The sequence below is a fragment of the Halorhodospira sp. 9628 genome (genome assembly GCF_022228075.1).
Taxonomy (GTDB): Bacteria; Pseudomonadota; Gammaproteobacteria; order Nitrococcales; family Halorhodospiraceae; genus Halorhodospira; species Halorhodospira halophila_A.
In genome coordinates, this window is the sequence record NZ_JAJNRF010000003.1 from 1 (window position 1) to 56,377 (window position 56,377).

Genomic DNA, 56,377 nt, shown 5'->3' on the forward strand with positions numbered 1-56,377 from the left:
GGGGGGGGCGGGGGCCCCGGCCACCCCGGGGCGGGGCCCCAGCGCTGCGGTTCAATCAACCAGCGAGAGGATCTCTTCTTCCACCACCTCCTCATCGAGCGGCCCGATCTCCTTGTAGGTGATGGTGCCGTCCTCATCCAGTACGTAGGTCTCCGGGGTGGCGTAGACGCCCCACTCCATACCCGCCTCGCCCTCGGGGTCGTGGGCGATGCGATCGTAGGGATCACCGCGCACCCGGAGATACTGCAGGGCCTGCGCGCGGTCGTCGCGGTAGTTAAAGGCGTAGACCTTGACCCCGTGCTCCGAGAGGCGCTCAAGGTGGGGGAAGTCCTCGTGGCAGACCGGGCAGGTGGATCCCCACACGTGGACGACAGCCACGTCGCCGACGAAATCCTCATGGGTGATCGTCTCGTCGCTGTCGTGGAGATCCTCCAATTCGAACGGGGGCGCCTGCTCGCCGACCAGGGGTGAAGGCAGTTCCTCGGAGTCCATGCCCAGGCCGACGTAGAGCAGAGCCAGAACCGGCAGGGCGATGGCGAGGGGGATCAGGATGCGCTTGAGCATAGATGACCTCTCCAGCATTCGGCGGTGTTCATTGAAACGCGATCCACTGGTGTTTGCCGAGTGGACCGGATCGCGGCCGGCGGGTTCCCCGAGCCCGGCGTTCAGCGTCCCAGGTGGCGGGTCAGCCGCTCCAGTTCATCTGCGCTCCAGCCGTCTGGCTCGGTGAGCGTCACCCAGGCATCGATGTAGTCCTCTACGGCATAGGTGTGCCCGTAGCCGGGCGGGGCGCCGCCGGCAGCCATGTCCGCGGCCAGCTGCAGCATGGTCACCACGGGGTACCAGCGCAGCTCGGAGGAGACATCCGGACCACGGGGTTCGGCCATCCAGTCCGGTTCGCGGTAGAGGATGCTCGGACTGAAGAAGGTGATCGGGTCACTGGCATACTGCAAAAAGGCGAGGCGGAATGGTCCCCATTCGTCGCCGGCGGCATCGAGCCGGGTTTCCTGATTCGTGAAGCGGATCACCTCGCCGTCCCGGAACTCGGGCAGCCAGGCCGGCGAACCGGCTTCGCGGCGCTCGGTGACGGTCCGCCAAGTCTCGCTGCGGAACGGGGGGCCGCTCCACAGGGCACCATCAAACGGATCCTGGATGATATCGAAGACATCGAAGGCTCGGTCGGAGTTGAGGGCGCCCAGGCTCAGGCCGTGGAGATAGAGCGCGGGGCACTCGTCCTCGGGCAGGGTGCGCCAGTGCCCGTAGACGACCTCGAACAGGGCGCGGGCCATCTCGGCCCCGTAGTTGCCTTCAACCATCAGCGCCAGCGGGCTGGGCAGATAGGAGTACTGCGCAGTGACCGTGGCGATGTCGCCACGGTGCAGATACTCCACCGGGTCAGCGGCCGCCGGATCGATCCAGCCGGTGCCGGTGGGAGTGGCGAGGATCAGCACGGACCGGTCGAAGGCGTCCGTGCGATGCAACTCCTCCAGAGCGAGCTGGGCGCGCTCCTCGGGGGTCTCGGCTGCGTTCAGGCCGATATAGATGCGGATGGGCGTGGGGGTCGGCTTATCGATAAACGACTCGAGCTCCGTCGCCGTGGGGCCCGAGGAGACGAAGCTGCGGCCCTGACGGCCGAGATCCTTCCAGTCGACGAACGAGTCCGGGCTGCCTGCGCGTTCGGATTCACTCGGACGCTCCTGATCCGCCTCGATGAGGGCGTCGACCTGTTGGTAGGAGCTATCGGCAGCGCGCAGGGCCATGGTGAACAGTACGCCGTCGATCACGGCCCAGAACAGGCCGATGGCGACCACCACCCCAGCCAGGTGCGAGACCCGCGGCGGGATGAAGCGTTGCAGGCGCAGGGAGAGGAAGCGAAACGTCCCGCGGAAGAGACGGGCCAGGAGCAGGGCGGCGGCGAAGACCAGCAAAGCCACCAGCGCGGCGCCAATCGGTGGCAGGCCGCCTGCCGGCTCCAGCTCCATCTGCGCGCGCACGGCATCCTGCCAGCCGGCGGCGCGCCACATAAAGGTGACCGCTACCAGGGTGCACCCGGCCACGGCCAGCCAGCGCACCATGCGCTCGAGGCGCCCGCGCAGCTCGGGGAGTTGCAGGTAGTGCCACAGCCCGCTCATCCCGGCACCAATGGCGTATCCCGCGGTCAGGGACAGGCCGGAGATGGCGCCCTGGAAGGCGAAGGGGCGGGGGACCAGGCTCGGGGTCAGCGAGAAGGCAAAGAACAGGGTGCCGAGCAGCAGGCCGACAGTGGATAAGGGGCCGATCAGTCGCATCAAAGACCTTCGTTGATGAGCCAGGGAATAGAGCCGGCGTCCGGTTTCGGCCGCTCAGGATAGCGTACCCCGGGGTGGGTGCGGCTAGCCGGCGAAAAAATCGCCACCTGCCGCAGGTCCGCACGGGATCGGGGCGGGGCAGGGTTTTCCACAGGGCCTTCCACAGTTTTTGTGGATTAGACTGAAAGTGGCCGCGAGCTGGAGGTGTGCATGTTCGACCCATCCTGGATCTGGCTGGCCGGCGGCATCCTGCTACTCGTGACAGCGGCTCTCTTCGGTGGTCACCTGTTCCTGGTGGATCTGGCCGTGGCCGCCTTCGTTCTGGCGGTGGTGACGTCAGTGAAGGCGGACATGGCCGTCTCTCACCAGCTGCTGATCTATCTGGTCACCACACTGATCCTCCTGCCGACCGGTTACCGCCTTGCGCAGCGTTTTGCCGGGGCCTACGCCCATCGCATGGTCGCCCCCGCCGACGCGTACGCGGGACGCTTCGGTGTGCTGGTCTCGCGGGGTCAGGGAGTCGGTGTGCGGGTGGACGATGAGGTCTTCCCGGCCCGTGGTGCGGATGGGCAGGCGCTGCACCCGGGTGATCGGGTGCGTATCGAGCGGATGGTGGGGATCACCGCCTGGGTGCGACCAGCGCCCTGATCCCGAAGGATCGGAGCATCGAGTGCCTGCAATGAAATTGTAACTTGACTGTCATGGGCCGGGTGGGCAGCTTACGCATCGCCCGGCCGCGGGGCTTCGCGGTGCGTGCCGGGTGACCGTTCTGGACACAGGGGCGACCAGCTGATGGCACAAGGCAAATCAGCCTCCGCTGCCGGGGTGGACCCGGCAGTCGTCCGGCATCGTGAGGTGCCGGCCTGGCTGCGCGGGGTCTATGCCGGGCTCTGTCTGTACCTCTTCCTGGCCGCGCTGAACGTCATCGGCAGCGGGCTGGGGACTTTCGGCGAGGCCAGCGACTTCTTCGTCCGCGCCTTCGAATATGGCGAGAACCCGTTCATCGCGCTACTCGGTGCCGTGCTGGTCACGGCCATCGTGCAGAGTTCATCGTTCACGACGGCGCTGATCGTCACCTTGGTGGCGACCGGCGAGATGACCCTGGGCACGGCGGTGTTCGCCATCATGGGCGCGAACATCGGCACCTCGGTCACCGCCCTCCTCGTGGCGCTGGCGAATATGCGGATCCGCCGGACCTTCCGGCGCTCGTTCACTGCGGCGCTGCTCCACGACTTCTTCAACATCCTCACGGTTGCCGTGCTCTTCCCGCTGGAGTGGGTGACCTCGGCTCTCGCCGAGAGTGGCCGGGGCGTGATCACCCAGACCGCTGCCTGGCTTGCCGAGTTGGTCGGTCTGCCGGAAGTGGCGCGACCGGACAGCCCGGTGGGGGTGGTGACCGCGCCGATCGTGGCCGTGTTCGAGTCGGGCGGGAGCGCGCTGGCGTCGACCGGGGGCACGGAGGGCCTGCTGGTGGCTGCCGGCGGCCTGGTGCTCATGTTCTTCGCCCTGGTGCTCATGGTGAAGAATCTCCGCGGGGCCCTGCTGCGGCACATGGACGGTCTGTTCCGTAGCTATTTCTTCCGCACGGATCCGCGCTCCTACGGGATCGGGGCGATCTCCACGGTAATGGTCCAGTCCAGCACGATTACCACGAGTCTGATGGTTCCCCTGGCCGGCGCCGGTGTGGTGCCCATGCGGCGGGTCCTGCCGTTCATGATGGGCTCGAATCTCGGGACCACCGCGACCAGTGTCCTGGCTGCTACGGCCAACCCCGTCTCGGCGGCGCTGACCGTGGCCTTCGTGCACGTGCTGTTCAATCTGTTGGGCACGGCGATCTGGTATCCGTTACGCTATATACCGATCCGCATGGCCAGCTGGTACGGCCGCCTGGCCGGGCGCAGCATGCCGTACGCGTTCCTGTTCCTGTTCTTGGTATTCTTGGTGCTGCCGCTTGTCGGGCTGGCAGTCACCGAGGTGTTGCTCATTCACCGTTAAACGCTCCCACCGGAGATGGCGATGTTCCGCGAGATCCTCAGTGCCTTTGCCCGAGAGACGGCCGTCGACCGTGCCTTTGCGGAGCTGGAAGCCATGCTCCAGGACGGGGCGTGGATGTTCGAGCGGGCCAACGAGGTGCTGCACAGTCGGGTACCGGCGGAAAAGGCCGAGGACGCGATCTATGAGCGGGATCGGCGGATCAACGCCCGCGAGCGCTCGGTCCGCCGCAAGCTCCTCCGCCACCTGACGGTGAACCCCGGCTACGATGTCCCCGTTTGTCTGGCGCTACTGAGTGTCTCCAGGGATGCGGAGCGCATCGGCGACTACTGCAAGAACGTCTTTGAAATCGGGCGCTTCTACACACGGGGCTTCCACGTTGCGAAGTACCACCAGCCCCTGGAGGAGATCGAAGGGGAGTTAGGCGGGATTTTTCGCACGTTGGCCTCGGCGTGCCGGGATCCGGACCAGCAGGAGGCCGCCCGTGAGCGCCGCGAGCAGGCGCGGGACATCCAGCGCCGCTGCGATCAGCTCATCGAGGAGCTGTTCGAGGACGAGGGCGAGATCGAATTCCACGAGGCGGTGGCGTATTCGCTGCTCGCCCGCCACTACAAGCGTGTGGCCGCGCACCTGACCAACATCGCCAGTGCGGTGCTCGGCGAGCTGGCCGAGCTGGACTTCGAGCCGGGAACCGGGGGCGACTGATATCCCCCTGTACCGCCTTCCCGGCCGTGGCCGGGACCGGCTGAGGCCGCTATGATGGGGACCGTTCCGTCCGGTTCAGCGAGAAGGGACGCGCTGCCATGGCCGACCACGGTCTGACCCTACTGCTGCTGATCTTCCTGGCCCACGTTGCCGCCTTCGGCGCGGCCGGGCTGCGCCGGCGCGAGCCTTACTACGCCGCCACGGTTCTGACCTTCACGATCCTCAGTGCATCGGTGGCCGTGCGCCTCTATGCACCGGGGTGGAGCGTGACGGACCATCTACCGCTCTACGAGCTGCTGCGCTGGCTTGCCCTGCCGGCTGCTGCCGTCTCCATCATCTGGACCGTGCTGCGCGTCCGGGCTCGCCGGGCCCAGCAGCGGGCCGCCGCCGAGCAGGCCCGGCCGATCCGCTAGGGTGCCGAGGCGGTCGTCTGCGGGCAGAACCGGCCGATGTAGGTGCGGAATCCTTCCGCCTCTGCTGCCACACGGTCACGGTCCCACCCGAGGTGCGCTCCGGCGATACACGCCGCGCTATCCACCGCATCCAGCCCCGCCGCCGGTCCCAGACCGACCATCGTGCGACGCATCAGGGCGTCGGTGAGCGTCTCGGACATCTCCGTCTCGAAAGCGTGGATCAGCTCCGCGGCGACGGCCCCAGTCTGCGGGCTGAACACCTCCTGCAGTCGAGGGTCCGCGCCCATGCGTGCAGCGATCTGCTCGGCCTTGACGCCGTAGAGCGCCGCCAGGCGTTGGGCCAGCACCGGGGTTAGCCCATGGGCTGCCGCTAGGCGGCGCCGAAACGTCTCCAGGTCCGGGGTCGCAGCTCCCGGGAGAGGCCGCCGGCGCGTCGGGCACGGGGGCAGCTGCCAGCCGCGGGACCGGCCGATCCGCTCCACTGCTTCCTCGGCCAGGTGGCGGTACGTGGTGAGTTTGCCGCCAATCACCGACCACAGCCCTGGCGCCTGATCCTCGTGGTCGACGATCAGGTGGCGCCGGGTAATTGCCCCTGTTTCTCCGGCGGCGACGTGGGGTAGGGGGCGCACACCGCTGTAGGCGTACAGTACCTGGCTGCGCTCGAGCCCTGCATCCGGCAGGAGCCGGTTGGTCTCATCGAGGAGGTAGCGGATTTCGTCCTCGGTGGGGGCTGCGGTCCCGGGGTCTGCATCGTAGCGGGTATCGGTGGTACCGATCAGATAGAGCCCGTTCCAGGGCAGTGTGAAGTAGGGGCGCCCATCCTCTCGGGCCTCGGCATAGAGCGCGTGGCCCGGAGCACCGGGGAAGGGGGGGACGACGATGTGCGTGCCCTTGGTGCCGCCGATGCGCCGCGGGAACTCGGGTGCGGTGGCCTCAAGGAGGTGGTCGACCCACGGGCCGGCGACATTGATCACCGATGCGCTTCGCGCCCTGGCGGTTTCGCCGGTGAGCTGGTCCTCGATCTCGACCCCGGTGACACGACCCGTGGCCGCTTCCCGTTGCACCCGCCGCGCCCGGGCGTGGGTATAGACCGTGGCTCCGTGGGCACGGGCGCAGAGGAGATTCTCCAGGGTCAGCCGCTCCGGGTAAGCGACTTGGGCGTCGTAATAGCGCGCGGCGCCGAGTAGGCCCTGCTCGGCCAGGCCTGGTTCGGCGGCACGGACTGTGGCGCGGTCGTATATGCGGTGGCAAGGCAGGCTTTTGTCCATGGAGAGGAAGTCGTAGGCGAGCATGCCCAGGCGCACCATTCCGGGGCCCCGCCGCTGGCCGGCGTAGAGAGGGGTGAGCAGGGGCAGGGGCGTGACCAGGTGGGGGGCGGTGCGCAGCAGGATCTCGCGATCGCGCAGAGACTCCCGGACCAGCCCGATCTCGCCGTGTTCGAGGTAGCGCAGCCCGCCGTGGACCAGGCGGCTGTTCCAGGCGGAGGTGGCACCGCCGATATCGTCCTGTTCCAGGACCAGTACCCGGAGTCCGCGCAGCGCTGCGTCCCGAGCGATGCCGGCGCCATTGATCCCGGCGCCAATGACGATCAGGTCGTAGGGGTGTTCGAGCTCCGCGGGGATCCGTCCACTCATCGGGCTGGCTCCTCGGTTGCAGCGTGGGAATCTGGTGCCACCAGCGTGAACCCTAGCAAGAAAGCGCACAGCAGCGGCAAAGTCTCGCGAGCCTCTTTGCAATCGTCGGCCGGGCAGAGATGATCGGGGCAGCGGCCCGCGCTGAAAGCAGGCCGGGGGACGCAGCGAAGGAGTCGAACCATGCAGCAGCGCTACATCCTGGCCCTGGATCAGGGCACCACCAGCTGCCGTGCGATTCTCTTTGATCAGCGGGCGCAGATCGTGGGCGTCGCGCAGAAGGAGCTGACGCAGTATTACCCGCACCCGGGCTGGGTGGAACACGACGCCATGGAGATCTGGGGCGCGCAGATGGGGGTGGTGCGGGAAGTTCTCGAGGTGCATGGGGTCAAGCCGGCCGAACTCCACGCCATCGGGATCACCAACCAGCGCGAGACCACCGTGATCTGGGATCGCCACACGGGGCGCCCGATTCACAATGCGATCGTCTGGCAGGACCGACGCACGGCCGCCCTGTGCGAGTCGCTCAAGGAGCGCGATCTGGAGCGGAAAGTGCGTGACACCACCGGCCTGGTGATCGATGCCTACTTCTCGGGCACCAAGATCCGCTGGTTGCTCGACAATGTCGCGGGAGCACGCGAACGAGCCGAGCAGGGTGAGCTGCTGTTCGGCACCATGGATACTTGGCTGGTCTGGAATCTGACCCGCGGGGCATGCCACGTCACCGACTACAGCAACGCCTCGCGCACCATGCTCTACGACATCCATCGCCTGGCCTGGGACGACGAACTGCTTGAGGCGCTGGCGATCCCGCGGACGCTGCTGCCGGAGGTGCGCCCCTCCTGTGGGCATTTCGGGACCACGGACCCGGATATGCTCGGCGGAGCGCAGATCCCCATTGCCGGCATCGCCGGAGATCAGCAGGCGGCACTGTTCGGGCAGGCCTGCTTCGAGCCGGGCATGGCCAAGAACACTTACGGCACCGGCTGTTTCCTGCTGATGCATACCGGTGAGCAACCCGCGGTCTCGGAGTCGGGCCTGCTCACCACCATCGCCTGGGGCATTGACGGTCGGGTGGAGTACGCCCTCGAGGGGGCGATCTTCATCGCCGGCGCCGCCATCCAGTGGCTGCGCGACGAGTTGAAGCTGATCGACTCGGCGGAGGATTCGGAGTACTTCGCCGGCAAGGTGCCAGACGCCGGTGGGGTCTACGTCGTACCGGCTTTCGCTGGGCTCGGTGCCCCGTACTGGGACATGTACGCCCGGGGCGCGATCTTCGGGCTGACGCGGGGGACGCGGAAGGAGCATGTCACCCGCGCGACCCTGGATGCGCTGGCCTATCAGACCCGGGACGTGATCGATGCCATGGGGCGTGACTCCGGGCTGCCGCTCAAGGCGCTCCGAGTCGACGGCGGGGCCGTGGCCAACAACGTGCTGATGCAGTTCCAGGCCGATGTGCTGGGGGTGCGGGTGGAGCGGCCCGAGATCACCGAAACCACCGCCCTCGGAGCCGCTTACCTGGCGGGTATTAACGCGGGCGTCTGGGATCAGGGGAGCGTGGCCCGCCAGGTCGCCTTGGAGCGGGTCTTCGAACCGTCGATGGCGGAGGAGGAACGTGATCGACTCTACAGCGGTTGGCAAAAGGCTGTGCGCCGGAGCATGGACTGGGAGCGAACGTAGCATGATCGCCCCCTCGCGCGTCCGTCGGGGTGGTCGATCCGCGTCCCTTGGGTGGGTATATGTATCCTAGGGTCTTTCTGCCGGCAGCAGCCCTGGTGGTGACCCTGGTGGTGGCCGCCGCCGTCTGGACCGAGGCGATGGGTGATGGGATCGCCCGGCTGCAGACGTTCATTGCCGTCGAGCTGGGCTGGGTCTACACCGGTGTCGTTGCGTTCCTACTCGGTTTTGTTTTGGTGGTGCTGCTGCGTCCTGATTTCCGCAGGCTGCGTCTGGGGCCGCCCGACTCCTATCCGGAGTACAGCTACCTGTCGTGGTTCGCCATGCTCTTCTCGGCGGGTATGGGCATCGGCCTGCTGTTCTACAGCGTTGCCGAACCGCTGATGCACTTCGCCGATCCGCCCCGGGCCGAGCCGGGTACGCCGGATGCGGCCCTCGAGGCGCTGCAGATCACTTTCTTCCACTGGGGTTTGCACCCTTGGGCGATCTACATCATCGTCGCGCTCTCGCTGGCGTTTTTCTCCTACCGCCACGACTTGCCGTTGTCTCTTCGCTCGGCGCTCTACCCGCTGCTCGGACAGCGTATACACGGCGTCATTGGCGATCTGGTCGACACCATGGCGGTGGTGGGGACCGTGCTCGGAGTGGCGACATCCCTGGGGTTGGGGGTTATGCAGGTCAACTCCGGATTGGCACGGGTCGGGCTGCTGGAGGAGTCACTGACGCACCAGATCGGGCTGATCATCGCCATCATGGGGGCGGCGACCATCTCCGTGGTCAGCGGATTGAACAACGGGATCCGTCTTCTCTCACGCGCCAATCTGTTCCTCGGTGCGGCGCTGATGTTGTTCGTGCTGATCGCCGGGCCGACCCGGCTGGTCCTGGCCGGCTTTTTTGAATCCCTCGGCCACTATGTGGACGGCCTCGTGGAGCTGACCTTCCGCACCGACGCCTTTCGGAGCCCCGACTGGCAGGCCGACTGGACGCTGTTCTACTGGGGGTGGTGGATCTCGTGGTGTCCGTTCGTGGGCATGTTCATCGCCCGGGTCTCCCGCGGGCGGACGGTGGGGGAGTTCATCCTCGGCGTGTTGTTGGTACCGACGCTGTTCACCTTCGTCTGGCTGACCGCCTTCGGCGCGGGTGCACTGCATCTGGATCAGGCCGGCGCCGGCATCGCGGCAGTGGTACAGGAGAGCGTGCCGCAGGCGCTCTACGCCATGCTCGAGGCGCTGCCCCTGGCGGCGATTACGGTTCCACTGGCTACCGCCGTGGTGGTGGGCTATTTCGTGACGTCGGCAGACTCGGGGGCGCTGGTCATGAATGTCCTGGCCTCCGGCGGCAACCCCAATCCGCCGCTGCTGCAGAAGATCTTCTGGAGCACCATGACCGGTGCCGTGGCCGCGGTGCTGTTGATCGCCGGCGGGCTGCAGGCCTTGCAAACAGTCACCATTGCGGCGGCGCTGCCGTTGTCACTGATCCTTCTGCTCATGGCCTGGGGGCTGTGGGCGGCGTTCCGTGCCGATGCGCAGCAGTCGGACATGATCAGCCCCATCCCCGAGCCGAAGCTAGAACGGCTGTTCCGCTATCTGGATGAGCGCCGGCGGCGGCGCCGTGGATGGCCGCCGCGGGGCAGCTCGGACACTCCGCAGACAAGGACGAAACGTCAATGAGACGCTGGCTGAGAAAGCTCCTCAAAAGCGGCGAACCCCAGATGGCCGATGCCGAGGCGGCGCAAGCACAGCTCCGTGACGCCGAGCAACAACTCGAGCAAAGCTTCCGGGAGGCGGTGCTGCCCGGCTTGTGGCGGGCCCGCGACACCCTGATCGCCGAGGGGTTTGCCGCCCTTGTCGAGCACAACGAGCACTGGGCCAGATTGATGGTCGCAACCGACTCGGAGGGAAGCTGCGTCTACACCGTGGAGGGCCGCCTCTATCACAAGCCGTCCTTTGCGTTCCCTGCGCTGCACGGGGACACGGCGCGGCCGCAGTATCCGGTCCTGCACCTGGAGTGTCAGGGGCAGGTACGCGAATGGCGCCCGGAGCAGGTGGATGCCGAGACCGTGGCGGCCGACGCCGAGGGCGAGTGCCGCAAGTGGTTGAACTGGTAAACCCTCTTATTGAACCGGGAGCCCCTCGGCCTTCCACTCCGGGAAGCCTTGGTTGAGCCGGGTTGCGTCAACGCCTTGGCGGCGCAGTCGGCGCACGGCGTCGCGAGCCAGGGCGCAGAACGGTCCCCGGCAGTAGGCGACCACCTGTTGCTCGGCGGGCAAGTCTTGGAGCCGGGCCTCGAGTTCATCCAGGGGTACGTTGATGGCGCCCGGCAAGTGTCCGGAGGCGTACTCCTCGGGCGGGCGGACGTCGATCAAAGTGACTTCGTTACGCTGCAGGCGCTCAAGGAGCTCCGCCGACGAGAGCGTGTCCAGGTCCTGGTGGTCCTCGAAGTACTGCGCAATCAGCTGATTGACTTCGGCTATGTTGCGCTCGGCCACCCGGCGCAGGGTCGACATCAGGGTCAAAACCTCCTCGTCGGCGAGCGCGTAGTAGACGTACTTACCCTCTTTGCGGGCGGTCACCAGGCCGGCGCGCCGGAGCTGCTGCAGATGTTGCGAGACGCTGCCCACGGGCAGCTGGGTCAACTGCGTCAGGGCCTCGACGCTGCGTTCCCGCTGCGCAACTAGCTCGAGCAGTTCCAGGCGGTATTCGTGTCCCACCGCCTTGGCGATGACCGCGAACTGCTCGAGCACGCGACGTTTGGGGATTTGCTGTTCCATGGATTCCAGGCTGCACTCCGGTGTGCCGTACGGTAGGGAGCAAGTGGTCTTCCCTACCGTACGGCGTGGTTTTGATGCTTATCAAGCGCTCCCTTTTGGAGTGGACTTTTTACCGCACTAACGATCCGCGGCGAACTGGTCGAAGGCCTCTAGGGCCTGGGCCCCGTAGGTCATCGAGGGACCGCCGCCCATGTAGACCGAGACACCGATCATCTCGAGGATCTCGTCGCGGGTGGCGCCATGCTTGGCCGCGGCCTTAGTGTGGAAGGCGATACAACCGTCACAACGGGTCGCCACACTGATCGCGACCGCGATCAATTCCTTGGTCTTGGGCGAGAGCGCCCCGTCGGCGGTCGCGGCCTGGGCGATGGCCGAGAACCCCTTGGCAACATCTGGCTGGCCCTTGCGGACCTCCTTGAACAGCGCGGAGAGTTCGTCGGCGGTGCTGGCCCAATCCTTGTACATGGGTGGATCCTCTTGGTTGCGGTCGTGGAAACGGCAAGGTTACGGCGCGATTCTACATGGATCGATAGAACTGCATCGATAGTGTGTCGGGGTAGCCCCGACGGGTAGAGGCGGCGAGGGGGCCAAGGACGGGGCAGGTGGTCGGGATGAGCAGCTGGTCCCGTCTCAGGGCTGCTATCATCGCTGCACCCAGTCCGATGCGTGAAGGAATTGGTGTACCGGTAATGAGCGAGACACGTGGACAGCGGGGCCGAGCCCTTTTGGGGCTGGTGGCCGTGGTGGCAGCGGCGGCAGGGGGGATTGTTGCCGGGGCGGAGCATTGGGGGGGGCTGGAGCCGTGCTCGCTGTGCTGGACGCAACGCGGCATTCTGGCCGCCCTCATGCTCGTGGCGTTGCTCGGCGTGGTGTTCTGGCCGCGCCGGGGCTGGTGGCGGTGGAGCCTGGGCGGAGCGTTGGCTGCGGTAACCGCCGGGGGTCTAGCCGCCGCTGGCCGCCACCTCTATGTCATGTGGAATCCGGAGGTGGTCGATTGCGGGATGAGCCCGGAAGTCATGCTGCAGATGCTGCCCTGGCGGGAGTTCCTCGTCGAGCTGGTGACCGGCAACACGGACTGTGCCGAAGCGGCCGCGCTGTTTGGGGTTCCGCTTCCGTTTGCTAGCTTCTTCGGGTTTACGGTCCTCGGTGCGGCATCGCTGTACGCCGTTTTCCGATTGCGCTAAGGGGGTGGACGCCGGTCAGTGAGGGCTGCCATGTCGTCCGATTCTCAGCCGCTGGTCGATGCCCACGGGCGCCGGATCGACTATCTGCGCCTGTCGGTCACCGACCGCTGCGATCTGCGCTGTCTCTACTGCATGGGTGGAGAGGTGCGTTTCGTCCCGCGCTCCGAGATCCTCTCCCTAGAGGAGCTAGAGCAGGTGGCGGTGGCCGTCGTCGGTCTGGGCGTGCGGAAGGTCCGAATCACTGGAGGGGAGCCCCTGCTGCGGCGGGGGGTGCTGGGGCTCGCGCGGCGTCTCGGAGCCATCGACGGGCTCGAGGAACTGGTGATGACGACCAATGCCACGCAGCTGGCGCGCTACGCGCGGGAGCTGCGGGCGGCCGGCGTGCAGCGCCTGAATATCAGTCTGGATACGCTCGACGCCGCTCGCTTCCGGCAATTGACCCGGACCGGACGGCTGGACCAAGTTCTCGAGGGCATCGAGTCGGCACGGGGGGCTGGTTTCAAGCGTATCCGCCTAAACACCGTTGCGATGCGCGGCCGCAACGACGACGAGATCCTATCGCTGGTTGATTTTGCGCTGGCGCGGGGGATGGACATCAGCTTCATCGAAGAGATGCCGTTCGGCGACGCCCAACGTCATGTCCGGGGCGAGGCCTTCATGGGCTCGGCCGAGGTGCGGTCGCTGATCGAGCGTCGCTACGACCTGGAGGATGCCGAGCCGCGGCCGGCCGCCGGCCCCTCGCGGGAGTTGCAGGTGTCCGGGAGCGCTACCCGGGTCGGCTTCATCTCGCCCCACTCGGGATGTTTCTGCCCGGCCTGCAATCGGGTTCGGGTGACCGTGGAGGGGCTGCTTTTGCCCTGCCTGGGCGACGAGGGTGCCGTCGATCTGCGCGGGATCCTGCGCGCCGGCGACGATGCCGTAACCGTTCGGGAGCGTCTGCGCGCGGGGGTTCGCGACGCCCTGGCACGCAAACCGGCCCGGCACGGGTTCGCGGCACCCGGAGTCAGCCAGCCGCGGGTGGTGCGGTTCATGAGCGCCACCGGCGGCTGAGCCGTTCCCCGGGGATCGGGTCAGTCCGCGCGGGTGAGCCAGCGCACCGGATCGAGGACATGGATCTGTCCGGCCTGCAGCGTGGCAATCGCGGCGTCCGGATCCTCAAAGCGCATGAATAGTACGGCCCGGCCCGGTTCGCCAAAGGTGAAGGCGTAGGTGTAGAGCACGTTATGGCCGCCCTGTTCGAGGACCTCCAGGACGTAAGCCATACCGCCGCACTCATCGGCCACTTCCAGCCCCACCACCTCATCGACGCGAACGGCGCAGCCGGCCTCCTCAAGCACGCGCTTGGCGCGCTCCCAGTCGGCGACGATCAGGCGCAGGATGCCGAACTGGTCCGCGTCGGCCAGGGAGAGGGTGCGGATGTTGATGCCTGCCTCCGCGAGGATTCGGCACGGTTGCTTGAGGTGTGCAGGTTGGTTCTCAAGGAAGAGTGATAACTGCTTGAATTTCATGGTCACCCCTCGCGGTTATCGAAAACCCGCTTCGCCTTGCCCTCGCTGCGTGGGAGACTCTGAGGCTCGGCGAGGCGGACACCGACGCGCAGCCCGATGATGTGCTCGAGGGCGTCGGCGATCTGCCTTTGCAGCGCCTCCATCCCCCCGACGGTATCACTCAGCACCGCCTCGGTGACCTCCACGGCGACCTCCATCTGGTCGAGGCTCCCCTGGCGGCTCAGGGTGATCTGGTAGTGGGGCAGGGTCCCTTCAACCTGCAGCAGCGCGGTCTCGACTTGGGCCGGAAAGACATTGATACCGCGGATGATGAACATATCGTCGCTGCGCCGGCCGATGCGCTGGATGCGCCTTATGGTCCGGCCGCAGCTGCACGGCTCGGGGATGATGGTGGTCAGGTCCCGGGTCCGGTAACGGATCATCGGCATGGCCTGCTTGCTCAGGGTGGTGAGCACCAGCTCGCCTTCCTCGCCGTCGGGCAGCGGGGTGCCGGACTCGGGGTCGATGATCTCCGGGTAGAAGTGATCCTCGAAGATGTGCAGGCCGTCCTGAGCGCAGCACTCGCTGCCCACGCCGGGGCCGATGATCTCGGAAAGGCCGTAGATGTCGTAGGCAAGAATACCGCTCTCCTGCTCGATGCGCTGGCGCATTGCCTCGGTCCACGGCTCGGCGCCGAAGATCCCCACACGCAGGGGCAGGTTCGGCCAATCGATGTCTGCCTCGCGGGCGCGTTCCAGCAGATGAAGGAAATAGCTGGGGGTGGCGCACAGCGCGGTGACCCCGAAATCGCGCATCACCATCATCTGCCGCTCGGTGTTGCCCCCGGAGATGGGGATGACCGTGGCCCCCAGTTCCTCGGCGCCGTAGTGCGCGCCAAGCCCCCCGGTGAACAGCCCGTAACCGAAGGCGTTCTGCACCATGTCGCCGGCATGGACGCCACAAGCGGCGAAGGTCCGGCTCATGACCTCGGACCAGACGTCCAGATCGTCCCGGGTGTACGCCACCACGATCGGCTTGCCAGTGGTTCCGCTGGAGGCGTGCAGGCGGACGATCTCCTCACGCGGGCTGGCAAACAGGCCGAAGGGGTAGGTATCGCGCAGGTCGTTCTTGACGGTGAACGGCAGATGCTGGATGTCGGCCAGCTGACGCAGGTCGGAGGGTTGCACCCCCCGCTGCTCGCAACGCTCGCGGAACAGTGGTACGCGCTCGTAGGCCCGCGTGACCATGCCCTGGAGACGAGTGAGCTGGAGCTCGCGCAGCTGCTGCTCCGGGAGGTAATCGGGGGCGCTGCGCGGGTTGAAGGTCGGCTGATCCGGAGTCGGTGCGGCTCGGTCGTGCATGGTCTCCCTCGTCACAGAGTGGGTCGGGGGCGTGAATGGCTGGTTAGAGTGCCGAACAGGGCCTCGATGCCCCGCGCCTGGCGGAATACGCGCAGGTTCATCTCGTGGAGCTTATCGGGCAGCTGACCGCGGATGGCGTCGATCCAGTGCGTCTCGTCGATGTCGAGGTGGGCACTGAGCACGCCGAGCAGTGCGACATTGACCATGCGGGCGGCGTGCTGCGATGCCTCGTCCTGGAAGAGCTGCGGGACGGCGTCGGGCGTGATCAGGCGCCCGTGAGGGGCCAGCCGATGGCGGTTGGGCAGGACCTGGGACGATTCCGAGATGATCAGGAAGTCGGCCTCGGCGTGCGGCACCATCGGGCTGTGGACCCGGGGCCCGAAGCGGATGTCGCTGCTGACCGACCCGCCTCGTTGACTCATGCCGTGGATCTCGCTCTTCTTTACGTCGTGGCCGGCGCTGAAGGCGGCCTCGGCCAGGATGTCCGAGCCCGTGACGATCCCCTGGCCGCCGAGTCCGGCAATGACGATGTTGGTTACGCCGTGCTCGTCAGTCATGACGACGACTCCTGCTCGGCCTGAAGTGCGGCCAGGCGCCGGCTGGCCAGCGGGCAGGGGCGCCTGGCCACGATCAGGGTGAGTTCGTCGCTGGCCAAGGCGTCGGTGAGCAGTCGCTCGAACTCGTCCTGAGCCTCGACCGGATCCACCGTGTGCACCCGGGTGATGCCCATCGCCAGGGCGACGGCCTCGTAGTTGAGCTTGCTGGTGGCCGGGTGGTGGTCGATCTGTCGGCCTGTGCCCGGGTGCTCCTGGAGCCCGGTCATGGCTGTGGTGTCGTTGTCGAGTATGAGCAGCACGTGGCCGGTGGCCGGCGGGTTATAGGCCATCTCGGCCAGCCCGGGGAGGCCGGTATGCACGAAGGTGCTGTCGCCGATGACGCTCACCACCCGTCGTGCCTGGTCGGCGGGGAGGGCATGGCGCAGGCCGAGCCCGACGCCGACGCTCGCGCCCATGCATACGCAGGTGTCCATCGCCTCGAAGGGAGGCATGACGCCGAGGGTGTAGCAGCCGATGTCTCCGGCAACGATGCACTCGTGCCGGGACAGGGTCTGGAACACCTGTCTATGGGAGCAGTCGGCACAGAGCCGCGGCGGCTTGCCCGGTTCCTCCGGTTCGGGCTCCGGGCTCTCGTCGCCGGCGAGGATGCGGCGGACCCGGTCGGCGTTGAGCTCACCGAAACGGAAGCGCTCCGGCTTGCCCTCCACCGGGATGTCCGCTGCCCGAGCGGCGGTGTAGAGATACGGATCCCCCTCTTCGATCACTACGCAACGGTCCACCTTGGCGGCGAAGGCGCGCATGGCCTCGATGGGTAGCGGGTGGGTCAGCCCCGGCTTGAGCAGGCGAGCTCCGGGGGCGGCCTCCCGGGCATGGGCTGCAGCCACGCCGTCGGCGATGATCCCCAGGCTCGTATCCTCGCCCTCCTCGACGAGCAGCTCCGCCGACACCTCGGAGCGCGCAAGGTTGGCCAGGCGTTCGCGCAGCCGGACGTGGGCCGGACGCGCGTAGCCAGGGATCATGACCCGACCGGGGATGTCCCGCTCGTACCGCGGCGCGGGCACCTGCGCCCGTTCGGTGCGGGTGCGGACCCGCCCCTTGGAGTGGCAGATCCGTGTGGTCAAACGCAGGATCACCGGCAACTGGAAGCGAGCGGAGAGTTCCAGGGCCTTGAGCGTATAGTCGTACGCCTCCTGGCTGTCGCCGGGCTCGAGCATCGGTGCCCCGGAGGCTTCGGCATAGCGGCGGGTGTCCTGCTCGTTCTGGCTGGAGTGCATTCCCGGGTCGTCGGCGACGGCGATGACCAGGCCCTCGGCTACACCGGTGTAGGTGGCGGAGAACAACGCGTCAGCGGCCACGTTGAGGCCGACGTGCTTCATGGTCACCAGGGCCCGGGCGTTGCCGTAGGCCACGCCGAGGCCGACCTCAAGGGCCACCTTCTCGTTGGGAGCCCACTGGGCACGCCCTCCGAGGTGGTCGAGGCGCTCGAGGATCTCGGTCGAGGGGGTTCCCGGGTAGCCGGTACCCAGCGACACGGCGCCGTCGAGTGCGGCTTGGGCGACGGCTTCATTGCCTGTGAGGAATTGATCGGGCATGCACTGCTCCTGGGGACTGACTCGTTGTCCGGACTGCGATTTCAGGCCGGTAGAGCATAGAGAGCAAGGGGTGGGGGATCAACATGATGGGAGCGCGCGCGCGCGAGCGGGTGGTCGCGGGCACCGGAAAACCCATCGGGATTTGACCTGTCGACCTCTATGAGGGTAATTTCCACTCGCTATTGTTCACTGCACAATACCGTTAACACCATCGGGAAGGGACGCAGCGAGTGACTTCGGCAATGACACAGATCGCCCTGGCGGGCGGCGTGATGGCGAGCCTGGGTATCCTCCTGGCCGCGATGCTCGCCGTGGCCAATCGGCGGCTCTACGTCTACGAGGATCCGCGAATCGACGAGATCGAGGACCTGCTGCCTCGGGCGAACTGCGGGGCCTGCGGGGTCGCGGGCTGTCGCCCGTTTGCCGAAGCCCTGATCAACGGCGACACCCAGCCTTCCCGGTGTACAGTCAACTCCCCCGAGTTGAATCAGCAGATCGCTGACCTGCTCGGTGTCAGCGTAGGCGACCAGGAGCGGCTAATCGCCCGACTGGCCTGCGCTGGCGGCACCCACGTGGCGGCTACCCGGGCGCGCTACGAGGGGCTCAAGTCCTGTCGAGCGGCGGCGCTGGTCGCCGGCGGTGGCAAGGGCTGTGTCTGGGGCTGTCTCGGCCTTGGTGACTGCGAGGACGAGTGCGGTTTCGACGCCATTGAGCTCAACCGGTATGGCCTGCCGATCGTGGATGCCGAAAAATGCACCGGCTGCGGTGATTGCGTCGAAATCTGTCCAAAAGACCTCTTCAGCCTGCAACCCGAAAGCCACCGCCTGTGGATCAATTGCCGCAACCAGGATCCGCAGGACGAGGCCGAATCCCACTGTGAGGTCGTCTGCACTGCCTGCGGGCGCTGTGCAGCCGACGCGCCGGAAGGTCTGATCCGCATGGAAAATAACTTGGCGGTGATCGACTACAGCAAGAACGACCTGGCCTCACCAGTGGCGATCGAACGTTGTCCAACGGGCGCCATTGTCTGGTTGGAAGACGGTGAGCCCCGACGGGGTGCGGGCGCACGGAAGATCACCCGCAAAGAACCTCTACCGCGCATGGAACCCCTGCCTCGCGTCTGAGGCACAGCGCTACAGCCCGCATGGCTGGCCGGCCGGCATGCGCGCGGGCCGGCGCCGCGGTGTGGCGTCTGGCGGTTACAGGTACACAGATTTCGAAATGAGCACCGGTCCGGACGGACCGGGCAAGCTAGGGGAGGCGATATGCTTTTCAAGCGCACTACGTCGCAGGACCTGATGAAGTATCAGGGGATTCGCGGGGCGATGGACGGCAACAGTGCCGTCATCCAGTGCGAGCGCGAATCCTCGGACGCCGCCGGCGCCTACCCGATCACTCCGTCCACGGACATGGGTGAGATGTGGGCCGAGGAGGTCTCCAAGGGTCATATCAATGTCTCCGGTCGCTCGCTGATCTTCATCGAGCCGGAGTCCGAGCACGCCGCTGCGGCGATGACCGCCGGGCTGTCGATGACCGGCCTGCGGGCGATTAATTTCTCGTCGGCGCAGGGCGTGGCGTTCATGCACGAATCGCTCTATGCCGCTGCCGGCAAGCGACTGCCGTACATCCTCAACATGGGCTGCCGCGCCATCACCAAGGGCGCGCTCAACGTCCATGCCGGCCACGACGACTACCACTGCGTCGACGACACCGGCTTCTTCCAGGTCTTCGCCAAGAACGCCCAGGAGGCGGCGGACCTGAACATCATCTCCCACAAGATCGCCGAGCTGGCGCTCAACCCGGGTATCGTCGGTCAGGACGGCTTCCTGACCACTCACCTGATCGAGTCGCTGCGCATCCCCGAGCGGGAGCTGATCCAGGAGTACCTGGGCAGTGCCGACGATATCATCGACTGTCCGACCCCGGCGCAGCGGATGCTCTATGGCGAGCAGCGCCGCCGTATCCCCGCCATTTGGGATGTCGACAACCCGATGCTCTCCGGTTCGGTGCAGAACCAGGACGCCTACATGCAGCAGGTGGCTGCCCAGCGGCCGTACTTCTACGCCCACCTGCCCGAGATCGCCGACGCCTGCATGGAGGAGTTCTCCCAGCTGACCGGCCGGCGCTACAACCGGGTCTCCGGTTACCGGATGGACGACGCCGAGTACGTCATTGTCGGTCAGGGCAGCATGGTGGCCACTGCCGAGGCGGTGGCCGATTACCTGCGGGATACGCGCGGCATCCCGGTGGGCGTGGTCAATCTGACCATGTTCCGTCCCTTCCCTGGCGCCGACCTGGCCCAGCTGCTCAAGGGGCGCAAGGGCGTCGCCGTGCTCGAGCGCACGGATCAGCCGTTGGCCGAGGATCTGCCCCTGGCCCGCGAAACCCGGGCGGCACTGACCAAGTGCCTGGAGAACCGCATCGCCGGGGAAGGCAAACCGTACCCGGATTATCCGTCCTTCGGCGGCGGGGACATGCCGCGGATCTATTCCGGTGCCTACGGCTTGGGCTCGCGCGACCTGCAGCCCGAGGGGCTGATCGCCGCCGTGGAGAACATGCTCGGCGACGGGCCGCAGCAGACGTTCTTTTACCTGTCGGTGGACTTCATCCGGCCCAACCCGGCGACGCCCACCCAGGAGGTGCATCAGCAGAAGGTGCAGGAGGCCTACCCGGGTATCGAGAAGATGGCACTGCGCGGTTCCGAGAACCCGAGCCTGATGCCCGATGAGGCGATCACCGCGCGGCTGCACTCGGTTGGCGGTTGGGGCGCCATGACCACCGGCAAGAACCTGGCCATGACGCTCTTCGACCTGCTCGACTTCCACATCAAGGCGAACCCGAAGTACGGCTCCGAGAAGAAGGGGCAGCCGACCACCTATTACCTGGCTGCTGCGCCGGAGCCAATCCGGGTCAGCAGCGAGCTCAAGGAGGTCGAGGTTGTCCTGTCGCCGGATCCGAACGTCTTCGATCACTCCAACCCGCTGGCCGGCCTGGCCAAGGGCGGGACGTTCGTCATCCAGTCGAACCTGGACTCGCCGGCAGCCGTCTGGGAGAGCTTCCCGGCGGAGGCCCAGCGCTACATCGTCGAGAACGATATCCACGTCTACTATCTCGATGCGTTCAAGATTGCCCGGGACGAGGCCTCGGATGCCGATCTGCAGTTCCGCATGCAGGGCATTGCCTTCCAGGGCGCGTTTTTCGCGTCGTCGCCGCTTATGCAGCGCCGCGGCCTGACACGTGACTCACTTTTCCGCGCTATCGAGGAGCAGCTCGAGCAGAAGTTCGGCAGCAAGGGGCGCCGCGTGGTGGAGGACAACCTGCGGGTGGTCCGCCGCGGCTTCGATGAACTGGTGGAGATCACCGACAAGACCCTCAGCGGTGCCGTGGCGCCGGCTTCGGGCGAGCAGCGGGCCATGCCGGAGATGCCGGTGATGCTCAAGCGTCTGCCCAAGTCCGAGGATGCGCGTTCGGATATCCACCGTTTCTGGGAGCAGACCGGCAGCTTCTATGTCGCCGGGCAGGGCAGTGACAACCTGGCCGATCCCTTCATGGCGCAGTCGCTGATCCCGGCGTCCACGGCGATCTACCGGGACATGACCCAGGTACGCTTCGAGTACCCCGCCTGGGATCCGGCCAAGTGCACGGCCTGCGGGGACTGCTACGCGGTCTGTCCGGACACCGCACTGCCCGGGCTGGTCAACAGCATCGGCGAGATCTTCGACACCGGCGTGCGTCGTATCGAGAAGACCCAGCCGACACGCCATCTGCGGCGCGCCGTGCGCGATCTTGAGAAGCGGCTGCGCAGTGCGCTGCTCGAGGCCGGCGAGGAGGCCGACTTCCACGCTGAACTCGACGACTCCATCCAGCGCCTGCTGGCCGATAGCACGCTCGATGGCGGCGATAAGGAGCGTCTGGAGCGGGAGCTGGCATCGCTGCGCGAGCAGATCGGCGACTTCCAGTTCGCCGTCACCAAGCCGTTCTTCTCCGCGCAGGAGAAGCGCAGCCCCGGCAGTGGCGGTCTGTTCTCCCTGGCGGTCAATCCGTATACCTGCAAGGGGTGCATGGAGTGCGTCCGCATCTGTGACGAGGGTGCCCTCGAGGCGGTGACACAGACCCAGGACGACGTCGACCGAATGCGGCGCAATTGGGACTTCTGGCTTGATCTGCCGAGCACCAGCAAGGATTACATCCGCATCGACGACCTGGATGAGGGCATCGGCGCCCTGGAGACGCTGCTGCTCGATAAGACCAACTACGAGTCGTTGAACGCCGGCGACGGCGCATGCCTGGGCTGCGGCGAGAAGACCGCGGTGCACCTGTTTACCTCCACGGTCTCGGCGCTGATGCAGCCCCGGGTCAAGGAGCACGTCAAGAAGATTGACGACCTGATCGCCCGGCTGGAGCAGCACATCCGCCTCAAGCTGGCCGAAGGCATGGATATCTCCGACGTCCACGCGGTCCACGAGGCCATCCAGGCACACTCGGACCGTGACCTGACGCTCTCGCGCTTGTCCGGCACGCTGGATGAGGGGCGGGGCAGCCAGACTGTGGATCCCGACTGGCTGAAGTGGGCTACCGACGTGCTGGCCCGGCTCAAGGATCTGCGCTGGCGCTACACCGAGGGGCCGACCGGCCGCGGCCGTACCCACATGGGCGTGATCAACGCCACAGGCTGCACCTCGGTCTGGGGGAGCACGTATCCCTACAACCCCTATCCGTTCCCGTGGACCAGCCACCTGTTCCAGGACAGCCCGTCGATGGCAGTGGGCATCTTCGAGGGGCACATGTCGAAGATGGCCGATGGCTTCAAGGCCATCCGCATGGCCGAACTCGAACTCGCCGGCAAGTACGATCCGGCCGAGCACGACGCGTTCTTCGCCCAGTTCAACTGGGAGAACTTCACCGACGAGGAGTACGCCCTGTGCCCGCCGGTGGTCAGCCTGGGCGGCGACGGCGCCATGTACGACATCGGCTTCCAAAACCTGTCGCGGGCCATGATGTCCGGGAAGCCGGTGAAGGTGCTGGTGCTCGATACCCAGGTCTACTCCAACACCGGTGGCCAGGCCTGCACCTCTGGGTTCATCAGCCAGGTCTCGGACATGGCGCCCTACGGCAAGGCCTGGAAGGGCAAGAACGAGATCCGCAAGGAGATCAGCCTCATCGGCATGGCCCACCGCACCAGTTATGTCGCGCAGGGGACCATCGCCAACGTCACGCACCTGCTGGAGAGCTTCATCGAGGGTCTCAACACCCGGCGTCCAGCGGTGTTCAACGTCTACGCCGTCTGCCCGCCGGAGCACGGAGTGGGGGACGATGTGGCCTTCATGCAGTCGCGTATGGCAGTGGACGGCCGGGCCTACCCGCTGTTCCGCTACAACCCGGATCGCGGCACCACGTTCCGCGAGTGCAGTGATCTCGAGGGTAACCCTGAGGTCGAGCAGGACTGGCCGACGTACACCCTCAACTACCTCGACGAGGAGGGCGCGGAGCAGAGCATGGAACTACCCATGACCTTTGCCGACTTCGCGCTGACCGAGGGTCGCTTCCGCAAGCACTTCAAGCAGGTGCCGCCGGAGAAGTGGAACGACGACATGATCCCGCTGGTGGAGCTGCTGGAGCTCGACGAAGAGGATCGCGAGGGCCTGTTCCCCTACATCTGGGCCGTGGACAAGCAGAACCGACTGGTCCGGGTCATCGTCTCCGAGGAGCTGGTCCGCTCGACCGAGGAGCGACGTGACTTCTGGCATCAGCTCAAGGGTCTGCTCGGACTGGATCGTGAAGAGGTCGATGAGCAGGCCGTGGCTGCCCGGACGCGTCAGGAGATGGCGCAACGGATCAGCGCGGCCCTGGTCTCCATGGCCAGCGGCGAGGATTCCGGCCAGCTGGCCGGCGCGCTAGCCGCCCCCGAGTCGGCGGTGTCCTCCGCGGGCGCGCAGGGTCAGGGGGCCGATGACGGGGGCGCTGCCGATGCCGCGCCTACCGCAGCCCACGATCCGGTGTGGGTGGAGAGCAACGAGTGCACCGCGTGCGATGACTGCATCGACATCGCCCCCGGCGTTTTTGAGTACGACGACAACAAGCAGGTCGTTGTGAAGGATCCGAAGGGGGCGTCGTTCAAGGACATCGTCCGCGCGGCGGAGAAGTGCGCCTCGTTCGCGATCCACCCGGGCACCCCGTTCGACCCGAACGAGCCGGGCCTGGACAAGCTCATCAAGCGGGCAGAGAAGTTCAACTGACCATGAGCGTGCTGTCCTTTCTGGGTGGACTGACCTTCCCCCGGGGGATTGAGCCCCCGGGGCGCAAGGATCAGACCCGCAAGCAGCCCATTCGGCGTCTGTCGTTTGCCCCGCGCATGGTGCTGCCGCTGACGCAGCACTTCGGGCGTCCGGCGCGGTCGCTGGTGACCCGTGGGCAGGAGGTGAGCCGCGGTGAGCCGATCGCCGAGGCGGATGGCTGGCCCTCGGTTCCGATCCACGCCCCGGTGACCGGTACCGTGGAGGGGGTCGAGCTCATGCCCACCGCCCGCGGTCCCAAGACCGAGGCGATTCTCCTGCGCACGGCTCCGGGCGATAGTCAGGTGGTGCGCTGGAGCCGGGAGCGGGATCTCGATGCCCTCTCGCGTCAGGAGCTCATCGAGGCCATTCAGGACGCCGGGATCGTCGGGCAGGGGGGGGCGTCGTTTCCTACCCACCTGAAGCTTTCGGTGCCGGAGGGCTACGCCATCGACACGCTGGTGGTCAACGGCTGCGAATGCGAGCCCTTTCTCAGTACCGACCACCGGCTGATGATCGAAGCCACCGAGTCCATCATCGCCGGCGTGCGCTTGGCGATGCGGGCGGTGGGTGCTCCGGAGGCGGTGATCGGCGTCGAGGACAACAAGCCCGATGCCGTCGCCGCGCTGCAGCAGGCGGTCGCCGAAGAAGACGCCATCCGGGTGGTGCAGCTCAAGTCCAAGTACCCCCAAGGCTCGGAGAAGATGTTGATCAAGGCCCTACTTGACCGGGAGGTGCCCTCGGGTGGCCTGCCCTACGAGATCGGGGCCGTGGTCAACAACATCGGCACCATGGCGCAGCTCGGGTACCTGCTCCCGCGTGGGGAGGGGCTGATCGAGCGCGTCATCACCGTGGCCGGTCCCGGCGTGGAACGCCCCGGCAACTATCGGGTCCCTGTCGGCACGCCGCTGCGCTACCTGCTCGAGGAGGTCGGCTTCGAGGGAGATGATCCGAGCCGAATCATCCTCGGTGGGCCGATGATGGGGAACACGGTGGCGTTCCTGGATGTGCCGGTCACGAAGGGGATCTCGGGGGTGCTGGTGCTGCCCGAGGGGGTCGGCGATGAGACCGATCGCCCGCCGACGCAGCCGTGCATCCGCTGCGGTCGCTGTGTGGAGGTGTGTCCGGTGGGGCTCAACCCGGCTGAGCTCGGGCGGCTTGCAGCCAAGCGGCAGTACGAGGCCATGGAAGAGCGCTTCCATCTCAATGACTGCTTCGAGTGCGGCTGTTGCAGTTACGTCTGCCCCTCGAACATCCCACTGGTGCAGTACTTCCGGATTGCCAAATCGCTGAATCGGGAGCGAGCCTCTTAATGCGCCCGCGTATCGAGATCAAGACATCGCCCCACATCAAGGAGCCGGACACGGTCGAGCGCATCATGCGCTCGGTGGTCCTGGCTCTGCTGCCGGTGTGTGCCTTCTCGGTCTACCAGTTCGGCATCAGTGTCGCCGCACTGCTAGTGGTGACCACCGTCACGGCGGTCCTGACCGAGCAGCTGTTCAATCAGCTATCGGGTCGTGCGAGTACGATCGGGGACTACAGTGCGGTCATTACCGGGCTGTTGCTGGCCCTGACGCTGCCGCCGGCCTTCCCGCTGTGGATGGCGGCGGTATCGGCTTTCGTGGCCATCGCCCTGGGCAAGGCGCTGTTCGGGGGGTTGGGCTACAACCCGTTCAACCCGGCGCTGCTTGGCCGTGCCTTCGCCGCCGCGGCCTTCCCCGAGGCGTCTTCCACTTGGACGCAGGCCGGCCTGGCTGATCGTTTCACGGAGTTTCTGCCGTCGACGCTGGCCCTGCCGTTCATGACGCCGGATTCGGTGGACGCGTACACAACGGCGACCCCGCTGGCCGAGTGGAAGTTCGAGGGGCAGATCGCCACCGAAACGTGGGACCTCATGCTCGGGACCATCGCCGGCTCGGCCGGGGAGACCTCGGCGCTGTTGGTCCTCGTCTGCGGCCTTTTCCTTGTGCTGCGTGGCGCGGTGAACTGGCGCGTGCCGGTCTCGGTGCTGGGCAGTGCCGCGGCCACGGCCGGCGTGTTTTACGCCCTAGATCCCGCCGCCTACCCGGATCCGCTCTTCGTGCTGGCCTCCGGGGCCCTGATGCTGGGCGCCTTCTTCATGGCCAGCGATATGTCCTCGTCGCCGGTAACGCCGGCCGGAATCTGGATCTACGGCATCCTGATCGGCTTCCTGACGGTCATTATCCGCTTTTTCGGTGGTCTTCCCGAGGGTGTGATGTACGCGATCCTGCTCGGTAATGCGGCGGTGCCGCTGATCGAGCGCATTGCCCAGCCGCGGATGTATGGCCTGCGCAAGAGGAGGGGGTAATGAGCGAAGCAGCCCAGTCCCAGCAGATGGCGCCGACGCCGACCTCCAGCCTGCGACTGATCGGGACGCTGGGGGTGATCGCGCTGTTCGCCGGGCTGCTGGTGGTCAGCGTGGTCGAGTGGACCCGGCCGATCATCGCCGAGAACCACGAACGGGCGCTGCAGCAGGCGGTCTTCGACGTCATCCCCGGGGCTACGCAACGCCGGGATTTCGTGCTGACCGACGAGGGCCCGGTGCCGAAGGAGGACGCCCAGGAGCGAGGCCCGATCATCCACGCCGGCTATACCGAGGACGGCGCCCTGGCCGGAGTGGCGCTAGAGGCCTCGGGGCGAGGGTATGCGGATGTGATCCGCATCCTCTACGGCTACGACCCGTCCTGCGCGTGCATTGTCGGCATGTCCGTCCTGGAGAGCCAGGAGACGCCGGGTCTGGGGGACCGGATCGAGACCGATCCGGACTTCCTGGGCAGTATCGAAGGGTTGGACGCCTCACTGAATGAGGACGGTACCGGACTGAAGCACGGCATCCGCACCGTAGACCCGGGAGAGCGCGAGGATCCCGGCGATATTGACGGGATCACTGGGGCCACCGTCTCCGCCGAAGCCATCGGAGACATGCTGCACCGGAGCGCGGACGAGCGACTGCCGCAGCTCCAGGGGCACTGGTCCGAGCTGGAAAGGAATGAGTGATGGCTGCCAAGCGTGAGCAAGAACCGATCACCATGGATACCTTCCTCAGCGGCATCTGGCGGGAGAACCCCGTTTTCGTGATGCTCCTGGGGATGTGCCCGGTGCTGGCCGTGACCAACACCACCGAGAACGCGCTGGCGATGGGGCTGGCTACGACCTTCGTGTTGGTCTGCTCCACCGGGCTGGTCTCCATTCTGCGCGATTTCATCCCCAAGGAGGTGCGCATCGCCTCCTATATCGTGATCATCGCGAGCTTCGTCACGGTGGTCGACTACGCGATTCAGGCGATCAGCCTGGATATCTACAACGCCCTCGGGGCGTTCATTCAGCTAATCGTGGCCAACTGCATGATCCTCGGCCGGGCCGAGGCGTTCGCGTCGCGCAAGCCGCTGGGTAAGACGCTGATTGACGCCCTCGGCGTCGGGGCCGGTTTCACGCTGGCACTGCTCTGCCTCGGGACCGTGCGTGAGCTCCTCGGGGCGGGGGAGATCCTGGGTATTCAGGTCTTCGCCGACAGTTTCGAGCCCTGGGTGATCATGCTGCTGCCGCCGGGCGGGTTCTTCGTGCTCGCCGGCTGGCTGCTGCTCTTTGCCTGGATCAAGGAGCGGCAGAACAAGCGCGCCGCTGCCGGTAAGGAGGCGACCGCCGATGGACGCTGATTCCCTGAGCTACATCTTCCTCAATGCGGCGATCATCAACAACTTCGTGCTCGCCCTGTTCCTCGGCATCTGCCCCATCCTCGGGGTGTCGGGCAAGCTGGGCACGGCCTTTCCGATGGGCGTGGCGAGTGCCTTCGTCATGCTCATCGCGTCGCTGGCCGCCTACGGCATCAACATCGTGCTGGGCTACTTCGAGCTCGAGTTCCTGAGCCTGATCGCCTACATCGCCGTCATCGCCTCGGCGGTGCAGCTGGTGGAGATGGTGGTGAAGAAGTTCAGCCCGCCCCTCTACCGGGCACTGGGCATCTTCCTACCGCTGATTACCACGAACTGCGCGATCCTGGGCGTGGCGCTGTTCCAGACCAGCTACGAGTACGATTTCCTGCAGTCGGTGACCTACAGCCTGGGCGCCGGCGCCGGGTTCATCCTGGCGATCGTACTGATGGCGGGCCTGCGCGAGCAGGTCGATCTGGCCGACGTGCCCTCCGTGGCCCGCGGCGCGGCGATGAGCCTGATGCTGGCCGGGGTCCTGTCGCTGGCGTTCATGGGCTTCGCTGGACTCGGGGGGTAGCCGATATGGGCACCTACGTTGCGGCGTTCCTCGTCATCTTTGCGCTGGTTGTCGGCTGGGTCGGTGTCCAGGGTGCGGCGCGCCGTTTCGCGCGCCGGCACCCGGAACTCGGGCCTACCACGCCGGAGGGGGAAGGGGCCGGTCACGGGGGGTGCGGGGTCTGCGCGATCGCGGACATGTGCGGCAAGGGGCCGTCGGGCGGCAACAACTGACGTGGCAAAGCTGCCCACGGCTTGATGTCGCAGCGTGGAACGAGCAGGAGCACGCTGCATCAAACTCTCGATGAGGCCGAGACCGTGGTCGCGAGAGATTGGGGTATCGTTATGGGCCGCTTGCGAGAGATCCTTGAGGGCACGTTCTGGGGGCGTGTGCTGACCTGGTCGGTGGCAGTGCTGATCATCCTGATCATCCTGGTCTTTACCCTCGCTGGCATCGAGCGGATGGCAGGGGCGATCCGCGGCGTCTGAGCCGTTCACCGGCGACCGTATGCCGCACAGAGATGATCGCCGTGGCACCGGGATGGTGCACACGGGTCCGTTTTTAGTGCAGACTTCCCGCGCCTGAGATCCTGTCGGTGGGTGCCGGATCCGTCCGGGCGCCCGCCGGAGAAGAGATATCGTCCTGTCGGGGGCCGCACGGGTCTCCGGGGCACTGAAAAACGGAGAAGAAGATGACCGCACGGCTCGACGAGAAACTGGAACCGATCTATCAGGATGTTGTTCGCCGCAACCCTGGCGAGAGTGAGTTTCACCAGGCGGTGCACGAGGTCCTGGAGACCCTCGGCCCGGTCATGAGCAAGTACCCGGAGTTCGCGGACCACAAGATCATCCAGCGGATCTGCGAGCCGGAGCGTCAGATCATCTTCCGGGTTCCCTGGCAAGACGACAACGGGGAGATCCACATCAACCGCGCCTTCCGGGTGGAGTTCAACAGCGCCATGGGCCCCTACAAGGGCGGCATGCGCTTCCACCCCTCGGTGTACCTGGGCATCATCAAGTTCCTTGGCTTCGAGCAGGTGTTCAAGAACGCCATCACTGGCATGCCCATCGGCGGCGGCAAGGGGGGTAGCGACTTCGATCCGAAGGGCCGCTCGGACGACGAGATCATGCGGTTCTGCCAGAGCTTGATGACCGAACTCTACCGCTACCTCGGCGAGTACACCGATGTGCCCGCCGGTGACATCGGCGTCGGTCAGCGAGAGGTGGGGTACCTCTTCGGCCAGTACAAGCGGATCACCAACCGCTACGAATCCGGTGTCTTCACCGGCAAGGGGTTGACCTGGGGCGGTAGCCGCGCCCGCAAGGAGGCGACGGGTTACGGCACCGTTTACTTCCTGCAGGAGATGCTCAAGGCCCGTGGAGAGGATCTTGAGGGCAAGACCTGCGTGGTCTCCGGCTCGGGCAACGTGGCTATCTACGCCATGGACAAGATCCGCAAGCTGGGCGGCAAGGTCATCGCCTGCTCCGATTCGAGTGGTATCGTCGTCGACGAAGACGGCATCGACCTCGAGCGCATCAAGCGTATCAAGGAAGTGGAGCGGCGGCGCATTTCCGTCTATGCCGACGAGCGGCCGAAGGCCCGGTACGTCGAGGATGGCAACATCTGGACCGTCCCCTGTGACGTGGCGCTGCCCTGCGCAACGCAGAACGAGATCAGCGGCAAGGACGCGCGGGAGCTTCTGAACAAAGGCTGCACCGCGCTGGCCGAGGGGGCCAACATGCCCTGTACGCCCGAGGCGGTCCGCATGTTCCAGGAGGCCCGGATCGCCTACGGTCCCGGCAAGGCGGCCAACGCCGGCGGCGTGGCCACCAGCGCCCTGGAGATGCAGCAGAACGCCAGCCGCGACTCCTGGACCTTCGAGCACACCGAGGAGCGGTTGCACGAGATCATGGTCGACATCCACCGCAACTGCTACGAAACCGCCGATGAGTTCGGTGTCCCCGGGGACTACGTCACCGGTGCCAACATCACCGGCTTCATCAAGGTCAGCAATGCCATGGTAGCGATGGGGCTGATCTAGGGCTGGTAGGCCAGGAGGCGCTGCTCGACGAGGTCGGCGGCGAGGCGCAGTCTTCCGGGCGGAACGCGGAAGTGCTCGACCGCCGCCGATACGTCGTCGGGGGCGCCCTGGCCGCGGGGCGTCTCGGCAGGCTGTGCCGGGCCGCCGTCGAGCCATTGCGGCCGGTAGGTGCTGCCGGGCCTTCCCGGGAACAGCGCCACGTACGCGATCCCCGATTCGATCAGATCCTGGAAGAAGTGGGACCCGAAGGAGAGATCGGGCACCACCTCCGATCCCATCTCCGCGACCTCGGCGAGGACCGCCACGCGGCTGATGTCCGCGAAGCCGACTGGCACACCCAGCTCTGGGCTGCTGGTCCCCCAACGGCCCGGTCCGATGAGCACGATGGGTGCGCCGGGTTCCTCCTCGGCCAAGCGGCGGGTGAGCACGCCGATGAGTGTGGCCACCTGATGCTTCGCCTCACGACTCAGGGCAGCGTAGCGGCTGCTGTGGACCCGGAGGATGTGCCCCGGGTGCAGATCCAGATTGCCGCCCATGAAGTGGCCCTCACTCTGCATGAACAGTCGCTCTTCGGGGACCGACTCGGGCAGTGGCGCCAACGAGCCCTCGCCACGCGTGGGCAGAGGGCGGCACTGGACCAGATTGAAGGAGGCGGTGCCGGCCTCATCCAGATGCACGGTGAACTCCACGTCCACGGGGTGGCAGTAGGCAGACTCCAGCGTCCGCAGCATGGCTGCGGCCCGGGTGACGAAATCCTCGCTGCGCAGCAGCGGGGTGAAGGTCAACCGCCAGACCGGGTTGCTGTCGCCGAGTTCGCGGGCCCGTTGCGTGGCCGCACGGTCTAGCTCACCGAGCCGCTCCAGCGGGAGGTCCTCGGCCTGGGCAACCAGCTCCCGCAGGGGTAGGGAGGCGAGGCTGTTGGCGTTGACATCGAGGCAGTCGACCTCGTGCTGCGAGAACCGGTAGAGGTCGTCCCGGTCGCGGAAGGGGCGGCGGTGGGGCTGATCGAGGGCGACGACACAGGCGTGGTCCGTGCCGATGCGATCCACCGCCCGTGTGCCGAGGCCCATCACCAGGCGCAGCATGCCCGCCTTTGGGTCGAGCCCCGCGTCCCAGACGAAGGGGTTGCGTGAGACGCCGACCCCGGCGGCATCGGGGAGGTAGAGATGGCGGTGGTAGCGCCCGTTGACCCGCTGCATGAGCAGGGCCATCGGCTCTTCCAGGCGATCGAGCCCCCGTTGCCGACGGTAGACCAGGGCATCCTCGGCCAGCGTGGAGGCGTAAACCCGACGGATGGCCTCCTCAAGCTCGGCGAGTCGCTGCTCCGGGCTGCCCTGGTTAACGCAGAAGATGCTCTCGTACTTGCCGGCGAACGCGTTGCCGAAGCCGTCTTCCAGAAGGCTGCTGGAGCGCACGAGGATCGGGTACTGCCCGAAGTGATCGAGCATGCGCTCGAGCTCCGGGCGGATCTCTGGCGGCATCTCACCCTCGAGCATGGCCCGGTGCAGTTCGCGCCCCTCCTCGAAGTAACCCGCCTCGGTGCGCTGGCGCATTAACCGCGGCCACCATCCGTTGTGCACGATGTAGGCGTAGTAAGCGTCGGAACCCAGGTAGAAGGAGTCGTGGGGTTCGAGCGCCGCCTGCCAGCGTTGTGCGTCCTCGGCCAGCAGGATGTTGCGCGCCAGCAGCATGCCCACCGCTTTGCCGCCGATCAGCCCGCTGCCGATCATCCGCGCGCGCACGGCCAGCAGATCGTCGAGACCGAGGTACTGCCGCGCGAGCCCCAGCAGGCGCGGGTCGTGCCCGACCAACGCCCCGAGCAGCTCCTCGAGGATCGCGCACCTCTGGGGGTCGTCGGCGGGTTGATCCAGGCATTCCCCGGCACTGAGGAACAAGCGATCCCAGTAGTCGAGCAGGCGGCGCTGACGATCCTCCTGGTGCTGGCGCTCCAGCCGGTCCTGCAACCGCGTGGCGTCGCTGCTGTCGGTCACCGGCAAGAACCGCTCGCCGCGCTGGCGATGGGGCAGGAACATGGTCGGTGAGTGCCGCCGCCAGACCTTGACGGGCTGGATATGCACCTCATCGCCGGCCCGGCGCACGTCGATCAGTACCTGGGTGGTCTCGCGGATCCGCGCCAGGGTGCCGTGGGAGTGACTGTGCGGGCACAAGGCGAAGTAGGCGACCGTGTCGAGCTCGAAAAGGTATGGACAGACGACACGGAAGAAGTTGCCCACCATGTAATCGGTGGTCCAGGCCTGGAGGAGATCGGTCAGGCAGTCGCAGACGTAGAAGGCGCCGCGGCCGTAGTCCGTGATCAACTGATAGACGCGGCTGGTGAAGGCCTCGAAGCCGCCGCGGGCATCGATCTCCACCACCCGGACGCCGGAGCCGGGGTTGAGCAGGGGGGCGTGCTGCCCGTAGCGCAGGTAGATGATGGCACGCCCCTGTTCGCGGGCGGTCTCCACAAAAGGCCTGAGGAATGCCCGGTAGTCGTCGAGATCTTCGACACGCCAGACGACGTTGTCCCCCAGGCGCAGGCCATCGAGGATCTCGTCGAGGCCGGCAATGCCCGTGGAGACAGCGCGCGGATCTTCCATGGGAACCCCCGTTGTGGTGAGACAGCCGCATTGTGCCAGATTCGCCGGCACCACTATGGGAGTTCTCCGGGGCCATGCATTAGGCTAGGCGTGAAAAAACCGCAGCAGCGCGGGGCTGTCCGCCACCGTACGGAGTCGTCACCCAAGGAGAGCAGCGTACCGATGACCATTGAAGTTCCCACCATCTGCCCCGGCAGCCCGGAGCTGCCCGATCTGAGTCCGGCCCCGGGGACGTTCTACCTGGCCCCGCCGCTGCAGCACACGCGGGATCGGGTCTACGTCCGACTGCGTGACGCCGGGTGGCGGGTGCGGTTCCCGGCGGCCGGGGTCATGGGAGTCGAGGTACCGGGGCAGGCGCTGCCGGTGCTGCTCGCCGCCTTGGAGCCGCTGATGAGCGAACCAGAGATGGCCGCCGGTTCCGCTGTCTTCATGGAGCACGGTGAGGTGTTCGACGCCCGGTCGCTGTTCCAGTCCCGTCCGCTTTCCACCTGGGTGGCTCGCGCCGAGCACGAGTGGCTGCTGGAGGTTATCCGCAGCGAGCGGATCCAGATCCACTATCAGCCCCTCGTTGATGCACGGGATCCGCAGCGGGTGTTCGCCTACGAGTGCCTGATGCGCGGGGTCGGCGGCGACGGGGGGGTGATCGCACCCGGGGCGATGTTCCGGGCGGCGGAGTTGGCTGATCTGGAGTTTCACCTGGATCGACTGGCGCGCGTGGCGGCGATCCGTGATAGCCACCTCCAGGGGATTCAGGCCAACCTGTTCATCAACTTCCGGCCAACGGCCATCTACGACCCGGCCTTTTGCCTGCGCACCACCGTGGGCGCCGTGGAGAAACTTGGCCTGGACCCGCGGCGCATTGTCTTCGAGGTTGTCGAGACCGAAGCGATCTCCGACCACCGTCACCTGCGCCACATCGTGGATCAGTATCGGCAGGGTGGGTTCCGCATCGCCCTGGACGACCTTGGGGCCGGCTACGGCTCCCTGAATCTGCTCAAGGATCTTGAGCCGGACTTCGTGAAGATCGACCGCGAGTTGATCCGGCACGTGCATCGCAACCCGGGGCAGGCGACCATCGTCGAGGCAATGGTCGGCATGGCCCGCAATTTGGGCACCACGACCGTTGCCGAAGGGGTCGAGGAGCGGGATGAGGCCGAGTGGCTGCGCGAAGTCGGTGTCGACCTATTGCAGGGCTTCTATTTTGCGCGGCCGGCTTCTCCGCCTCCTTCGCTATAGGGCGCCCCGCGGGAAGTGCGGGGCCATGGCCTCGATCCCGGCGACCGGCGCGGGCCGGGCGAACAGGAACCCCTGGGCCCAGGGGCAGCCGATGCCGATGAGCGCCTCACGCTGCGCCGGTGTCTCGACCCCCTCGGCGATGATGGTAAAACCGAGATTACGGCCGAGGCCGGCGATCGCCTGGGCGATGGCCAGTGTGCGCTCGTCTTCCGGCAGACCGTCGACGAAGCTGCGGTCAATCTTGAGCCGGTCCACCGGCAGGTCCCGCAGGTAGCTAAGCGCCGAGTAGCCGGTTCCAAAATCGTCGAGCGCCACCGTGACGCCGTGATCGCGCAGTTGTTGCAGTTGCTCGATCACCACCGGATCGGGATCCACCAGCAGGCGCTCGGTGACCTCGATCTCCAAGTGGCGGGCCGGTAGCCGCGTGCGCTCGAGCGTGGCCAGTACGCGCTGGCCGAGATCGGGCGCAGTGAGTTCCGGGGCGGCGAAGTTGACCCCCAGGCGGCCGAAGTTAAAGCCCGCGTCGAGCCAGGCGCGTCCCTGCCGGCAGGCCTGCTCGAGGACCCAGGCGCCCAGCGCGGTCACCAGGCCGATGCGTTCGGCCACCGGGATGAACCGCTCCGGGCTGATCCAGCCCTGTACCGGATGGTGCCAGCGGACCAGGGCCTCCAGCCCCACCCAGGCACCGCTACTCAGCTCGATCTGGGGTTGGTAGTGGAGTTCCAACCCGCCCTCGTCGAGGGCCTGGCGCAGCTCGCTGCCCAGCTGAACCCGTTCGCGGGCCTGCTCGGTGAGTTCCTCGCTGAAGAAGCGGTAGTTGATGCCCTCGCGCTTGGCCTGATGCATGGCAGCATTCGCCTGCTGGAAGAGGTCGGCCGCACCGGCTTCCTGTTCGGGATAGACAGCGATGCCGATGCTCGCGGCGATGGGAATGCTCCGGTCGGCGATCTGGAAGGGGGCATCCAACGCCCGGCTCAATCCCTCGGTGATTGTTGCCACCTCGCTAGCGTCCCGGACGCCGAGGAGCAGTACACCGAACTCGTCGCCGCCCAGCCTGGCTACGGTGTCCTCCTCGCGCAGGGTGGCGCTCAGCCGCTCGGCGAGCTGCTGCAAGATGGCATCGCCCACCGCGTGGCCGAGGCTGTAGTTGATCGCCTTGAGATCGTTGAGATCCAGGGAGAGAACGGCGAAACAGCCGGTGTGATGCTGCGTGGTCACCAGGGCCTGATGGAGGCGATCCTGGAACACCAGGCGATTGGGCAGGCCGGTGAGCGGATCTGAGTGCATGATCCGCTCCAGCTGGCTCTGATACTCCTTGAGCCGGGAGATATCGGCGAGCACCGCCATGTAATGGGTCAGCTGCCCGGTACTGTCATAGACCGCGCGGATCGTAACCAGGCTGGCGAAGGTGGTGCCATCCCGGCACCGGTTCCACATCTCCCCGGTCCAGTAGCCGCGCTCGGCCAGGGCCCGGTGGATGGCCTCGTAGAAGCCCTCATCGTGGAAACCGGAGTAGAGCAGCGCCGGGTCCTTGCCGAGGACTTCCTGCTCGGCATACCCGGTGATCTCGGTGAAAGCCGGATTGACCGCGACCACGCGCTGTTCGGCATCGGTGACCAGGATGGCTTCCCGGGCCTCTTCGAAGACGATAGCGGCCTGGCGCAGTTCGGTCTCGATGCGCTTGCGCTCGGTCACGTCGCGCAGGTTGAGCAGGTGGGCTGGCTGGTCCTGCCAGTGGATCTCACGCACGCGCATCTCGACCGTCCGCAACTCCCCGCCGGGACTGCGCAGCTCGATTTCCTGGGCATCGGGTCCGCCGATGGGCAGGCCGATCACGGCCCCGATCAGGGTTGCGCTGTCGCGCGCGAAGAGCCGTGCCGCACTCGGGTTGGCGTAACGCACGGTACCGTCCGGGGTGACCACCAGCACGCCCTCGGTCATGTTCTCGAACAGTCGGTGGAGTTGCTCCTCGCGCTCGCGCAAGGCCTGGTGGATCCGGGTCTGTTCCCGTTCCGCACGGCTGCGCTCGGTGATGTCCTCCAGGATGTGCACCGAGTGCCGGTAGGTGCCCTCCTCGTCGTGTACGGCGAAGGAGCGCGACAGGAAGGTTTCGCCGGTATCCACGGTGAAGCGTTCTTCCAGCGCCGCGTCCCCGGTCGGATCGTTCTTGCCGTGCCCGGATTGTGCTGCTTGGAGTCCGTGGCGGCAGCCGGGCAGGGGGCCGTCGCGTCGGGGGAAGATCTCGTAGTAGGGGCGCCCAAGCACGTCTTCAGGGTGTAGGCCGACCTGCTCGTAGTAGGCCCGGTTAGCCTCGACGATCCGGTGCTCGGCATCGTGGATAAAGATTGGAACCTCGATGGCATCCAGCGCTGCCAGCCAGGTCTGAACCCCCACGGGGGCGTTGCCCGGACCGGCGGTGGTGAAAGCCCCGGAGCGTTTGCCGGCATCGCCCCTTTGCTGCATCGGTCTCCTCCCGGATCGTCCGGCACACCCCCGGACCGGGCCCGCACAAGGGCGGTTTTCTTCGGGGCAGTTTCGCACAGACTGCAGGGTTATTGGGAAGGACGCGGGCGCTGTGCAGCTTCCATCGTGCCCGAAGGATTCGCGGCCGGTTACAATAAACGGTTTTGACCCGGAGGGAGCGTGGCCCGAAGAGAGCGATACCAGCCGCCCGAGGATCTGGCCCGGGGTGAGAGCGCCTATACCCGCTACCGACCCCTGATTGACGACTGGGAGGCTTTCTGCGGCACCCTTCAGCGGCCACTAACCCCGTGTCTGCGCGCCAATACGACGCGGCTTTCCAGAGATGAGCTGGCCAGCCTTTTGCGGGACGAGGGGTGGGATCCGCAGCCGCTGGGCTGGCAGGGGGATGCTCTACTGGTTGAAGGCGGATTCCGGCCTGGCCACCACTGGGGCGCCATCGCCGGTCTCTACCAGATCCAGGAAGCTGCCTCGCTGTTGCCCGTGCAACTGCTCGATCCGCGACCCGGCGAACGGGTCCTCGATCTCTGTGCCGCCCCGGGGAACAAAACGGTCCAGATTGCAGATGCCCTGGCTAATCGGGGCACCGTGGTCGCGAACGACGCCAGTGCCGGCCGCCTGGGAGCTCTCGGTCAGGCGGTCAAACGGCACGGGCTGTTCAATGTCTCCCAGACCGTTCGCGACGGGCAGGGCATGCCCTGGGCTGCGGGTCGTTTCGACAAGGTCGTTGTCGATGCCCCGTGCAGCTGCGAGGGCACCTTTCGCAAGACCGCGACGGCCGCCGAGCCGACATCACCGACGTTCCGCGAGCGGCTCGTTCAGCGGCAGAAGCGGTTGCTGCTGCGCGGGATGGCGCTGACGCGGCCCGGGGGGACGGTGGTCTATTCGACCTGCACGTTTGCCCCGGAAGAGAACGAGGCGGTGGTCGCTGCCGCGCTCGAGCGAGCCCCGGGCGCGTTCGAGTTGGTACCTGCAAGGGTGTCGGGGCTGCACTTGAGCCCAGGCCTGGAGGCATGGGACGGGGCCCATTACGGCGCCGAGATGGGGTCCTGCGGACGCCTGTGGCCCCACCACAACGACACCGGGGGCTTTTTCGTGGCGGTGTTGCGTCGTGTGGGCAGCGGTGAGCGCGAGAACCCAGCGGATGACCTGCCTGCCGTGCAGGAGGAGCCAAGCGCCCGGGTTCTGCTGCAGACCTTCAAGGGCGAACTCGGAGTGCCGGAGGATGTTCTGGATGGGCTGACGGCCTTCTTCGAGGGCAGCAAGTACGCCAAGGTGGTCGCCTCCGGCCATGTCGCGGCGGGAGGGGTGCCGGTCGTGCGCAGCGGGATTCCGGCAGTGCGGGCGCAGACCCGGCCGCCCAAGCCCTCCACGGCCGGGGTCATGGCCCTGGGCCATTGTGCCCGGGGGCCCGTGCTGGAGCTGGACCGGGACGAGGTCCACGCCTTTTTCCGCCGCGAGCCGCTGTTCCCCGGGCCGGAGCGTTGCGTCGGCCTGGCCGAGGGAGGACACAGCGTATTGCGCCATCACGGCCATACCGTCGGTATCGGCATGTACCGCGGCGGTGCCGTGGTCAGCCTATTCCCCAAGGCCTGGTCGCGTGCAGCCGGCGGGTTGGGAGGATAGCCGGCGGGTCCCGTTGGCGGGACCCGCCATCGGGTGCCGGGTCCCTACAAGTGGGCCGGGACGCCGGTGATCGGTACGTGCAGAAACAGGGCGAAGACGATGTAGCCGATCAGCCCACCGACGATGGCCCAAGCATCCCCCAATCGTTTCGGTTCGGCCGGGGTCGTGGCCTGACGGCGATCCCGTTCCCGCGCCGAGACGAAGATCACGCCGGCCCAGGCCAGGAAGGCGCCGAAGAAGACCAGGTCACCGAGGCGCCCGTTGGCCATCAGGTGGGCCAGGGCCCACAGTGCTACCGCCAGCAACATCGGGTGGCCGATGGCGTTGCGAATGCGGTTGGCTGGCCCGTAGGCGGCGAAGAGCAGGATGAAGGCCGGAATCATCACTAGCGCCATCAGGTGCGCGGTCCAGGTGGGGGGCGTCCACACCCAGATGGCATCGACCCGGGTCAGCCCGTAGCCGTAAATGGCGATAACCAGCCCCAGTAGCGAGAGCACCGAGTAGGCGGCCTTCCAAGGAATCTCGCCGTAGGCGGCGATCTGGTTGGCCCGCCAATCGTCGGCGACAACCCGGATCGAGTGGGTGCCGAGGAACAGGATCAGGCCCAGCAGCAGGATCAGCATGGTGGAACTCCTTGTGGTGAGGTCGCTACGGTGCCGTCAGATCTGGTTGCGGCGCTCGGCGAGCCAGCCGATGACCAGGAAGGCGCCGATGACCGCGACGCCCAGGTAGCGCGTTTCGATATACAGCAGGGCCTCGGCAAGCAGGGGCGTGATCCAGACCGTGACCAGACCGTAGCCGAAGGCGCACATCAGGACAAAGGCACCCACGCGCATCAGCCACGGATAGGGCCGCAGGGGGCGGGCGACGAAGCGGTTGATGCTGCCCCCGTAGACCACCAGCAGCGTGGCCACCAGGGCCAGGGCGATGTCGTGGACATGCCCATGGACCCAGGTGCCGGATCGCCACAGCAACTCGTCGATCAACTCGCTCACCGTCGCCTACCCTACGGTTGTCACAGCAGGACCTTCTCCAGGCTGCCTTTCCGGGCCTGCTCCGTGAAGCGCTCCTGCCAGTCCCGGCCGAGGAGTTCGCGGGCCATCTCGGTGACGATGTAGTCGGTTTCGACGCCCGTGTCCTCGCGATAGCGCGACAGCCCCTGCAGGCACGATGGGCAGGTGGTCAGCATCCGCACGTTGCCGTCTTCGGCGCGCTCGGCCCCGGTCAGCGACTCGACACCTTGGCGGATCTCCTCCTGCTTGCGATGACGCACCTGACTGGAGATATCCGGACGGGAGACGGCAAAGACCCCCGACTCACCACAGCAGCGATCGGAGAGCTGCACGGGCTGGCCCATGAGCTCCGTGGCCACGCTCGTCGGGTTCTGCGTCTTGATCGACGGGTGGCAGGGGTCGTGGTAGAGGTACTGCGTGGCCTCGCTGCCCTCCAGCCGATAGCCCTTCTCGAGCAGGAACTCGTGGATGTCGATCAGGCGGCACCCCGGGAAGATCCGGTTGAACTCGTAGAGTTCCAGTTGGCTGATGCAGGTGCCGCAGGAGACGACCACCGTCTGGATGTCCATGTAGTTCAGGGTGTTGGCCACCCGGTGGAGGAGCACCCGGTTGGCGGTAGTGATCTGCTTGGCACGATCGATGTAGCCGCCGGCGTGTTGCGGGTAGCCACAGCAGAGGTACCCCGGAGGGAGAACGGTCTTCACCCCGGCGTCATGGAGCATGGCCAGGGTGGCCATGCCCACCTGGCTGAACAGTCGCTCCGGGCCGCACCCGGGAAAGTAGAAGACCGCCTCGCTGTTCTCGTCGGTCTTCTGCGGGTCGCGGATGATCGGGATATGGTCCGACTCCTCGGCACCGAGGATCTGACGCATGCCCTGAGGCGGCACGTTGGACGGCATCGGCTTCTCGAGGAAGTGCACCGCCTGGGCGGGGATGCTGGAACGCTCGGTCGTGCTGCCGGGGCGGCGCTTGAGCGGGAAGACGCCGAGTCGCCGCAGGGTCTGCGATACTTGGCGCTGTGCCGCGAACCCGAAGCGCGCCATGCCCAGGCGCAGGGCCTTGATCAGGCGCGGGTCGGTGAGGTTCAGAAAGCCCATGGCCACCCGGGTCTGCAGGCGCGTACGCCGCTGCTTGCGCCGCTGCAGGATATCCCGCAGCCGGATGGTGACGTCACCGAAGTCGATATTCACCGGGCAGGGCTTGAGGCACTTGTGGCAGATGGTGCAGTGATCCGCCACGTCGTTCATGACGTCGAAGTGGCGCAGCGACAGCCCGCGCCGGGTCTGCTCCTCGTAGAGGAAGGCCTCGATGATCAGCCCCGCGGCCAGGATCTTGTTGCGCGGTGAGTAGAGCAGGTTGGCCCGCGGTACGTGGGTGCTGCACACCGGTTTGCACTTGCCGCAGCGCAGGCAGTCCTTGATATCGCGGTTAAGCTCGCCGAGCTCGCTCTCCTCGAGGATCAGCGCCTCTTCCTCGACGAGGAAGAGCGAGGGCGTGTAGGCATTCTCGAGACCGGAACCGGGCATGAGCTTACCCCGGTTGAAACGGCCCTCCGGGTCGACGCGGTCGATGAACTCGGCGAAGCGCTGCACCTGCTCCGGATCCAGGTACTGCATCTTGGTCAGGCCGACGCCGTGCTCGCCGGTGATCACGCCGCCCAGGGACTGCGCCAGCTCCATGATGCGGTCCACAATCCGCTCGGCCTCGCGCATCATGCCGTAGTCGCCGGAGTTCACCGGGATGTTGGTGTGCACGTTGCCGTCACCGGCGTGCATGTGCAGGGCGACGAACAGGCGGCTGCGCAAAACCCGGTCGTGGATCTCGGTGAAGCGGGCACGCACCGGCTGCAAGTCGCGGCCTTTGAAGAACTCCTCCAGCGGTCGCTCGACCTCCCGGCGGTAAGAGATGCGCAGGCTGCGCCGCAGGAGCAGATCGATGATCCGGTCCTCCGGGCGGCAGTCGGCGCGGGCCGTCTCATCGAGGAGGTCATCACGCTCGGCGGCGCGGTCGTCGAAGGCCTCCAGGATCCGCTGCCAACGCTCGCGGATGCGGCTCAGGTGCTCACGGGCGGTTGCCTTCTTGTCGGCGAGGATCCGGTCGCCTTCCTCACTGTCCTCGAAGTCCTTGACCTGACGGACCTCGGGCATGTCGCCGTTCAGGTAGTCGAGCAGCTCGTCGAGCATAGCGAGCTTGTTGCGCATGGACTGCTCGACGTTGATCCGCTCGACGCCCTCGGTGTACTCGGCCAGGCGCTCCAGCGGGATGACGACATCCTCATTGATCTTGAACGCGTTGGTGTGCGAGGCAATGGCGGCTGTCCGGGAACGCTCCGCCCAGAAGCGCCGCCGCGCCTCCGCCGAGACCGCGATGAAGCCTTCGCCGTTGCGCGCATTGGCCAGCCGCACGATGCGCGATGACGCTTCGGCGACGGCGTCGGGGTCGTCGCTGGCCAGATCGGCGAGAAGGATCATCTTGGGGATCTCGCTGCGGTTGGCCTTGGGCGAGTAATCCACCGCCTGGATGTAACGCTCGTCCAGGTGCTCCAGACCGGCCAGCGCCACCTTCTCGTCAGCGAGCAGGTCGTCACGGATCTCCGTGATCGCCGGCACGGCCTCGTGGAGGTCGTGGCCGTAGAACTCGAGGCAGACGGTGCGCTCGTGCTCGGGCATGCGGTGGACGAGCATGCGCGCAGAGGTGATCAGTCCGTCGCAGCCCTCCTTCTGGACGCCGGGGAGGCCGCCGAGGAACTTGTCGGTGACGTCCTTGCCGAGACCCGGCTTGCGGAACGAGGTGCCCGAGAAACTGAGGATCTGCGGCTCGCCCTCCTGGGTGCGCCCGTCCCGGGCGTAGTGCGTGACCCGAAAGCGCACCGTGTCGAGCTCGTCAAGCTTGCCGAGGTTGTGGTCCAGGCGCTCGACCTCGATCCACTTGGCCTCGGAGGTGATCATGCGGAACGAGACGATGTTATCGAGTGTCGTTCCCCAGAGGACGGCCTTTTTGCCACCGGCGTTCATGGAGATGTTGCCGCCGATGGTCGAGGCGTCCTGGGAGGTGGGGTCGACGGCAAAGACGCGACCGTGGGCCTCGGCGCGCTCACTGACCCGGCGGGTGACGGCGCCGGCACCGACATGGATGGTGCTCACCGGTCCGTCGACCCCGGGGAGGTCGACTTCCTCGACGGGAGCGATCGCATCAAGCTTCTCGGTGTTGATGACCGCCGAGTCGCCGTCCAGCGGCACGGCACCGCCGGTGTAGCCGGTGCCGCCACCACGGGGGATGATGGTCAGCCCCTCCTCGATGCAGGTCGCCACCAGCGGGGCGATCTCCGCCTCGGTATCCGGGGTGAGGACGAGGAACGGGATCTCGACGCGCCAGTCCGTGGCGTCGGTGGCGTGGGAAACCCGCGAGAGGCCGTCGAAGCAGATGTTGTCGCTGCGTGTGTGGCGCGCGAGCCGCCGCTTGATGCGCTGTCGGCGTTGACGTTGACGGCGATAGTGCTGCTCGAAATCGCGGACCGCGCGGCGAGCCCGTTCGCCCAGGTCGATGCCTTTCTGGTTGCCATCGGCGCGCGCGAAGATCTGGTCGACGCGGTGGTGCATGGAGCTGACCAGCGCGCGCAGCCGCCTTGGGGTATTGATCAGGTCGTCCTGGATGTAAGGATTACGGGAGACAACCCAGAGATCGCCGAGGACCTCGAAGAGCATGCGGGCTGAGATCCCAGTGCGCCGCTCGCCCCGGAGTTCGTTGAGCAGGTCCCAGGTCTGCTCGCCGAGGAAACGGACCACGATCTCTCGGTCGGAGAAGGACGTATAGTTATAGGGAATCTCTCGGATACGGGTCGGTTCCTGCGTATTTGCGGCCATTCTCAACGGTCAGGGTTGCCATCGAAGCTGAACATGGTATCAGGCTCGGGGCCGCGACTCGACCGAACGCCTTGCCGACGCAAGACAGGAGGGAACGTGAGCGAAGAACTGCAGACCGTTCAGATGCTGGTGCGCCGGCTTAAGGAGGGCGGGCAGCGTGATGCCGTCCGGGCGCTGGATCGGGATGATCTTCACCGCTGGGATTACCAGGCCGTGGCCGAGCTCGCTCAGCAGCTGAGCGCCGGGCTGGTGGAGGCCGGTGTGGACCGCGGCGAACGGGTGGCGCTGTTCGCGCCGAACAGCGCCGAATGGGTGGTTGCCTGTCTGGCGATCCTCGATGCCGGCGCGGTAGTCACGCCGCTGGATACCCAGATGCCGCGTGCGGAGCTCACCCACGCCCTCGCTGACAGCGGTGCGCGGCGGATCTTTACCGGCGGCGAAGCGGCGCGCCGGCTTGAGGGGTTGGAACTCGAGCAGTCGCTGGAGATGATCCGTCTCGACGAACCGGCGGGGAGCGGACGAAGCTGGCGGGACTGGTTGCGCGAAGACGGCCCGGCGGCGCCGGAAATCACCCCGGCGGATCCGGCCACGCTGTTCTACACCTCGGGGACCACCGGGATGCCCAAGGGGGTGCCGCTGACCCACGGCAACATCACCGCCAACCTCAATGCGCTTCTCGGCCAGGAGCTAGCCCAGAGGGACGACCGGATCTTCGTCCCGCTTCCGTACCACCATGTCTACCCCTTTACGCTCGGGCTGATCACCCCCCTGGCGTTGGGTGCGAGCATCGTGCTGCCGTACTCAGTCCTCGGTCCGCAGATCGTGCGCGCGCTGCGCGAGGGGCATGCCACCATCATCCTCGGCGTGCCACGGCTCTACGAGGCCCTTGATGGTGCTATCCGCGGCCGCGTCGCCGAGCGGGGGGCGCGCGCCGAGCGCCTGTTCGAGGGCATGCTCCGGCTGTCCCGGACGGCACGTCACCGGTTGGGCTGGCCCTTGGGTCGGCGCCTGTTCCGTAGCCTGCATCAGCGCATGGCCCCTTCGGTGCGCATGGTTGTCGCCGGAGGTGCCCCGCTGAATCCAGAGATCGGCGAGCGACTGCGGGATCTGGGCTGGGAGGTGGCGACCGGTTACGGCCTCACGGAGACCTCGCCGATCCTGACCTATAACCCGCCGGATCGGCTGCGCCTGAAGGCGGCCGGCCTGCCGCTACCGGGTGTGGAGCTGCGCATCGATCCTGTCGAGGAGGGGGCGCGCACCGGCGAGGTGCTCGCTCGCGGCCAGAATGTCTTCCAGGGGTACTGGCACCTACCTGAAAAGAGTGCCGAGGTGTTCACCCCGGACGGCTTTTACCGCACCGGGGATTTGGGCTGGTTCGACGAGGAGGGGTACCTGCACCTGGAGGGCCGAGCCTCCGAGATGATCGTCCTCGCCGGCGGCGAGAATGTCGACCCAGAGCGGGTCGAGGGCGCGCTCTCCGCTGCCGAGGCCGTCCGCGACGCCGGAGTGCTCGAGCATGAGGGGCGCCTGGCGGCGGTGCTGTTCCCTGACCCGCAGGCCGTCCGGGATCTCGACGACGAGCAGGTACGCCAGCGGCTGAACCAGGCCCTGCACGAAGCGGCTGGGGTCCTGCCGAGCCATCATCAGATCAGCACCTATCGGGTCAGCTCCGATCCGCTGCCCAGGACGCGCCTGGGCAAGCTGCGCCGCCACAAGCTGCGAGAGCTGTTCGAAATGCTCGGCGAGGGCGCCAAGGCGGCCGAGACCGGTCCCATGCCCGAGGAGCGGATGGCGGTGGAGGATCAGCAGCTGCTGCAGATCCCCACTGCCCGCCGGGTCTGGGAGGGGCTCGTCCGCCGCTATCCGCGGGTGCGCCTGACCCCGGACAGCAATCTGCGTCTCGACCTCGGGCTCGACTCGCTGGGGTGGGTGGATCTGACCCTGGAGCTACGCGGTAGCGTCGGCGTGGCCTTGGAGGAGGAGGCCTTGGGGCGGATCGAGACCGTCCGCGACCTGCTGCGCGAGGCGGCCGAAGCCGCGGAGATCTCTCCCGATGAGAGCCGCGGGCCGGGCCTGGTGGAACAGCTGCGCGACCCGGAGGCCATGCTCAGCGACCAGCAACTACGCTGGATGCTGCCGCGTACGCGGTTCGAGCGCCTGCTCGGGGCGATCTTCTACGGCATCGACCAGGTTCTGTTCCGGGCCTATGCGCCGGTGCGCGTGGAAGGCCTGGAGAACCTGCCGGAGCGCGACCCGGTCTTGCTCGTCCCCAACCATCTGAGCGCCGTGGATCCACCGGCGCTGGGGTCGATCATGCGCTACGCCCGGATCGTGCGCATGCGCTGGGGTGGTTGGACCGGGCTGCTGTTCTCCAACCGTCTGGTGCGGCTGGTCAGCCGGGCCTGCCTGGTGCTGCCCATCGATCCGCACACCGGCCCACGCGGCAGCCTGGCGCTCGGTGCGAAAGCCCTACGGGATGGCTACGGGCTGGTCTGGTTCCCGGAGGGGCGGCGCTCGGCCGATGGCAGCCTGCAGGCGTTTCAGCCGGGCGTGGGTCTTCTGCTCCAGGCGCAGTCGGTACCGGCCATCCCGGTCTGGATCGAGGGAACCGATCGGGTCATGCCCATCGGCACCCGGCTGCTCAGGCCCGGGCGGATCACGATCCGCCTCGGAGAGCCCGTATCAGCGGAGACGCTGGATGCCGAAGGCGAGGGAGAGACGCCCGAGCTGCGCATCGCCGCGGCACTCGAGCAGCGGGTGCGCCGGCTCGGCCAGGCCGAGCCCGGGCAGGCGGAGTAGCGCCCGAAGGAGACAGGGCGGGCGCCGGCGGGTTCAGCCGGCGCCGCCGCTGCGGTGATCGGCAATCAGGCGCTGCACCATGTCCCGGGTGGCATCGGGCTGATCCATCTCGTCGAATGGTGTCCAGGAGAGGTCGGCTTCCAGGCGGTAGGACCCCTTGTAGGTATGGGGCGGGCCGTTGCGCCAATCCTCGGGAGCGAGCATGGAGAAGTAGAGTTCGCCGTCCTCGCGCTCGTAGAGGTGGTAGATGCTGCCCGGGCGCCGGGTGAAGTTGCACTTGGCCCGGTGCAGGTCCATGTCACGCTGACTTTCCTCGAGCACCTCCCGTGCCTGCTCCTGGAGGGCGCGAATCTGATCCGCGATCACCGTCAGCTTTGAGCTGGTGCGGTTGTTGATCGCCTGATCCGCCTCCTGGATCTCGCGGGCGGTGTCGACAAGGTCGATGGGCGCGGATAGCCGGCTGACCGGATAGGGGGAAGTCCGGCTGTGCCCTTCGTGACGGTCCGGATTGTCGTCGCGTTTGTAATCTGCCATAGCGTGTATACCCTAGTGCGCGTTTTCGCCTCAGGCAAGTAGCCGGGGGGTGGGCGGCGCTCCGCCGAGGCTTCGCCGCCCGCCCGGTGCATGGGGTGGCGCTCAGGGCGCTTCAAGGATGTCATCGGCCCGCCAAGCCAGGAGAAACCGGCGCTGGCTGTCGGTCAGGGCGTCGATGCCGACCCCCAGCGTTTCCAGCTTGAGGCGGGCCACCTCGGCGTCGACCTCGTCGGGAACCGGATGCACGCCGGCGCGGAGCTGGTCGCGGTGGCGCAACAGGTCGTCCGCGGCCATGAATTGCATCGCGAAGGTCTGGTCCATGACCTCGGCCGGGTGACCCATGGCCGTCGGGGCGGCCAGGTTCACCAGGCGACCTTCGCAGACCAAGTGGATCTCGCGGCCGTCGCTCATGCGGAAGGCCTCGATACCCGGTCGCGCCGGATAGCGGGATTCGGCCTGCTGGGCCAAGCCCGCGGCGTCGATCTCCACGTTGAAGTGCCCGGCGTTGGCCAGGATCGCGCCGTCGCGCATGCGCGCAACGTGCTCGGCGCGGATGACATCCCGGTTGCCCGTGGCGGTGATGAAGAAATCACCGACGCCGGCGGCCTCCTCCATGGGGCGCACGGCGAAACCGTTCATGTGGGCACGTAGCGCCCGGCGTGGTTCGACCTCCGTGATCGTCACCTGCGCCCCCCAGGCGCGGGCCTTGTGGGCGATCCCCACGCCGCAGTCACCGTAGCCGCAGATCACGACCTGCTTTCCGGCGAGCAGCAGGTTGGTTGTCAGCATCAGGTTGGTTAGTGCCGACTCGCCGGTGCCGTGGATATTGTCAAACTCGTGCTTCATCGGTGTGTGGTTGACGGCGTAAGCCGGGAAATGCAGAGCGCCCTCGGCCGTCATGGCCTGGATCCGCTGCACACCGGTGGTGGTCTGCTCGCAGACCCCACGCAGCCCGTCCAGCAGCTCGGGGCGCTGGTGAACGAGTCGTGCGGTGAGTTCGGCGGCGTCATCCAGGATCAGGTTGGGCTGGTGATCCAGGGCGCGGCCGTGGAGCCGGGCCAGCTCCGCCTCGCTGACACCGCGCCGGGCGTAGCCGCTGATCCCGGGTTGCTCATTGAGTGCCGCGACCACATCGTCCTGGCTGGAACCGGGTTCACTGCCGGTGAATACGACTTCGGCGCCGGCTGCGGCGAGTGTCTCCAGAAAGACGCCGGTTTTCGCCTCGATGTGGGAACAGACCGCGATGCATAGGCCTTCGAAGGGGCGCGTCTCGCGGTAGCGCTCGCGCAGGGCTTTGTGGACCGGCATATGGGCGCGGGCCCAGGCAAGCTTCTGATGGCCAGGCTCGGCACTGGTCGTCGTGGTCATGGGAACCTCAATCCTGATCAGCGGGTGGATGGCGCGCCGCGGCGGCGGCGCAGACACCCGTCGATGCGCACGGCTTGGATGCCGGCGCTGAAGTTCGAGGCTGCTGAACGACGGGTGAATATAGTACGATTCGCGCCCTTAGTATCCGGAGGTGCTCATGGAGATCAACCCGCTGCTTGAACAAATCGAAGACCTGCAAGGGCGTTTCGAGGCCCTGAGGGGGTATCTTTGACGAAGCCGGCAAACGCGAACGGCTTGAGGAAGTCCTGCGTGAGCTGGAGAACCCCGACGTCTGGAGCGACCCGGAGCGGGCCCAGGGGCTGAGCCGCGAGCGCTCTCAGCTGCAGTCCGTCCTGAGCACCCTCGAGGAGATCGGCGGGGTGCTCGATGACGCCGGCGAGATGGTCGCCATGGCCCGGGAGGAGGGCGACGAGGAAACTCTTGAGGCGGTCCAGGCGGATGTCCAGCGCGTCGCCACGCACATCGAGACCCTGGAGTTCCGACGCATGTTCTCCGGAGAGATGGACGCGTCCAATGCGTTCCTCGATATCCAGGCGGGGTCAGGCGGAACGGAGGCCCAGGACTGGGCCGAGATGCTGCTGCGGATGTATCTGCGCTGGGCCGAGGCCCGCGGCTTCGACACCGAGGTCATCGAGGTGACGGCCGGCCAGGAGGCGGGGGTCAAGAGCGCCACGATCAAGGTTACCGGCGAGTACGCCTTCGGCTGGCTGCGCACGGAGACCGGGGTTCACCGTCTGGTGCGCAAGTCGCCCTTTGACTCCGGCGGTCGCCGCCACACCTCGTTCTCCTCGGTGTTCGTGTCGCCGGAGATCGACGACGAGAATGTCGATATCGAGATCGACCCGTCGGATCTGCGCGTGGACGTCTTCCGCGCTTCCGGCGCAGGTGGCCAGCACGTCAATACCACCGAGTCGGCGGTCCGCATCACCCACGAACCCACCGGCGTCGTGGTGCAGTCGCAGAACGATCGATCGCAGCACAAGAACCGTGCCACGGCGATGAGTCAGCTGCGCGCCAAACTCTACGAGCTGGAGATGCAGCGCCGCCGTGCCGAGGCCGAAGCCCAGGAAGAGACCAAGTCCGATATCGGGTGGGGGAACCAGATCCGCTCCTACGTCCTCGATCAGTCCCGGATCAAGGATCTGCGGACGGGAATCGAGATCGGCAACACGCAGGCCGTGCTCGACGGCCACCTCGACCCGTTCATACAGGCGAGCCTCAAGGCCGGCCTCTGACGCTCGCCCCTGACACTGCCCGGAGTCAACGGATGTCCGAAAGCGACGAGAACAAGCTCATCGCCCAGCGCCGCGAGAAGCTGCAGGGTCTGCGCGATGCGGGCCAAGCCTTCCCCAACGATTTCCGCCGTGACGCGCTGGCCGCCGACCTTCACGAGCGCTACGGCCCGCTGGACGAGGAGGCCCTGGAGCAGGAGGGCGCTCGAGTCACGGTCGGCGGGCGCACGATGGCCAAACGGGTCATGGGCAAGGCGAGCTTCGCGCAGCTCCAGGACAGCTCGGGGCGGATCCAGCTCTATCTGCGCCGGGATGACCTGCCCGAGGGGGTCTACGCCGCGTTCAAGAGCTGGGACGTGGGCGATATCGTCGGCGCGACCGGGACGGTGTTCCGGACGAACAAGGGGGAGCTTTCCATCCATTGCGATCAGGTCCGGCTCCTAACGAAATCGCTGCGGCCGCTGCCGGAGAAGTGGCACGGGCTGACCGATCACGAGATCCGCTATCGCCAGCGCTACCTGGATCTAATCGTCAACCAGGAGAGTCGGCGCGTCTTTGCCCTGCGCACCCGCGTACTCGCTGCCCTGCGCCGTTTCCTGGATGGCCGCGGTTTCATGGAGGTGGAGACACCGATGATGCAGCCGATCCCCGGCGGAGCCGCGGCGCGACCTTTCGTGACCCACCACAACGCCCTCGGCCGGGATCTCTATCTGCGCATCGCGCCGGAGCTCTACCTCAAGCGGCTCGTCGTGGGGGGCTTCGAGCGTGTCTACGAAGTCAACCGAAACTTCCGGAACGAGGGGGTTTCGACCCGCCACAACCCGGAATTCACCATGCTGGAGTTCTATCAGGCCTTTGCCGACTACCACGACCTGATGGACCTTACCGAGGAAATGCTCCGGCATCTGGCTGAACAGGCGCTCGGAAGCGGACAGGTAACCTGGCAGGGCGAGACTTATGATTTCACTTCAACATTCGAGCGTATCTCTCTGATTGAAGCGGTCCTTCGGTACAATCCTGACCTCACGGCCGAGGAACTCGCGGATCGCGAGCAGGCGGCCCGGGCGGCCGAGGCGCGCGGGATCGAGGTGAGCTCCGGCGACGGGCTGGGCAGGATCCAGGCGGCCCTGTTCGAGGAGACGGCTGAGCCTCGGCTCCACGGCCCGGTCTTTGTAACCGATTACCCCAAGGAGGTATCCCCCTTGGCTCGCCCGCGGGACGACGAACCCTTCTACACTGAGCGTTTTGAGTTGATCGTCGGTGGTCGCGAGATCGCCAACGGTTTCTCGGAGCTTAACGACGCCGAGGACCAAGCGGATCGCTTCCGTGCCCAGGCGGCGGAGCGGGATGCCGGGGATCAGGAGGCGATGCACTACGACGGCGACTATATCCGTGCCCTGGAGTACGGGCTGCCGCCGACTGCCGGGGAGGGCATCGGGATCGACCGCCTGGTCATGCTGCTCGCTGACTGCGATTCGATCCGCGACGTCCTTCTATTCCCCGCCATGCGCCCGGAGTCGTAGGGCGGCGGTTCAGGTGCCGGCCTCGCGGAGGTGCAACGGCTGTCCGTTCACGCTCAGCGATGCGGGGCCGGCCAGCTGTGCCTCGCGCAGCGAAACGAGGGCCGTGAACCCCTGCGGCGCACCCGCTGCGCAGACGACGTGGCCGGCCAGCTGGTTGTCGGCATCACGGACCTCGCTGCCGTCCGCCGGCGCATCTCCGGTGCCCCGGGCGCGGAACATGCGCTGCTTGACCTTGCCGCGGTAGTGCGCCCGCGCCACCACCTCCTGCCCCGGGAAGCATCCCTTGCTGAAGCTCACGCCACCAAGGCGATCGAGATTCACCATCTGCGGGATGAACAGTTCCCGGCCCGGGGCGCGGATCTCGGGCTGTCCGGCAAGGATTTCCAACGCCCGCCAGGTCTCTTCGTCGGTCGGCGGCAGGTGTTCGGCAAGCACGCCCTCTACCGCGGCCACCGGGGCCGCCGGTCCGACCACCCAGTAGCGCTCCGGCGCACCGGGTAGCCGGATGATCGCCACCTCGCCGCTGCGCACAACGCCTTCGGCCTCTGGCATAGGGCGCTCACTCCATCGGGCCAGCAGGCTCCGGGCGGTCGGGCCGGCCGCCCGGAGCAGGCGCCACTGCATGTCGGGGGCGTGCACCGTCACCCTCGAGCGCAGTACATACATCTGCAGCCGGGCGACGGTCTCGGCCGCGGTGTCCTCCGGGAGGACGAGCCGGTAGCCGTCGTCCCAGGGGATGACTCGCGCCAGGGCAAGCAGCCGCCCCTTGGGCGTGCACAACCCGGCCAGCACGCTGCGTGCGTCGTCTGCAGCCGGGATGTCCGCGGTCAGGATGCGTTGCAAGAAATCCCCGGCTTCCTCGCCGGTAACCGCCACCACGCTGTAGCCGGTGCCGGTCTCGAGGCACTCCGGCTGAGAGGCACCGGCGCCGTCTTCGGGCGCATCTACCGGTACGGTCGGGAACTCTTCTCGCATAACCTCTCCTCGGTGGCTTGCTGCATCGGCGGCTTGCTGCATCTCGTGCCACTCTAGGGGCGGGATCCGTATACTGACATCGTATTCATTGTGGGTGATCATCGCCGGGGCAGCCAGCCTTAGACCGGGGCAGAATGTTAATCTTCCGTCAGCATCAGTATTCCCATTTGTTAATGCTTGCATTACGATTGTCCGCAATATAGCTTATCGTCCCGTTTCCTCACTCTTATCGTGCGCCGCAGGTTCTGACTCGGCTCAGCGGAGCAAAAATCCATGAGAAATCCGAATCGTCCGCTCTCTCCGCACCTGACCATCTACCGGCCGCAGTTGACCTCGCTGCTCTCGGTGCTCCACCGCGGCACCGGGGTGTTCGTCACCATGGCTGCGGTCCTGCTGGTCGCCTGGGTGATGGCCTTGGCCGCCGGACCCGAATACTACGAACTGCTGACGCGGGTGCTCGGCCACTGGTTCGGGCAGCTGGTGCTGCTGGGTATCACGTTCAGCCTGGCCTACCACCTTTGCAATGGCGTTCGGCACCTGGTTTGGGACACCGTGCGCGCCTTCGAGCTCAAGGCGGTCTATCGCGGCGGTTACATGGTGCTCGCCGCGAGCGTCCTGTTGACCGCCCTGGTCTGGGTGATCGCCTACGCAGGGGAGTTTTGATCATGCGTAAGTACGAGACCGCCGTCTCCCGGGCCCGCGGCCTCGGCTCGGCCAAGAACGGCTTCCACCACTGGTGGCATCAGCGCCTGACCGCGGTGGTGCTGGTTCCGCTGATGATGTGGCTGGGGATCGGCCTGGCCCTGCAGGCCGGCGCCGATTTCGAGGCGGCCCGGGCGTGGGTGGCGAACCCGTTCAACGCGACGCTGCTGATCGCCGCGATCATCATGTTGTTCTATCACGGGGCGCTCGGCGTTCAGGTGGTCATCGAGGACTACGTCCACCTCGAGGGGCTGAAGTGGTTCGGCAACCTCGCCGTCTACTTCGCATGTTTCCTGGTGGCCGTCGCCGGGATCCTGGCGGTCATCCAAATCGTTCTGGGGGGCTGAGGCGCAGATGACAGAACCGATCAAGACGGTCGAACACCAGTACGATGTCGTCGTTGTCGGTGCCGGTGGGGCCGGGCTCCGGGCGACCTTCGGCATGGCCGAACAGGGGCTGAACACCGCCTGTGTCACCAAGGTGTTCCCCACGCGCAGCCACACCGTGGCGGCCCAGGGCGGCGTCTCGGCGGCGCTCGGCAACATGGGCGAGGACGACTGGCGCTGGCATATGTACGACACCATCAAGGGGTCGGACTGGCTGGGTGACCAGGACGCCATCGAATACATGTGCCGCGAGGCGGTGCCGGCCATCGTGGAGCTGGAGCACTACGGCGTGCCCTTCTCGCGCACCGAGGACGGCAAGATCTATCAGCGCCCGTTCGGCGGCATGACCACCCACTTCGGTGAGGGAACGGCCCAGCGGACCTGCGCGGCCGCGGACCGAACCGGGCATGCCATCCTGCACACGCTCTACCAGCAGGCGCTCAAGCACAAGGCGGAGTTCTACATCGAACACTTCGCCATCGACCTGATGATGGACAACGGGGTTTGCCGGGGCGTGGTCACGCTCGACATGGAGACCGGCACGGTGCATATCTTCCGGGCCCATCAGGTGGTGCTGGCCACTGGCGGCTACGGGCGGAGCTACTTCTCCTGCACCTCGGCCCACACCTGCACCGGGGATGGCAACGGCATGGTCCTGCGTGCCGGTCTGCCGCTCCAGGACATGGAGTTCGTGCAGTTCCACCCGACCGGGATCTATGGCGCGGGCTGCCTGATCACCGAGGGGGTCCGGGGCGAGGGCGGTTACTTGACCAACGCCCAGGGCGAGCGGTTCATGGAACGTTACGCCCCGAACGCCAAGGATCTGGCCTCGCGCGACGTGGTCTCCCGCTCGATGACCATCGAGATCCGCGAGGGGCGGGGGGTCGGCGAGCACGGCGACCATATCCACCTGCATCTGGAGCATCTCGGGCCGGAGGTGATCCATGAACGGCTGCCAGGTATTGCCGAGTCGGCCCAGATCTTTGCCGGTGTCGATGTGACCAAGGAGCCGATCCCGGTCCTGCCCACGGTCCACTACAACATGGGCGGGATCCCGACCAACCACATGGGTGAGGTGGTTCATCTCAAGGGTGGTGACCCCGATGCGGTGGTTCCGGGGCTTATGGCCATCGGCGAAGCTGCCTGCGTCTCGGTGCACGGCGCCAACCGGCTCGGGTCGAACTCGCTGCTTGATCTGGTGGTCTTCGGCCGAGCCGCCGCCCACCGTGCCGCCGAAGTCATCGGCGGCCGCGGCAAACCCCATGCACCCCTGCCAGAGGGGGCGCCGGATCTGGCGCTGCAAAGGCTGGATCGGCTGCGTCGGGCCAATGGCAGCAAGCCGACGGCGCAACTGCGGGCCGAGATGCAGAACACCATGCAGAACTACGCCGCGGTCTTCCGCACGGGTGATGTGTTGGAGCAGGGCTGCAACCGGATGGACGATGTCTTCCGGGGCTTCGCCGACGTCGGGGTAACCGACCGTTCGCTGATCTGGAACTCGGATCTGATCGAGACGCTGGAGCTGGAGAACCTCCTTGGCAGCGCGGTGACCACCATCCATTCGGCGCGCAACCGCTTGGAGAGCCGCGGTGCCCACGCCCGGGAGGACTACTCGGAGCGTGATGACGAGAACTGGCTCAAGCACACGCTGGCGACGCTGCGCAGTGACGGTACGGTGGACATCGACTACCGCCCCGTCCATCTCCATACCCTGAGCGACGACGTGGAGGCGATCCCTCCCAAGGCCCGGGTGTACTAAAGACTCCAGGGAGACAGACATGGCAGAGTTCAGGCTTCCCGCCAACTCCCGCATCCGGAAGGGCTACACCTACCGTGCCCCCGACGCGGAAAAGAGCGAGAACATCCGGCGCATCCGGGTCTATCGTTACGACCCGGAGGGCGGCGCCACCCCGCGCATGGATACCTACGAGATCGACGCCGACAGCGCCGGACCGATGGTTCTCGATGCGCTGATCAAGATCAAGGACGAGGTCGATCCGACACTCACCTTCCGGCGTTCCTGCCGGGAGGGGATCTGCGGCTCCTGTGCGATGAACATCGACGGGACCAACACGCTCGCGTGTACCAAGGGCATGGATGAGATCAAGGGCGACGTGAAGGTCTACCCCCTGCCACACACGGACGTGATCAAGGACCTGGTCCCCGACCTGAATCACTTCTACGCCCAGTACGCCTCGCTGGAGCCGTGGATCAAGACCGAAACCCCGACACCGCCGGACAAGGAGCGCCTGCAGTCGAAGGAGGAGCGCGAGGCCCTCGATGGGCTCTACGAGTGCATCCTATGCGCCTGCTGCTCGACCTCCTGCCCGAGCTACTGGTGGAACGGCGATCGCTACCTGGGCCCGGCAGCGCTGCTTCAGGCTTATCGTTGGATTGCCGACAGCCGTGATGAGGGCACCGGGGAACGCCTCGACGACCTCGACGATTCCTTCAAGCTGTACCGGTGCCACACCATCATGAACTGCACGGCGACCTGCCCGAAGGGGCTGAATCCGGGCAAGGCGATCGGTGCCATCAAGCGGCTCATCGCCGAGCGTGAGACGTGACGCCGGTCGAGCACCATGCAGAGGCCGTGGCGGTGCGTAAGCGGTTGCGCTGGCGCTGCCGTCGCGGCACCAAGGAGCTGGACCTGCTCCTGGAGCGCTTCTTGGACGATCAATTCCTGCATCTCGATGCGCAGGACCAGGCGGCTTTCGAGCGGCTGCTCGGGCTTGAGGACCACTTCCTGCAGGACTGGCTGATCGCCGGGCAATCACCCACGGACGGGGAGCTGCACCGGGTTGTCGAACTTATCCGAACCACTGAGTTTCCGCCCGCGCGTTAGCAGCGCGTGGTTGCTTGTCCTAGCGGCGGCGGCCGTTGGGGGGCTGCTCGTGCTTGCCGAGCGGTCACCGCCAGTGGCGCTGTTCTTGCTCTGGGGCGGCGGACTGGTCGCGGCGCTGATCGCCGCCTGGCGCAGCCAGCGCCGTCTCCACTGGCTGCGCCGCTGTCATCTTCATCCCGACGGGCGGATCTTCCTACAGTCGCGGGACGGGCGCCGGTGCGGCGCCCGGGTGGTCAGCCGTTTCGCCCACCCATGGTTGGTCGCGCTCACCGTCCGGACCGTGGATGGGCGGCGCTACGATCTGTTCATTCCGCGCGGTCGGCTCGGTACTGAGCACCACCGGCGGCTGCGGGTCTGGGCCCGCTCGCGGCCCATTGATCCGCCGGCGGGCGTCATCGCTCGCGGAAAGAGCGCAAGTGGCCGAAAGGCCGGGGTTTTGGTGGGCGCAGGACGGTGGTGGAGCTCTGTTCATCGTCGCGCTCCGGAAAGTCCAGGGTGTAGTGTAGACCGCGGCTCTCCCGGCGCCGGCCGGCGCAGCGCACCGTGAGATTGGCTACCTCGATGAGGTTGCGCAGCTCGATCAGATCACCGCTGATGCGGAAGTTGCTGTAGTACTCGTGGACCTCGCGGGAGAGCAGGTCGATGCGCCTTGCCGCGCGTTCGAGCCGGCGGTCGCTGCGGACGATCCCCACATAGTTCCACATCGCTCGGCGTAGCTCGGCCCAGTTGTGGCTGACCACGACCTGTTCGTCGGAGTCGGTAACCCGGCTCTCGTCCCAAGGCGGGAGTTCGGGTGCCGGGATCGGCTGCTGCGCCTTGGCCGCAATGTCGCGGGCGGCCTCCGCGCCGAAGACTAGGCACTCAAGCAGCGAGTTGCTCGCGAGGCGGTTGGCTCCGTGCAGCCCGCTGCAGGCTGTCTCGCCGACGGCGTAGAGCCCCGGGACGTCGGTCTGCCCGCGTCTGTCGGCGATCACCCCGC

Annotated in this window: 47 protein-coding genes and 1 pseudogene (1 of these 48 cut by a window edge); 30 read left to right on the forward strand and 18 right to left on the reverse strand. The window is 66.6% G+C overall.

From position 1 onward, the window contains the following. Positions 1-51: 51 nt before the first annotated feature. Both LRG10_RS04380 and LRG10_RS04385 read right to left on the reverse strand, forming a co-directional pair. Positions 52-564 carry a DsbE family thiol:disulfide interchange protein gene (locus LRG10_RS04380; protein ID WP_238634788.1) on the reverse strand — a complete coding sequence of 171 codons (513 nt, stop codon included), beginning with the start codon at positions 562-564 and terminating at the stop codon, positions 52-54. Between the two features lie 101 nt (positions 565-665). Further along, positions 666-2,288 carry an alpha/beta-hydrolase family protein gene (locus LRG10_RS04385; RefSeq protein ID WP_238634789.1) on the reverse strand — a complete coding sequence of 541 codons (1,623 nt, stop codon included), beginning with the start codon at positions 2,286-2,288 and terminating at the stop codon, positions 666-668. Positions 2,289-2,498: 210 nt separating this feature from the next. Between LRG10_RS04385 and LRG10_RS04390 the strand changes: the two genes are divergently transcribed. The 4 genes from LRG10_RS04390 (at position 2,499) to LRG10_RS04405 (ending at position 5,398) form a co-directional block, all read left to right on the forward strand. Continuing rightward, complete coding sequence (locus LRG10_RS04390; RefSeq protein ID WP_238634790.1) at positions 2,499-2,936, forward strand: NfeD family protein; 438 nt, start codon at positions 2,499-2,501, stop codon at positions 2,934-2,936. A gap of 144 nt (positions 2,937-3,080) precedes the next feature. After that, a complete protein-coding gene (locus LRG10_RS04395; protein WP_201167474.1) occupies positions 3,081-4,283 on the forward strand; it encodes a Na/Pi symporter in 1,203 nt (400 codons plus the stop codon). A gap of 21 nt (positions 4,284-4,304) precedes the next feature. Beyond that, positions 4,305-4,985: a PhoU domain-containing protein gene (locus LRG10_RS04400; protein ID WP_201167471.1), complete on the forward strand. Its 681-nt coding sequence runs from the start codon at positions 4,305-4,307 to the stop codon at positions 4,983-4,985. 98 nt (positions 4,986-5,083) lie between these two features. After that, positions 5,084-5,398, forward strand: coding sequence for a hypothetical protein (locus tag LRG10_RS04405; RefSeq protein WP_201167469.1), 315 nt, complete (start codon positions 5,084-5,086; stop codon positions 5,396-5,398). Here LRG10_RS04405 and LRG10_RS04410 read toward each other — a convergent pair. Further along, complete coding sequence (locus LRG10_RS04410; RefSeq protein WP_238634791.1) at positions 5,395-7,032, reverse strand: glycerol-3-phosphate dehydrogenase/oxidase; 1,638 nt, start codon at positions 7,030-7,032, stop codon at positions 5,395-5,397. The genes LRG10_RS04405 and LRG10_RS04410 overlap by 4 nt on opposite strands. A gap of 180 nt (positions 7,033-7,212) precedes the next feature. On the opposite strand from LRG10_RS04410, the gene glpK reads away from it, so the two are divergent. The 3 genes from glpK to LRG10_RS04425 are packed head-to-tail and all read left to right on the forward strand — an operon-like array spanning position 7,213 to position 10,813. Beyond that, a complete protein-coding gene (glpK, locus tag LRG10_RS04415) occupies positions 7,213-8,709 on the forward strand; it encodes a glycerol kinase GlpK (protein ID WP_201167464.1) in 1,497 nt (498 codons plus the stop codon). Between the two features lie 59 nt (positions 8,710-8,768). Further along, complete coding sequence (locus LRG10_RS04420; RefSeq protein ID WP_207189755.1) at positions 8,769-10,376, forward strand: BCCT family transporter; 1,608 nt, start codon at positions 8,769-8,771, stop codon at positions 10,374-10,376. Next, positions 10,373-10,813 (forward strand): hypothetical protein, encoded by a 441-nt coding sequence (locus LRG10_RS04425; RefSeq protein WP_201167444.1) that lies wholly within the window; start codon positions 10,373-10,375, stop codon positions 10,811-10,813. Before LRG10_RS04420 ends, LRG10_RS04425 begins: the two co-directional genes overlap by 4 nt. A 6-nt stretch (positions 10,814-10,819) precedes the next feature. On the opposite strand, the gene LRG10_RS04430 is transcribed toward LRG10_RS04425, so the two are convergent. Together LRG10_RS04430 and LRG10_RS04435 are read right to left on the reverse strand one after the other, a co-directional pair. Further along, positions 10,820-11,476, reverse strand: coding sequence for a metalloregulator ArsR/SmtB family transcription factor (locus tag LRG10_RS04430; protein ID WP_201167441.1), 657 nt, complete (start codon positions 11,474-11,476; stop codon positions 10,820-10,822). Between the two features lie 117 nt (positions 11,477-11,593). After that, entirely contained in the window at positions 11,594-11,941 is a 348-nt protein-coding gene (locus tag LRG10_RS04435) for a carboxymuconolactone decarboxylase family protein (protein WP_201167428.1), read from the reverse strand. Positions 11,942-12,165: 224 nt separating this feature from the next. Between LRG10_RS04435 and LRG10_RS04440 the strand changes: the two genes are divergently transcribed. Together LRG10_RS04440 and moaA are read left to right on the forward strand one after the other, a co-directional pair. Next, positions 12,166-12,660: a disulfide bond formation protein B gene (locus tag LRG10_RS04440; RefSeq protein ID WP_238632557.1), complete on the forward strand. Its 495-nt coding sequence runs from the start codon at positions 12,166-12,168 to the stop codon at positions 12,658-12,660. Positions 12,661-12,690: 30 nt separating this feature from the next. After that, positions 12,691-13,710 (forward strand): GTP 3',8-cyclase MoaA, encoded by a 1,020-nt coding sequence (moaA, locus tag LRG10_RS04445; protein WP_238634792.1) that lies wholly within the window; start codon positions 12,691-12,693, stop codon positions 13,708-13,710. Positions 13,711-13,730: 20 nt separating this feature from the next. Here the strand turns inward: moaA and LRG10_RS04450 are convergent, their stop codons facing one another. The 4 genes from LRG10_RS04450 to LRG10_RS04465 are packed head-to-tail and all read right to left on the reverse strand — an operon-like array spanning position 13,731 to position 17,657. Then, entirely contained in the window at positions 13,731-14,168 is a 438-nt protein-coding gene (locus LRG10_RS04450; RefSeq protein ID WP_201167384.1) for an amino acid-binding protein, read from the reverse strand. Positions 14,169-14,170: 2 nt separating this feature from the next. Further along, on the reverse strand, positions 14,171-15,508 hold the full coding sequence (locus tag LRG10_RS04455; protein WP_201167383.1) for a phenylacetate--CoA ligase family protein: 1,338 nt from the start codon (positions 15,506-15,508) through the stop codon (positions 14,171-14,173). 11 nt (positions 15,509-15,519) lie between these two features. Continuing rightward, positions 15,520-16,065, reverse strand: coding sequence for an indolepyruvate oxidoreductase subunit beta (locus LRG10_RS04460; RefSeq protein ID WP_201167382.1), 546 nt, complete (start codon positions 16,063-16,065; stop codon positions 15,520-15,522). Next, a complete protein-coding gene (locus tag LRG10_RS04465) occupies positions 16,062-17,657 on the reverse strand; it encodes a thiamine pyrophosphate-dependent enzyme (protein ID WP_201167381.1) in 1,596 nt (531 codons plus the stop codon). The genes LRG10_RS04460 and LRG10_RS04465 overlap by 4 nt, the downstream gene beginning before the upstream one ends. A 242-nt stretch (positions 17,658-17,899) precedes the next feature. Between LRG10_RS04465 and LRG10_RS04470 the strand changes: the two genes are divergently transcribed. From LRG10_RS04470 to gdhA, 10 genes are all read left to right on the forward strand, one after another. Then, positions 17,900-18,781 (forward strand): RnfABCDGE type electron transport complex subunit B, encoded by an 882-nt coding sequence (locus LRG10_RS04470; RefSeq protein WP_201167379.1) that lies wholly within the window; start codon positions 17,900-17,902, stop codon positions 18,779-18,781. A 141-nt stretch (positions 18,782-18,922) separates the two neighbouring features. Continuing rightward, on the forward strand, positions 18,923-23,893 hold the full coding sequence (locus LRG10_RS04475; RefSeq protein WP_201167377.1) for a 2-oxoacid:acceptor oxidoreductase family protein: 4,971 nt from the start codon (positions 18,923-18,925) through the stop codon (positions 23,891-23,893). Positions 23,894-23,895: 2 nt separating this feature from the next. Beyond that, a complete protein-coding gene (rsxC, locus tag LRG10_RS04480) occupies positions 23,896-25,242 on the forward strand; it encodes an electron transport complex subunit RsxC (protein WP_201167375.1) in 1,347 nt (448 codons plus the stop codon). Beyond that, the gene (locus LRG10_RS04485) at positions 25,242-26,258 is read left to right on the forward strand and encodes an RnfABCDGE type electron transport complex subunit D (RefSeq protein WP_201242554.1); all 1,017 of its coding nucleotides are present in this window, start codon (positions 25,242-25,244) and stop codon (positions 26,256-26,258) included. Before rsxC ends, LRG10_RS04485 begins: the two co-directional genes overlap by 1 nt. Next, on the forward strand, positions 26,258-26,947 hold the full coding sequence (locus LRG10_RS04490) for an FMN-binding protein (protein ID WP_201242553.1): 690 nt from the start codon (positions 26,258-26,260) through the stop codon (positions 26,945-26,947). Before LRG10_RS04485 ends, LRG10_RS04490 begins: the two co-directional genes overlap by 1 nt. Further along, positions 26,947-27,606, forward strand: coding sequence for an electron transport complex subunit RsxE (gene rsxE / locus LRG10_RS04495; protein ID WP_201242552.1), 660 nt, complete (start codon positions 26,947-26,949; stop codon positions 27,604-27,606). Before LRG10_RS04490 ends, rsxE begins: the two co-directional genes overlap by 1 nt. Continuing rightward, on the forward strand, positions 27,596-28,177 hold the full coding sequence (locus LRG10_RS04500; RefSeq protein WP_201167363.1) for an electron transport complex protein RnfA: 582 nt from the start codon (positions 27,596-27,598) through the stop codon (positions 28,175-28,177). The genes rsxE and LRG10_RS04500 overlap by 11 nt, the downstream gene beginning before the upstream one ends. 5 nt (positions 28,178-28,182) lie before the next feature. Further along, on the forward strand, positions 28,183-28,389 hold the full coding sequence (locus tag LRG10_RS04505) for a hypothetical protein (protein ID WP_201167345.1): 207 nt from the start codon (positions 28,183-28,185) through the stop codon (positions 28,387-28,389). Positions 28,390-28,500: 111 nt separating this feature from the next. After that, positions 28,501-28,644 carry a hypothetical protein gene (locus LRG10_RS04510; protein WP_201242549.1) on the forward strand — a complete coding sequence of 48 codons (144 nt, stop codon included), beginning with the start codon at positions 28,501-28,503 and terminating at the stop codon, positions 28,642-28,644. A 203-nt stretch (positions 28,645-28,847) separates the two neighbouring features. Further along, on the forward strand, positions 28,848-30,197 hold the full coding sequence (gdhA, locus tag LRG10_RS04515) for an NADP-specific glutamate dehydrogenase (protein ID WP_201167339.1): 1,350 nt from the start codon (positions 28,848-28,850) through the stop codon (positions 30,195-30,197). On the opposite strand, the gene LRG10_RS04520 is transcribed toward gdhA, so the two are convergent. Then, on the reverse strand, positions 30,194-32,794 hold the full coding sequence (locus tag LRG10_RS04520; protein WP_238634793.1) for a PEP/pyruvate-binding domain-containing protein: 2,601 nt from the start codon (positions 32,792-32,794) through the stop codon (positions 30,194-30,196). The genes gdhA and LRG10_RS04520 overlap by 4 nt on opposite strands. A 162-nt stretch (positions 32,795-32,956) precedes the next feature. On the opposite strand from LRG10_RS04520, the gene LRG10_RS04525 reads away from it, so the two are divergent. Then, a complete protein-coding gene (locus LRG10_RS04525; protein ID WP_201167333.1) occupies positions 32,957-34,030 on the forward strand; it encodes an EAL domain-containing protein in 1,074 nt (357 codons plus the stop codon). Here the strand turns inward: LRG10_RS04525 and LRG10_RS04530 are convergent. Continuing rightward, positions 34,025-36,493 (reverse strand): EAL domain-containing protein, encoded by a 2,469-nt coding sequence (locus LRG10_RS04530; protein ID WP_238634794.1) that lies wholly within the window; start codon positions 36,491-36,493, stop codon positions 34,025-34,027. The two genes, LRG10_RS04525 and LRG10_RS04530, sit on opposite strands and share 6 nt — an antisense overlap. Positions 36,494-36,673: 180 nt before the next feature. Between LRG10_RS04530 and LRG10_RS04535 the strand changes: the two genes are divergently transcribed. After that, on the forward strand, positions 36,674-38,137 hold the full coding sequence (locus tag LRG10_RS04535; protein ID WP_238634795.1) for an RsmB/NOP family class I SAM-dependent RNA methyltransferase: 1,464 nt from the start codon (positions 36,674-36,676) through the stop codon (positions 38,135-38,137). A 44-nt stretch (positions 38,138-38,181) separates the two neighbouring features. Here the strand turns inward: LRG10_RS04535 and LRG10_RS04540 are convergent, their stop codons facing one another. From LRG10_RS04540 to LRG10_RS04550, 3 genes are read right to left on the reverse strand one after another with little or no spacing between them, the layout of a single operon-like run. After that, entirely contained in the window at positions 38,182-38,760 is a 579-nt protein-coding gene (locus LRG10_RS04540; protein ID WP_238634796.1) for an NnrU family protein, read from the reverse strand. 36 nt (positions 38,761-38,796) lie between these two features. Further along, positions 38,797-39,132: a DUF3392 domain-containing protein gene (locus LRG10_RS04545; protein ID WP_201167309.1), complete on the reverse strand. Its 336-nt coding sequence runs from the start codon at positions 39,130-39,132 to the stop codon at positions 38,797-38,799. A gap of 20 nt (positions 39,133-39,152) precedes the next feature. Next, positions 39,153-43,013, reverse strand: a complete 3,861-nt coding sequence (locus LRG10_RS04550; RefSeq protein WP_238634797.1) for a DUF3683 domain-containing protein — start codon at positions 43,011-43,013, stop codon at positions 39,153-39,155. 123 nt (positions 43,014-43,136) lie between these two features. Between LRG10_RS04550 and LRG10_RS04555 the strand changes: the two genes are divergently transcribed. Next, entirely contained in the window at positions 43,137-45,812 is a 2,676-nt protein-coding gene (locus LRG10_RS04555; protein ID WP_255772080.1) for an AMP-binding protein, read from the forward strand. Between the two features lie 33 nt (positions 45,813-45,845). Here the strand turns inward: LRG10_RS04555 and LRG10_RS04560 are convergent, their stop codons facing one another. Beyond that, positions 45,846-46,346: a DUF2452 domain-containing protein gene (locus tag LRG10_RS04560; RefSeq protein ID WP_201167302.1), complete on the reverse strand. Its 501-nt coding sequence runs from the start codon at positions 46,344-46,346 to the stop codon at positions 45,846-45,848. Positions 46,347-46,448: 102 nt separating this feature from the next. Continuing rightward, positions 46,449-47,714 carry an adenosylhomocysteinase gene (locus LRG10_RS04565; protein WP_238634799.1) on the reverse strand — a complete coding sequence of 422 codons (1,266 nt, stop codon included), beginning with the start codon at positions 47,712-47,714 and terminating at the stop codon, positions 46,449-46,451. A 157-nt stretch (positions 47,715-47,871) separates the two neighbouring features. On the opposite strand from LRG10_RS04565, the gene prfB reads away from it, so the two are divergent. Further along, positions 47,872-48,970 (forward strand): peptide chain release factor 2 gene (gene prfB / locus LRG10_RS04570; RefSeq protein ID WP_201242539.1). Its coding sequence is split into 2 segments (ribosomal slippage): positions 47,872-47,943 and positions 47,945-48,970, totalling 1,098 coding nucleotides; the frame shifts between segments, so codons are not numbered across the junction. A gap of 32 nt (positions 48,971-49,002) precedes the next feature. Continuing rightward, positions 49,003-50,490, forward strand: coding sequence for a lysine--tRNA ligase (gene lysS, locus LRG10_RS04575; RefSeq protein ID WP_238634800.1), 1,488 nt, complete (start codon positions 49,003-49,005; stop codon positions 50,488-50,490). 9 nt (positions 50,491-50,499) lie between these two features. On the opposite strand, the gene LRG10_RS04580 is transcribed toward lysS, so the two are convergent. Continuing rightward, the gene (locus tag LRG10_RS04580; RefSeq protein WP_201167290.1) at positions 50,500-51,465 is read right to left on the reverse strand and encodes a folate-binding protein YgfZ; all 966 of its coding nucleotides are present in this window, start codon (positions 51,463-51,465) and stop codon (positions 50,500-50,502) included. Between the two features lie 273 nt (positions 51,466-51,738). Here LRG10_RS04580 and sdhC point away from each other — a divergent pair, with 273 nt between their 5' ends. The 6 genes and pseudogenes from sdhC to LRG10_RS13230 all read left to right on the forward strand — a co-directional run. After that, the gene (gene sdhC / locus LRG10_RS04585; protein ID WP_201167287.1) at positions 51,739-52,128 is read left to right on the forward strand and encodes a succinate dehydrogenase, cytochrome b556 subunit; all 390 of its coding nucleotides are present in this window, start codon (positions 51,739-51,741) and stop codon (positions 52,126-52,128) included. A gap of 2 nt (positions 52,129-52,130) precedes the next feature. After that, complete coding sequence (gene sdhD / locus LRG10_RS04590; RefSeq protein WP_201167285.1) at positions 52,131-52,514, forward strand: succinate dehydrogenase, hydrophobic membrane anchor protein; 384 nt, start codon at positions 52,131-52,133, stop codon at positions 52,512-52,514. 7 nt (positions 52,515-52,521) lie between these two features. Next, complete coding sequence (gene sdhA / locus LRG10_RS04595) at positions 52,522-54,312, forward strand: succinate dehydrogenase flavoprotein subunit (protein ID WP_201167283.1); 1,791 nt, start codon at positions 52,522-52,524, stop codon at positions 54,310-54,312. A 19-nt stretch (positions 54,313-54,331) separates the two neighbouring features. Further along, a complete protein-coding gene (locus LRG10_RS04600; protein ID WP_201167280.1) occupies positions 54,332-55,120 on the forward strand; it encodes a succinate dehydrogenase iron-sulfur subunit in 789 nt (262 codons plus the stop codon). Beyond that, positions 55,117-55,398 carry a succinate dehydrogenase assembly factor 2 gene (locus LRG10_RS04605; RefSeq protein ID WP_238632575.1) on the forward strand — a complete coding sequence of 94 codons (282 nt, stop codon included), beginning with the start codon at positions 55,117-55,119 and terminating at the stop codon, positions 55,396-55,398. Before LRG10_RS04600 ends, LRG10_RS04605 begins: the two co-directional genes overlap by 4 nt. 49 nt (positions 55,399-55,447) lie before the next feature. After that, a pseudogene (locus LRG10_RS13230) lies at positions 55,448-55,708 on the forward strand (hypothetical protein); the annotation flags it as partial. Positions 55,709-55,790: 82 nt separating this feature from the next. Here the strand turns inward: LRG10_RS13230 and nadB are convergent. Then, positions 55,791-56,377, reverse strand: the final stretch of a protein-coding gene (gene nadB / locus LRG10_RS04610) for an L-aspartate oxidase (RefSeq protein ID WP_201242537.1). It continues 1,057 nt past the right edge of the window; 587 of the gene's 1,644 nt are visible here — the last part of the coding sequence; its start codon lies off the right edge, out of view; its stop codon occupies positions 55,791-55,793.

What these genes read in the sequence shown, in the direction of transcription:
- LRG10_RS04380 (WP_238634788.1), bottom strand. Translation starts at nt 564, where the DNA reads ATGCTCAAGCGCATCCTGATCCCCCTCGCCATCGCCCTGCCGGTTCTG.
- LRG10_RS04385 (WP_238634789.1), bottom strand. Translation starts at nt 2,288, where the DNA reads ATGCGACTGATCGGCCCCTTATCCACTGTCGGCCTGCTGCTCGGCACC.
- LRG10_RS04390 (WP_238634790.1), top strand. Translation starts at nt 2,499, where the DNA reads ATGTTCGACCCATCCTGGATCTGGCTGGCCGGCGGCATCCTGCTACTC.
- LRG10_RS04395 (WP_201167474.1), top strand. Translation starts at nt 3,081, where the DNA reads ATGGCACAAGGCAAATCAGCCTCCGCTGCCGGGGTGGACCCGGCAGTC.
- LRG10_RS04400 (WP_201167471.1), top strand. Translation starts at nt 4,305, where the DNA reads ATGTTCCGCGAGATCCTCAGTGCCTTTGCCCGAGAGACGGCCGTCGAC.
- LRG10_RS04405 (WP_201167469.1), top strand. Translation starts at nt 5,084, where the DNA reads ATGGCCGACCACGGTCTGACCCTACTGCTGCTGATCTTCCTGGCCCAC.
- LRG10_RS04410 (WP_238634791.1), bottom strand. Translation starts at nt 7,032, where the DNA reads ATGAGTGGACGGATCCCCGCGGAGCTCGAACACCCCTACGACCTGATC.
- glpK (WP_201167464.1), top strand. Translation starts at nt 7,213, where the DNA reads ATGCAGCAGCGCTACATCCTGGCCCTGGATCAGGGCACCACCAGCTGC.
- LRG10_RS04420 (WP_207189755.1), top strand. Translation starts at nt 8,769, where the DNA reads ATGTATCCTAGGGTCTTTCTGCCGGCAGCAGCCCTGGTGGTGACCCTG.
- LRG10_RS04425 (WP_201167444.1), top strand. Translation starts at nt 10,373, where the DNA reads ATGAGACGCTGGCTGAGAAAGCTCCTCAAAAGCGGCGAACCCCAGATG.
- LRG10_RS04430 (WP_201167441.1), bottom strand. Translation starts at nt 11,476, where the DNA reads ATGGAACAGCAAATCCCCAAACGTCGCGTGCTCGAGCAGTTCGCGGTC.
- LRG10_RS04435 (WP_201167428.1), bottom strand. Translation starts at nt 11,941, where the DNA reads ATGTACAAGGATTGGGCCAGCACCGCCGACGAACTCTCCGCGCTGTTC.
- LRG10_RS04440 (WP_238632557.1), top strand. Translation starts at nt 12,166, where the DNA reads ATGAGCGAGACACGTGGACAGCGGGGCCGAGCCCTTTTGGGGCTGGTG.
- moaA (WP_238634792.1), top strand. Translation starts at nt 12,691, where the DNA reads ATGTCGTCCGATTCTCAGCCGCTGGTCGATGCCCACGGGCGCCGGATC.
- LRG10_RS04450 (WP_201167384.1), bottom strand. Translation starts at nt 14,168, where the DNA reads ATGAAATTCAAGCAGTTATCACTCTTCCTTGAGAACCAACCTGCACAC.
- LRG10_RS04455 (WP_201167383.1), bottom strand. Translation starts at nt 15,508, where the DNA reads ATGCACGACCGAGCCGCACCGACTCCGGATCAGCCGACCTTCAACCCG.
- LRG10_RS04460 (WP_201167382.1), bottom strand. Translation starts at nt 16,065, where the DNA reads ATGACTGACGAGCACGGCGTAACCAACATCGTCATTGCCGGACTCGGC.
- LRG10_RS04465 (WP_201167381.1), bottom strand. Translation starts at nt 17,657, where the DNA reads ATGCCCGATCAATTCCTCACAGGCAATGAAGCCGTCGCCCAAGCCGCA.
- LRG10_RS04470 (WP_201167379.1), top strand. Translation starts at nt 17,900, where the DNA reads ATGACACAGATCGCCCTGGCGGGCGGCGTGATGGCGAGCCTGGGTATC.
- LRG10_RS04475 (WP_201167377.1), top strand. Translation starts at nt 18,923, where the DNA reads ATGCTTTTCAAGCGCACTACGTCGCAGGACCTGATGAAGTATCAGGGG.
- rsxC (WP_201167375.1), top strand. Translation starts at nt 23,896, where the DNA reads ATGAGCGTGCTGTCCTTTCTGGGTGGACTGACCTTCCCCCGGGGGATT.
- LRG10_RS04485 (WP_201242554.1), top strand. Translation starts at nt 25,242, where the DNA reads ATGCGCCCGCGTATCGAGATCAAGACATCGCCCCACATCAAGGAGCCG.
- LRG10_RS04490 (WP_201242553.1), top strand. Translation starts at nt 26,258, where the DNA reads ATGAGCGAAGCAGCCCAGTCCCAGCAGATGGCGCCGACGCCGACCTCC.
- rsxE (WP_201242552.1), top strand. Translation starts at nt 26,947, where the DNA reads ATGGCTGCCAAGCGTGAGCAAGAACCGATCACCATGGATACCTTCCTC.
- LRG10_RS04500 (WP_201167363.1), top strand. Translation starts at nt 27,596, where the DNA reads ATGGACGCTGATTCCCTGAGCTACATCTTCCTCAATGCGGCGATCATC.
- LRG10_RS04505 (WP_201167345.1), top strand. Translation starts at nt 28,183, where the DNA reads ATGGGCACCTACGTTGCGGCGTTCCTCGTCATCTTTGCGCTGGTTGTC.
- LRG10_RS04510 (WP_201242549.1), top strand. Translation starts at nt 28,501, where the DNA reads ATGGGCCGCTTGCGAGAGATCCTTGAGGGCACGTTCTGGGGGCGTGTG.
- gdhA (WP_201167339.1), top strand. Translation starts at nt 28,848, where the DNA reads ATGACCGCACGGCTCGACGAGAAACTGGAACCGATCTATCAGGATGTT.
- LRG10_RS04520 (WP_238634793.1), bottom strand. Translation starts at nt 32,794, where the DNA reads ATGGAAGATCCGCGCGCTGTCTCCACGGGCATTGCCGGCCTCGACGAG.
- LRG10_RS04525 (WP_201167333.1), top strand. Translation starts at nt 32,957, where the DNA reads ATGACCATTGAAGTTCCCACCATCTGCCCCGGCAGCCCGGAGCTGCCC.
- LRG10_RS04530 (WP_238634794.1), bottom strand. Translation starts at nt 36,493, where the DNA reads ATGCAGCAAAGGGGCGATGCCGGCAAACGCTCCGGGGCTTTCACCACC.
- LRG10_RS04540 (WP_238634796.1), bottom strand. Translation starts at nt 38,760, where the DNA reads ATGCTGATCCTGCTGCTGGGCCTGATCCTGTTCCTCGGCACCCACTCG.
- LRG10_RS04550 (WP_238634797.1), bottom strand. Translation starts at nt 43,013, where the DNA reads ATGGCCGCAAATACGCAGGAACCGACCCGTATCCGAGAGATTCCCTAT.
- LRG10_RS04555 (WP_255772080.1), top strand. Translation starts at nt 43,137, where the DNA reads ATGCTGGTGCGCCGGCTTAAGGAGGGCGGGCAGCGTGATGCCGTCCGG.
- LRG10_RS04560 (WP_201167302.1), bottom strand. Translation starts at nt 46,346, where the DNA reads ATGGCAGATTACAAACGCGACGACAATCCGGACCGTCACGAAGGGCAC.
- LRG10_RS04565 (WP_238634799.1), bottom strand. Translation starts at nt 47,714, where the DNA reads ATGACCACGACGACCAGTGCCGAGCCTGGCCATCAGAAGCTTGCCTGG.
- lysS (WP_238634800.1), top strand. Translation starts at nt 49,003, where the DNA reads ATGTCCGAAAGCGACGAGAACAAGCTCATCGCCCAGCGCCGCGAGAAG.
- LRG10_RS04580 (WP_201167290.1), bottom strand. Translation starts at nt 51,465, where the DNA reads ATGCGAGAAGAGTTCCCGACCGTACCGGTAGATGCGCCCGAAGACGGC.
- sdhC (WP_201167287.1), top strand. Translation starts at nt 51,739, where the DNA reads ATGAGAAATCCGAATCGTCCGCTCTCTCCGCACCTGACCATCTACCGG.
- sdhD (WP_201167285.1), top strand. Translation starts at nt 52,131, where the DNA reads ATGCGTAAGTACGAGACCGCCGTCTCCCGGGCCCGCGGCCTCGGCTCG.
- sdhA (WP_201167283.1), top strand. Translation starts at nt 52,522, where the DNA reads ATGACAGAACCGATCAAGACGGTCGAACACCAGTACGATGTCGTCGTT.
- LRG10_RS04600 (WP_201167280.1), top strand. Translation starts at nt 54,332, where the DNA reads ATGGCAGAGTTCAGGCTTCCCGCCAACTCCCGCATCCGGAAGGGCTAC.